The organism is Gordonia sp. 852002-50395_SCH5434458 (assembly GCF_001665905.1).
In the GTDB taxonomy this organism is placed as follows: Bacteria; Actinomycetota; Actinomycetes; order Mycobacteriales; family Mycobacteriaceae; genus Gordonia; species Gordonia jacobaea.
The window spans coordinates 1-57671 of the sequence record NZ_LZTC01000058.1; the positions used below are offsets into that span (position 1 = coordinate 1).

Consider the following 57671-nt stretch of genomic DNA (forward strand, 5'->3'; position numbering starts at 1 on the left):
GATGTGTATAAGAGACAGACCCCACCCCGCTGATCGAGCTTGTCGAGATCACCCCCTGATCGACCCGCCGACCACCGCTGATCGACCCCAACCCCGCTGATCGACCCAACCCCGCTGATCGAGCTTGTCGAGATCACCAAACCCGAGGACCTGCCATGGAACAACTTGCTGCCCACGCGGATCTGTCGTGGATGCTTGCCGCATTCGTGTTCGTTCTGCTCATGTTTCCCGGGCTCGCCTTCTATTACGGAGGAATGCTCGGGTCGCGCAATGTGCTGAACATGATGACGATGGTGCTCATCACCCTCGGCATCACCAGCGTGCTCTACGTCGTGTACGGGTACGGCCTCGTCTCGGGGCCGTCGGTCAAGGGTTGGGGGCTGATCGGTAACCCATCCGACTACATCGGACTCCTCAACCACCAGACCGACGACGGCTCGGGCGGAACCCAAGTCCTTTACTACGCAGCATGGTTCATCCTGTTCGCCGCGATCACCGTGGCGATCGTGGCCAGCGGTGCGGCCGGCCGCATGAAGTTCTCGGCTTGGCTGGTCTTTGTGCCCATCTGGTTGACGCTGGTCTACTTCCCGGTCGCCCACTGGGTATTCAGCGCAGACACCGACGACGCCAAGGGCGGCTTCCTGCTGAACAAGATCGGCATACACGATTTCGCGGGCGGTACTGCGGTGCACATGAATTCAGGTGTCGCAGCGCTTGCGCTGGCACTCGTGCTCGGTGCACGCCGCAAGCGCATGGAGCGCCCACACAACGTGCCGATGGTCCTTCTCGGTGGCGGCATCCTGTGGTTCGGCTGGTTCGGTTTCAACGGCAGCTGTGCCCTGGGGGCGACCTTCTTGACCCAGTTCGTCATCCTCAACACGCTGCTGGCCGGTAGCGCCGGCATGATCGGCTTCGCCATCATCGAGAAGATTCGTGAAGGCCACGTGACATCGTTGGGTGTCATTACCGGCGCGATCGCCGGCCTCGTCGGTATCACTCCGTCGGCCAATGCGGTCAATTCGATTGGTGCACTCTGCGTGGGACTGCTCGCGGCCGGCGTCGTCGCATTCCTGATGAGCATCAAGTCTCGGTTCAAGGTCGACGACAGCCTCGACGCCTTCATCGTGCACGGCATCGGCGGCATCGTCGGAACGTTCTGCATCGTGCTCTTCGCGGCGTCCGCCGCACCCGCAGGTCTGACGGGCATCCTCTTCGGTGGCGACTTCGGTCTCCTCTGGCGCGAACTAGCCGGTATTGTGATCACCTGCACGTTCTCGTTCGTGATGACCTGGCTCATCGCGAAGGCCATCGACAAGACAATCGGCCTGCGCGTCGACGCCGAGACCGAGACCCTCGGCCTCGATTCCACCATCCACGCCGAGACCGCCTACGAGATCCCCGCGGCCGGCGTCGGGCACGCTCCGGGTGGATTCTCCGGTCTTCACCCCGAGCGGGCCGCAGAGAACATCGAGCGCGAACTACCCACTGCCACAAACACACAACCGGCTGGCGCCACCACAGCAACGTCATCTTGAGCAATCCTCGACCGTGAGAACGCCCGTGAGTGCGGAACGACCCGCACACTCACGGGCGTTCTGCGTCCCGGAGCCGGGCCTGCCAACTGTGCGCCCCATCCCGCCGAGCGTGCACCCGCCTCATCCCGATACCACGACCTCACGCGGGCTTAACGCAACCGCAATACCCGAAGCGTCTACTAGGACTAGACAAAGGTTCATACGAGTAGACATACTGGATTCACTCCCCCCCGAACTCCCGGAGCAACCATGACTGACACCCAGACCCTCGCCGAGCTCTGCGAGGCCAACAACACCAAGTTCATCCTCGCCATGTTCGTCGACCTGCGTGGCAAGCCATGCGCCAAGCTCGTTCCGGTCGAGGCAGTCGACGAATTGGCCACCGATGGAGTCGGTTTCGCCGGCTACGCCGTGGGCGCGATCGGCCAGGAGCCCAAAGACCCCGACCTGATGGCCATCCCCGACGTCTCGTCGTTCCTCCCGGTGCCTTTCATCAAGGAGGGGCTGGCCATCGTCCACTGTGATCCCTACGTGCTGGGCAAGCCGTGGCCGTTCGCTCCCCGCAACATCCTCAAGTCCCTGATCGCTCAGACCGCCGACGCCGGCTTCGAGCCCTGGGTCGGCGCAGAGGTCGAGTACTTCCTGCTCAAGCGCGACGCTAGCGGCTCGCTGATCACCGCAGACGCGGCCGACGACTCCGACCGACCCTGCTACGACGTCCGCGGCCTCACCCGCATGTACGACCACCTCACCACCGTCTCGACGGCCATGAACCAGCTCGGCTGGAGCAACTACGCCAACGACCACGAAGACGGCAACGGCCAATTCGAGCAGAACTTCGCCTACTCCGACGCGCTGACCACCGCCGACCGCGTGATCACCCTGCGCTACCTGCTCTCCACCTTCGCTGCCGAGCGCGGCATGGTGGCCACCTTCATGCCCAAGCCGTTCGCCGAACGCACCGGTTCCGGTCTGCACCTTCACCTTTCGCTTACCTCGGCCGGAAACCCGGTCTTCCCGAACGCAGCCGACGACGACGAGCGCGGCCTCGGCCTCTCGGCGCAGGCATACGGATTCGTTGGCGGCATCCTCGAGCATGCTCCCGCCCTGCAGGCCGTGATGGCACCAACAGTCAACTCCTACAAGCGAACCGGCGCCACCGCGACCCGATCGGGCGCATCGTGGGCACCCCGACTCCCCACTTACGGCGGCAACGACCGAACCCACTACGTCCGCATCCCCGACGAGCAGCGCGTCGAACTACGTGGCGGCGACGGCTCGGCCAACCCGTACCTGGCCGTCGCGGCGGCACTCGGCGCGGGACTCGACGGCATCAAGCGCAGCCTCGACCCCGGCGCGCTCGGCACTTGCCCCAGCCACATCTCGTCACTGCCGCTCACACTGCTGCACGCCGTCGAAGCGCTCGAAGCCGACGCGGTCGTCACAGCCACGCTCGACGCCGCGATCCCCGACGAGTGGCCCGCCGACGCACAGACCGTCTCGCAGTACTTCTCGCACCTCAAGCGCGAAGAGTTCTTCGCCTGGCACTCCGCCGTCTCGCCCTGGGAGGTCGACCAGTACCTGACGGCCTTCTAGACCACCCGCTGATCGAGCCGGCCACCGCTGATCGAGCTCCCTACCGCTGATCGAGCTTGTCGAGATCACCCCAACCAACGAAAGGTCCACATCATGTGCGGAATCGTCGGGTTGCACCTGCGCAACCCCGATCTCTACCCCCGCCTCGGGGAACTCCTCTCCGGAATGCTCGGCGAGATGCAAGACCGCGGCGCAGACTCGGCGGGCATCGCCGTGTACGGCAACCCAGACTGGGCGCCCGCCGGACACGGCTGCGTTTGCCTCCTCGACGCCGACGCCGAACCTGCCGACGCTGCAGCACTTCTCACCTCGACGCTCGGCATACCCGTTGCCGCGCAGAAGGTCGACGACACGCTGGTCGTATCGGCGGACCTCGACTCCGCAACCCTCCTCGACGCTGCCCGCTCCGCCTTTCCGACGGCGCTCGTCGCGGGCTTCGGCTCCGACCTGACCGTGCTCAAAGGTGTTGGTGCACCGCGTGACCTGGCGCAGAAGTGGAACCTCGCATCGGCGTCGGGCTGGCAGGGCGTCGGACATACTCGCATGGCGACGGAATCGGCGGTGACTCCGTCGGGTGCGCACCCCTTCGCTGTCGGCCCAGAACAGTGCCTGGTGCACAATGGTTCGTTCTCCAACCATGCGACGATCCGCCGCGAATTGCGCGCGCAGGGCGTCGAATTCGACAGTGAGAACGACACCGAGGTCGGTGCGCGCTTCGTCGCCCATCAGCTCGCGCAGGGCAAGGACGTCGAAACGGCGCTGAAAGAGGTGTGTGCCACCTTCGACGGCTTCTACACACTCCTCGTCTCCAACCGCGACTCCTTCGCGGTTGTCCGTGACGCCATCGCCTGCAAGCCCGCGGTCATCGCCGAGACACCCGACTGGGTCGCGATGGCGAGCGAATATCGCGCTCTAGCACACCTTCCCGGAGTCGACGAGGCCCGCATCTGGGAGCCCGAGCCCGGGGTGGTCTACGCATGGACACGCTGACAGCAACCCCAACCACATCCTCGTCCACGGAGAATCCGATGACCGATCTGTACTTCGACCTCGACACCACACCACTGCGCGAGATCAATTCGGCTCTGCACGGCGACATCTCGGGCGAGGTGATGATCGACAACCCGCACGGCGCGCATAGCGTCGCTGCAGGCGTGAACGCCCCGGTCAAGATCACGGTCAACGGACACGTCGGCTACTACGCGGCGGGCATGAATCAGCAGGCCGAGATCATCATCAACGGCAACGCCGGGACCGGTGTCGCCGAGAACATGATGAGCGGAACCGTCGTCGTCAAGGGCAACGCGTCCCAGTCGGCCGGCGCGACCGCCCACGGCGGACTGCTCGTTGTCGAGGGCGACGCCGCGGCCCGCTGCGGCATCTCGATGAAGGGCGTCGACATCGTGGTCGGCGGCAGCGTCGGCCACAGCAGTGCATTCATGGCGCAGGCCGGACGTCTGGTCATCCGCGGCGACGCCGGACACGGCCTCGGCGACTCGATCTACGAAACCCGCTTGTACGTCCGGGGTTCCGTCGCATCCCTCGGCGCCGACTGCGTGGCCAAGCCGATGCGTAGCGAGCACCTCGAAGAACTCGCCGGACTCCTCAAGGCCGCCGGCTTCAAGGACGACGACCTGTCCGCGTACACCCGCTACGGCTCAGCCCGCGAGCTCTACCACTTCCACGTAGACAACTCGTCCGCCTACTGACGCCGGCCCGCTGGTCGAGCCTGTCGAGACCACTACCCGCAACGGAGAATCCCATGTCCAACCTCAGCAACGCGCAGCGCGGTCTGCGCGAGTCGGCGACCTTCGATCGCTCAACCATCGCCGAGATCCAACGCGCCGCGGAGACAGGCGTTTACGACATCCGCGGTTGGGGAGCTAAGCGCAAGCTGCCGCACTTCGACGACCTCCTGTTCCTCGGCGCCTCCATGTCGCGCTACCCCTTGGAGGGCTACCGCGAACGCTGCGGCACCGACGTCACGCTCGGCACCCGCAATGCGAAGTACCCGCTGCACCTCGACACCCCGGTCACCATCGCGGGCATGAGCTTCGGCGCGCTGTCGGCAGGTGCCAAGGAGGCGCTCGGCCGTGGAGCGTCGGATGTCGGGACGTCGACCACCACGGGCGACGGCGGCATGACCCCCGAGGAGCGCGGGCAGTCCAAACACCTCGTCTACCAATACCTTCCGTCGCGCTACGGGATGAACCCCGACGACCTGCGCAAGGCAGACGCGATCGAGGTCGTCCTCGGACAGGGTGCCAAGCCGGGCGGCGGCGGAATGCTGTTGGGACAGAAGATCACTGAGCGTGTGGCTGGCATGCGCACCCTGCCGGTCGGTATCGACCAGCGAAGCGCTTCGCGACACCCGGACTGGACCGGCCCCGACGACCTCGCGATCAAGATCAACGAACTGCGCGAGATCACCGACTGGGAGAAGCCGATCTACGTCAAGGTCGGCGCCACCCGCACCTACTACGACGTCAAGCTCGCGGTGCATTCCGGCGCCGACGTCGTCGTGGTCGACGGCATGCAGGGCGGAACGGCCGCGACCCAGGAAGTCTTCATCGAGCACGTCGGAATTCCGACACTCGCCGCGATTCCCCAAGCGGTGCAGGCACTTCAGGAGCTCGGAGTGCACCGGGAGGTCCAACTCATCGTCTCCGGCGGAATCCGCAACGGCGCCGACGTCGCGAAGGCCATGGCATTGGGGGCCGACGCCTTGGCGATCGGCACCGCCGCGCTGATTGCCCTGGGCGACAACGATCCTCGATACCAGGATGAGTACGCGGCACTGGGATCGGCCGCGGGCTTCTACGACGACTTCCAGGACGGCAAGGATCCGGCCGGTATCACCACCCAGGATCCGGAGCTCTCCGCACGTTTCGACCCGATCGCCGGTGGATGCCGACTCGCCAACTTCCTTCGCGTGACCACGATGGAGGCGCAGACCATCGCCCGCGCCTGCGGCAAGGCACACCTGCATCACCTGGAACCCGAAGACCTGGTGGCGATTTCGATCGAAGCCGCAGCCATGGCGCGCGTTCCGCTCGCGGGAACCAACTGGATTCCCGGGACGGGAGCGGGTCTGTGAGTACCGAAACCGCATCCATCGTCATCATCGGCGGTGGCCTCGAGGGCGTTGCGACGGCATGGGCTCTGGCGCAGCGCGGCATCACCGATGTCGTTGTCTGCGAGCGCGATACCGTCGGAGGAGGGATGACCGGCAAGTCGTCGGGTATCGTCCGCTGCCACTACGGTGTCAGTTCGCTCGCCGCCATGGCTGCCATCGGCCTCGAGGTATTCGAGAAGGCCGAGGAGATCTTCGGCACCGACATCGGCTTCCGCCAGACCGGCTACGTCGTGGGGGTCGGGGAGCCCAACGTCGACAATCTTCGGAAAAGCCTTGCAGCCCAACGCGAAGTCGGAGTGCAGACCGAGGAGATGGACATCTCCGAGGTGGCAAAGCTCTGGCCCGCAGCCGATCTCGAACCGTTCGCCGCGTTCGGCTGGGAAGAACGCGGTGGCTATGGCGATGCGTATCAGACCGCCCAGGCGTTCGCGGCGTCGGCGAGAGCTGCCGGTGTCCGAATCAAGCAGGGCACCACCGTTTCCGGACTCCTGACCGACGGCGAGCGCGTCACCGGAGTCGAACTCGCCGACCACTCGACCATCTCCGCCGACACCGTCATCGTCGCGACAGGCGTCTGGACCAAGCCCTTCCTCGATAGGTACGGCATCGACGTCCCGATCACGGTGCACCGCGAGCAGATCGTGATGATCCATCCGGGCATGGACCTCGGTGCGGTGCCGGTGTTTTCGGATCTGGTGTCGCTGCAGTACGTCCGCCCGGACGTCCGCGGTGAGATCTTGTTCGGCAACTCAGATCTCGCCGAGCTGGAGGTCGCCAACCCAGACGGATACCTCAATCGCGCCGACGAGGCATTCCTCGACCTCACCGTCGACAAGGTCGGCACCCGATTCCCGGCGTTCACTGACGCGAGCATCACCAGTAGCTACGCGGGCTGCTACGACGTCACACCCGACTGGAATCCGGTGATCTCCACCGGCCCGCTCGATGGGCTCGTCATCGCCGCCGGATTCAGCGGCCACGGATTCAAGATCTCGCCGGCCGTCGGGCGTCTCGTCGCCGACCTCGTCGTCGACGGTCGCAGTAGCGATCCGCGCATCCCGGAGTCCGACTTCCGACTATCCCGCTTCGACGGCGGCGACCTGCTCAAGACCAGATTCCCGTATGTCGGCGCCGGCGAGATGCGGTAGCGGATGTGTGCTCTCCACGGCGGAACACCGACGTCCGCCGGACCTCGCCGTCTACCCGGAGTGAAGTCCGTCTACCGATATGCTGGCGAGGTGACCGACGACGCTCTGATCCGTAACCAATCGGGGACCGCGCGCGAACGTCCCGTCGATCAGCCCGTCGAAGAACTCGAACTCGAATCGGCGATAGCGCACAATGTACGACGTCTCCGCAGGCAGGAGGGGCTGTCGGTCGGCGACATGGCCGCCAAGGTCGGCATCTCCAAGGCCATGCTCTCCAAGATCGAGAACGCGCAGACCTCGTGCAGCCTGAGCACTCTCGCCGCACTGGCCACCGCATTCGACGTCTCGGTGACCTCACTCTTCCGCGGCGCCGACCTCGAACGGTCCGCCGTGTTCGTGAAGGCGGGGGAGGGCTCGCAGATCGTGCGCGAGGGATCGCGCGAGGGCCACGAGTACGAGATGCTCGGCTCGCTCCGCGGCGAGCACAAGCGCCTCGAATGCCTGCTGGTGACGCTCACCGAGAAGTCGGTCACGCAGCCGCTGTTCCAGCACCCGGGCACCGAGTTCATCTTCATGCTCGACGGAACGATGGACTACGCACACTCACGCTCGGTCTACCGGCTCAGCCCCGGCGATTCACTGCAGCTCGACGGCGAGGGCGCGCACGGGCCGGTCGAACTGGTCGAACTCCCGATCCGGTTCCTCTCGGTCATCGCGTTCCCCGACTCGGCCATCTGACACCGATCCGCCCGCCGGCCGAGCCCACCATCGCTGGTCGAGCCCACCATCGCTGGTCGAGCTTGTCGAGACCACCCCGCCGCCGGCCGAGCCAAGCCCGCCGGTCGAGCTGCGCCCGCTGGTCGAGCTTGTCGAGACCACCTCAGCTCGAGTACACGCGGATCCAGTCGAGCGTCATGTACGAGGGGTTCGGCGTCGTGAGGTCGGGGTCGCCGGGCCAGTTCCCGCCGACCGCGAGCGTCAGCAGGAGGTACGTCGGCTTGTTGAACACCCACTTCTTGTCGGCGCTCAACTGCGACGCCCGGTAGCTGCCGACCGTCCGCCCGTCGAGCGCGACGGTGATCGCATCCTTCGACTTCGTGACGGAGTACGTGTGGAAGGCGGTCGACAGGTCGGCGATCGCACCGGAGTTGCCGAGTTGCCATGTTCCGCCCGACGTCGTCGGACCGTGCAGGTGATTCGTGTATGCCGTTGTCACAGAGGGAGTTTCGATGACATCGATCTCACCGCTCTGGGGCCACCCCACCGAGTAGATGTCGGTGCCCATCAGCCAGAACGCCGGCAGTAGACCCTTGCCTGCGGGAAGTTTGATCCTGGCCGACGCCGTCCCGTAGGTGAATGCGACCTTGCCCAGCGTGTTGAGGCGCGCCGACGTGATCGACGTCCCGTTGGAGCGTGCCGCGATCACCAAACGACCGTTGCCGTCGAGGTAGGAGTTCTGCCGCGAGTTGGTATAGGTCTGCCACTCGTTGTTGCCCCAGCCACCGCCACCGGTTTCGAAGTTCCAGTTCGACGTCGACGGTGAGCTACCTGCTGCACCGTTGAACTCGTCTGACCACACCAACGTGGCCGCACGAGCCGGTGCGACATGTGAGAGCCCAAGGGCCGTCATCGATGCGACGAGTGTGAGTGCGATCGGACCGGTCAGGCGGCGCAGCCTTGACGTGGCGCGGCGTCGTATCGCGTGGGGGAGGGTCGGCCGGGGTGGGCGTCGATTCATCGGGACGTTCTCCTCGTCGGTGCGATCCCCCGGTGATGACAATTCGGACACTATCGAATGATCGCCTCGTCTGCCAGCCGAACAGCTAATCCGGGTAGCAATCTGTGATGCCGCGCCTATCAACGGCATTCAGCGCCCCAGCTGTCTCCCAGCCTCCCAGTCGCTCAGCGATCTCCCAGTCGACGTCGAGTGCCTCGCAAGTCTCGGTTGGCATTGTCGGTGATGTCAGAGAGAGCGCTCACCGACGAGCGTTCCGCCGAAGTGAAAGAGGTAGTCATGCCCATCCCGAACAACAACCAGCAGCAGCGCCAGAACCCCGCTCCGGCACAGCGTCGTCGCCGCGTGCGTCGCTTCGATTCGCGCACCCGGCGCTGGAACTGGGTGTGGGTCAACTACTGATCGGTATTCTCCCACCCACTTGTCACGAGACCCCGCCTGGCCGAGGCGGGGTCTCGCCGCGTGAAAACCAGTTGCACAGCGTCGTCGACCAGTGCCAAGCTGACACGCTTGCCACAGAAGGAGGACACCACGCCCGCAACAACATCCACGCTCGACGCGCTCGCGACGGAGCACCCCCATGTACGACGCGCCGTCACCGTGGTCGCACAGTTGCTCAACGATGCGCTCCCCGCAGAACCTGTGTCCATCGACACCTTCCTGACAACACATCTCCGCGCTGACCGGAACGAACTCTTCGTGCAGGTCATGTCCATCAACCCGGCCAGTAGAATCGCCGCAGGTCTCGTTCTCGGCGACCTGATCGAAAGGCATTCGCCCGCAATCGGTCCGGACGAAGACGACGCACCTCCGCGGTGGGCAGAACGCAGCGTCGGCGACGACGAGTTCTCGGTACCCGCCGACATCTCGCTCGCCTTCACCCCCGATAGTCCCTTCGGCAGTGGACCGTTGGTGATCTCGTCGTTGCTCAGCGACGCCAATTCGAGAGCCACTATCTCGCTGTATGCGCCGAATGAACTCCGAGGCATGGTGTCTCGTGCCGTGGTCGAGCTGCGTCGTCGTATCGATGCACGTAACCCGCTGCGCGGCAGAGTGTTATCGGTATCGGTGGACTACAACGAGATCTCGCTGTCGGCTGCCCCTGCGCCGTCGACAACCCGCGCCGACGTGGCCATCCCCGACAGCGTCTGGCGCGAGGTGGATCTGAGTATCTCCGCTGTCACTTCTCGGCACGAAATCCTGACCGCGGCGGGGATGTCGACGAGTCGTGGTCTGCTGCTCGCCGGACCTCCCGGCGTCGGTAAAACGGCGATCGCTCGGACGATCGCCGCAGAATTGCTCGGCGATTTCACCGTTGTCCTCGTCGAATCCGCCGCGGTCATGGCAAAGCTCGGGTCCGTCTACGCCATGGCCGATGTCCTCGGACCGCTCGTCGTGATCCTCGACGACGTCGACCTCTACGTCCGACGCCGGGGCGACGGCGACGACTCCGCACTCGGTGCGCTGCTGTCGGCACTCGACGGCGCGACGGCCCATGACCGCGTCCTGACGATCGCGACGACGAACGATCCGCGCGCGCTCGACGGCGCCGCCACGCGTGCAGCCCGTTTCGACTCGGTGATCGAGCTCAATCCGCCCGATGATGCTGCGGCAGAAGCGATTCTGTCCGGTGTGCTCGCGAGAATCGGCGCTCGCGACGTCGATGTCGCACGGGTCGTCGCAGCACTGCCTCGCGACCGCAGCGGCGCTGACGTGAGCGAGCTGGTACGTCGCGCGATCCTCGTCGACGGAGCCGCACTCACGACCGCGACGCTGTTGTCGGTCATCGGTTCACGCGCGCACGAGGCCGCACTGCCGACGGGCACCTACCTGTAGCGAGCCGCTGTCGGCTACCGCTGACCGTCGACGGTCAGCGGGCTCCGGCGGGGTGCGCTCTCGACCGTCGGGAGCTGCGTCGACACGCCGCGCAGCGCCAGCACGATGGTCCCCGTCACCGACACGTGCGCGGGTAGCTCCGCGTTGAGTGTGCGACGATGCCCAGACGTGTCGACCACCGTGATGTCGACGAGGTGTGCCCCGGCGAGTTCGTTGCCCGGAAAGGCGACGTCGTCGATGGCGGTGGTGAGCGGTAGTGCGGCGTCGACGTGGAGCACGGCGCGTTCTGCGGTGAGTTGCGCACTGCTGATTCGAGTGACGAGCGCGGGAAACCACACTGCCTCGGGGCACAGCGCCTGACTGACGGGCTCGCCCGACTCATCGAGGAAGAACGCGACCTTGCGCCGCAACGACTCCTCCCGCAGCGACATGTCGTTGACGAGGATGTCGCACCCCGAGCATCGAATGGGCAAGCGCCACTTCGTCGAATCGAACGATCTGGCCACGGTGACCCCTTTCAGAGAGGGCAGTATGTCGAACAGTGTCACCACTTCGGTCTACGCCCGACGCCTGGCCGACGACAGCATCCGGGGCGCTAAGACTTCATCAACGGCGCTAAGAGTTCGTCAACGTGATGAACGCCGCTGTCCGTCGTTCGTCTGCACCCTTCGTGAAGGACGCTGCGCGTGGGCATCGGCGAGTACTCTGACCTGCATGTCACGGGCCCCGGTCAAGCGTCGAACCTCATCGCGGGCACGGATCCTCGAGTCGGTGGGCACCATTCTGGAGTCGGGCGTGCGCTACGCGGACGTCCCGGTTGAACGCATTCTGACGACGGCCAACGTGTCGCGGTCGACCTTCTACCAATGGTTCGACGACAAGGGCGATCTGATCGAGAACGCCGCCGAACCCTTCTTCACCGCGTTCTGGGAGGTGTCGGACCAGTGGTGGATGCGCACTGAGCCGAAGGGCCCTGACGACCTCGCCGACACCATCACCCGCATGTTCCAACTCGGGCGCGAGCACGGTCCCGTCTGGCGCGCCTTCCTCGAAACGGTCGACCTCGACGCCAGGCTGAGGACCGAGTTCGGCGGCTTCCTCGAGCTGTACACGGCGAAGATGGCCGAACGTCTGCGCCAGGATCAAGTCGACGGTCTCGCCGCTGCCGACCTCGACCCGGACCAGACCGCACGATTCATCACCGTCACCACGCGGGGCAGCCTCCTCGACCTCACGAACGCCCCGGAGAAATTCGACGCCGAGTTCGCCGCATCACTCGCCCGCGCCTACTGGTTGACGATGTATGGGCCAGACTCTCCGGCTGTTGACGACGCGCAGACTGAAAGCAGTTCGACGTAGGTCGGTTCAGAAATAGCCGTTCGCCGGAAGCGCGGTGCCGTTGACCGCAAGATCGCCCAGTGCGATCGCCTTGTACGACGTCGGGTTGTGCAGTGTGATCGTCCTGATGTTGCGCCAGTGTCGATCCAGATTGCGTGCGCGACTGGCCGACGACGCTCCGCCAACATCGAATAGTGCTGTGGCAGCGGGCAATGCGACGGAGTCGACGTGCACCTTCACGCGCGCGGCGGCGACGGAGGCCCGCTCGAACAGCGAGGGATCGATCACGCCCTGCCGCGCGCACTCGAATGCCGCTTCGACGTCGCGCGCTGCGGCGAGAACAGCGGCGCGTGCGACGTGTGCAGTGGCGTCGATCTCGCCGATTGTCTTGAGTAGCACGGGATCGTGACGTGGTTCGTCGGCCGGTGCGTGGTCGAAGGTGCGTGTGCGACCACGCACAAGCTCGATCGCATCGTCGTTCACCGACAACAGGATTCCGGTGATGAGCGCCTGCAGGAAGAGCTGCAGCAGGGGAGCATCGGGGGCGATCCGCGGAGCATCCGCTGCCGCGAGGTCGACGATCCCGAGGATGTCGTCGGCGGTGACCACCACATCGGTGAACTGCGTCGAACCGGTCCCGGTGCGATGCTGGCCGATTCCGTCCCAGTCGTCGATCACCGAGACACCCGCGCGGTCGACGGGGACGATGAGTCGTGCGAGTCGTTCTCCGCCCCGTGCGTCGTCGACCGTCGCTTGCACGGCGATGAAGTCGGCGAAAGCTGTTCCGGTGGAATAGAACTTCTCGCTGGCGAGGAGCCAGCCGGTATCGGTGGGGCGAATGGTCGTGGCGAATCTGCGCGCCCCAGCCGAACCGGCTCGCTCGCTTGTCGCGTTGCCGAAGATGGCGCCGTCGGCGATCAGCGCACTCCAGTGATCGCGGACAGGGCCGTCGGGAAGACGCTTAACCTGTTCGACGAACCAGTAGTGCGCGCGCAGGATGTGCGCGGCGATCGGGTCGGCCCGCGCGAGATCGACGATGAACTCGACGAGTTCGACGACATCCGCTCCGCCACCTCCGTGTTCGGAGTCGAGGGTGAGGGCGGTCTGTCCTGCGTCGCGCAGCAGCTCGATCTGTGCGCGCGGATCCTGACCCGCCCGTTCACGTTCGGCCGATCCGACTGTGATCTCGGCGAGCACCGAAGCACGATGGGCGACGACCCTCGTTGCCGCAGTCATGCTGACACCTCTTCACGGTTTGTGGTGAACGCGCCGCGATAGCCCGCCGCGGGGTGCGTATCCGGTAGTCGGTCGCGACCGGTCAACTTCGCGCGCACGGTGCCCGCTGCGTAATCACGTTGTGCCAGACCACGATCGCACAGAACCGGCAGGACATGCTCCGCGAATTCGACGTAGCTCCCCGGGATGGTCGCATTGATGACGTTCACGCCGCCGACGCCTGCGTCTCGCCACAACTCGAGGCGGTCGGCGATCTGTTCGGGAGTTCCCACGACTCGTCCTGAGCGGCTGCGCAACTCAGCGAGGTCGCGGACCGTCGGCTCCCGATCGGGTACCGCCTCGCGCAGCCATAGCAGGGTGCTCTGGGTGCCCTGGGTCTCGATGTCCCCGATGGGCGTATCCAGATCGTAGTGGCCGAGGTCGATGCCGAGTCCGCCGGCGGAGTGCGCGATGATCGTGCTGGGGTCGATGAGGTCGTCGAGCTCGCGTGCCTTCCGCGCGGCTTCCTCTTCGGTGGAGCCGATCACGAACGAAAGCCCTTGGAAGAACGTGAGATCCTGCGGATCACGCCCGGCTCCAGCGACCAGCCGTCGAGTGTCGTCGATAAGTCCCTTCGCCGCAGCGGGATTCGGCGAGACGATGAACTGCGCCTCGGCGTTGCTGGCGGCGAAACGTCGGCCCGCGGGTGACGAACCCGCTTGAAAGAGAACAGGTGTGCGCTGCGGAGACGGCGCGACGAGATGCGGCCCCTCGACTCGGTATCGCTCGCCGACGTGATGGATCTTGTGCACCTTGTCGAAGTCGGCGTGCACACCGGACTCCTTGTCCTGGATGAGCGCGTCGTCGTCCCACGAGCCCTCCCACAGCTTGTAGACGACGTCGACGTACTCCTGCGCCCAGGCGTAGCGGTCGTCGTGGCGCGTGATGCCGTCGTAGCCGAAGTTGCGCCACGCGTTGCTCGACAGGCTGGTGACGATGTTCCACGCGACCCGCCCCCGCGAGGCGTGATCGAGTGTCGAGATCTTGCGCGCGAAGTCGAACGGATGCTCCTGCAGGATCGAACTCGTCACGGCGATACCGAGATTCTCGGTGTGCGAGGCCAATGCCGAAGCGAGGACCAGTGGATCGTTGCTCGGAATCTGCAGTCCCGAGTCGACGAACTTCTTCCAGTCGCCCTGGTAGTCGTCGTAGAGGCCGACGACATCGGCGAAGAAGATGAAGTCGAACTTGGCCTGCTCCAACGTCTTCGCGAGCGAGATCCAATGATCGAGGTCATTGAAGTTCGTCTGCTGCGCCTCCGGTGCGCGCCAGGCTCCGTGCAGGATGTGCGACGTCGTGTTCATCGCGAACGCGGCGAATTTCAGTGGTTGGGGTTGGGCCATGCGCGTGACGTTACGACCGCGCCCGACGTGATGACTACTTGGAATCAGGGTGATGACAAGGGGCGACCAGGGGTGGCTGCAGGAGATCTTCGCTCCTCCGGGTGGCCTCGGCGAGTAGCCGGGGGTCTCCTAGGTAGTGCTGCGCCGATAACTCGCGTATCGGATTGCGGATACGACTCGGCGGCCGACCCGCGAGACTAGGTGTCGGCGGGTGCACGAGGTCCGTCTGGCAGAACTGTCTGGAGGACGCATGTCCGAGAAACCGATTCGACAGCAGCGAACAAGCCGACGCACCCGCCGTGTCGCGTTGATAGCGGTTCTCGTCGCCGTCGCGAGCGCGGCGATCATCGCGCTGGTGGCTCCGGGTTCGATTGTTCCGGGTCCAATCAGAGGGGTGTCCCGCAACTACGCGTGTACGAGGGCGGGAGGCCGCAGCATGGTGGCCGTTTAGTCTGGAACCGCGGATCATCCCAAATACATGTGCCGACCAAAAGTCTCTACGAAGTGGTGAACGACGCGTCGAACGAGTACTGCGCAATGGCGCGGAGCTGTTCGTCGCTCAGGTCGAGCTCGCGCCGCGCCTCGACGAATGCGTCACCGACGTACCCGCCGAAATAGGCCGGATCGTCGGAGTTGATGGTGACGACCAGTCCGGCGTCGAGTAGATCGAGCAGTGGATGATCGGAGAGCTTTTCGACGCCGCGCAGCCGCACATTCGAGAGCGGACACGTGGTGAGCGGGATTCGATCGGTGGCCAGACGCCTGAGCAGTGCGGGGTCTTCGAGGGCGCGGACGCCGTGATCGACGCGCTCGATGCCCAACACGTCGAGGGCCTCCCAGATGTACTGAGCCGGACCCTCCTCTCCTGCGTGCGCCACGACGTGCAGGCCCGCCTCTCGCGCGCGGTCGAAGACAGGCGCGAATTGTCCTGGGGGAAAGCCGACTTCGGCAGAATCGAGCCCGACCCCGATGAGGCTGCCGAAGAACGGCTCCAACGCGTCAAGCGTGTCGAGAGCCTCCGACACCGGCCGGTCGCGTAGGAAGCACGCGATGAGATCGGCATGCACACGTGTCTCCGCCGACGCCGTATCCAGTCCACGACGCAGCCCGCGGACGACGACACCGAGGTCGACGCCGCGCGACGTGTGCGCCTGCGGATCGAAGAAGATCTCCGCATGTGTGACGCCCTGCGACGCCGCCTTGCGCAGGTAGACGGCGGCGAGATCGGCGAAGTCGTCCTCGGTACGCAGCACGGCCATGCAGGCGTAGTAGAGGTCGAGGAAGTGGGAAAGGTCGGCGAAGGCGTGCGCGGCGCGCAGATGGTCGACGGACGCGTAGGGGAGTGCGACGTTGTTGCGGGCTGCCAGCTCGAACACCATCTCCGGTTCGAGGGTGCCCTCGATGTGGATGTGTAGTTCGGCTTTGGGCAGTGTCAGCAGCTCGGCGTCGTCCATGACATCCATCCTGCCGGGCGCGTCACTGTGGGGCGCGCACAGCCTGGAAGATCGCCTTTCGTCGACGGGTGAAACCCACGTTCTCGTAGAGCCGGATCGCCGAGACATTATCGGCCGACGCATGGAGGAACGGCAGGTCACCGCGCTCGCGAATCACGTCCACGACCGCGAGGACCACCGCCCTGGCCAATCCCTCTCCACGGAACGCCGGGTCGGTGCAGACCGCGCTGACCTCACTCCACCCAGGCGGATGCATGCGTTCGCCTGCCATCGCGATCAGCTTGCCGTCGCGTCGGATACCCAGGTAGGTACCGAGATCGATGGTGTGGCGTCGAAACGGTCCCGGACGAGTTCTTTCCACGAGATCGAGCATGTCGTCGACGTCGGAGTCGTCGAGTTCGACCACCCGCGGGTCGGTATACCCCTCGACGGCGTCGCCGATCAGCTGAACGCCGGTTATCCGCATCGAGCTCGTCCAGCCCTCCGGCGGCTCGACAGTCACGGTGGCGAGCGTGATGGAACCGTCAGGACCGACCAGCTCCGCCGCATCCTCCCAGTCGGAGATCGTCGGATCATCCGGCAGGGCGCACCAAGGTGCGACGTCGGCGGGATAGCGCAGCGCGTTGCCGTGTGTCTGTGCGAATCGCGAATGCGGCCCGAGGAGGGCGGAACGGGCGGGGTTGTCGAGGACTGTCTCATCGCGAACCGGGCCGTCGGGGGGAAGAACACTCGCCATTCACTCGACGATATGCGCCCATCGCGTCACGCACCTTTCGGGGTCGCGCGAGTAATCGCCTGCTCGAGCAAGAGGCAGAACTGGCGGTAGAAATCGACTGTGTCCGTGTGCAATTCGATCTCCTCCGACGCGGCGCCACGGATGCGCGATTCCGCGGCCAACACCGTGGCGTTGGCGAGGAGCTCGCGACACACACGGAGATAGTCGGTGAGCCGACCGACCTTCCCGTTCGTCAGATGCAGGACGCGTTCGGGCGTGAGTGCTTCGGAGAAGCCCAACTCGAACAACGTCTGGAGCCCGACGGGTACCGAGCTCTGTGTACAGGTGTGAGCACCGGGGCCGCCGGAGTTGAGCGCGTCGATCAGCTCGCCCGCCTCATTGTTCAGAAAGCGCCGCCAGGTGCGCAGCGCCGCGTCGAGGTTGTGCGGATGGAACACAGCGGCGTCGACGACTCGCTGTGCATAGACGTGCTGATCGTGGACCACGAAGGTGATCCCCGACCACCTCGACGAGTATTCGGCGGTCAGTGTGCCGAGAAGTGCGGGGTCGAGGAGTCGGTGCGTGAGCGTCGTCGTGAGTACGAGGCTCGGACCCACATCGGAACCGACAATCGTGCACGGTACGGCGTCGAGAACGGGCAGTTCGATGCACCCGTTGACGACCGACACCTGCCATCCGAAATGCCTCGCGAGCACGCTCCGGGTGACTTCGAGTAGTTCGTCGACACCCGAGATGACGAACCCGGGTGCGATGCATTCGGGAAGCGCATCCATGGCTGCGGCCATCTCACGCATCTCCGCGGTGTAGTGCTCATCCGTCGGCGGCTCGACGTTTCGGTCGGGCGCCTGCGGAACGACGGTCAGCTGACGTTCGGTGGCGGCCGCGGTCTCGTCGACCTGCCCCGCGTCGGAGTGCGTGCCGAAGGGATTGTTCACCGTGACGAACACGGGGTGAGCAACGTCGAAGATCTCACGCAGCGTCGACACGGCGATGTCGGCGACTGTGCTCGCGTCACGCTGGCCGGATTCGGCGATGTGCTGGCCCTTTCTGGGGAGGAATCGCCATCCGAGCTGTGCCAGGCGACCACGAATGCGTATCCATTCCGCCCGCCCGGCCCACGGCAGCGCAGTGCCGTCGAGCGTGCACCGCACCTTTCCAGAACCCGTCTTGGTGAAGACGAGCAGCACGCGGTATCGCTGGCCGTCTTGGCGAGCGATCTCGAGGAATTCCTTGCGCCCGAGGTCGGGTACGCGTGATGTCACGGTGGCGGCAAACTCGCGCCATGCGTTCTCGATGAGATCGTCGAAGCCGTCGGTGGACATGCGGTTCCCCATCCTGTTGTGCACCCTGGAGCACTCGCCGAGGTGCGAATGTATGTTCGATATGCAACGTAGCCGCAGGGTCTGACACGTCGTACTTGTCCAGTTCAGGGCTGTTGCTTCGTCTCTTTCCCTCGAAGATGAGACGAGCGACTCGGAATTCTCCACCGGCGATCAATGTTGGTAAATACAAGTAGTAGCGAGGGGAGTGACCATGACAGCGCAAACGCTGACAACGACATCGGCAGGTGCATCCACCGCAGTACGCGACAACCGGGACGACGTATCTGCCGGTCCGTTGCTGCCCGTCGACGACCATTTCTACGACGCCCCGGCGGATCTCGGTGACTACCGGCCCGGTGAGGTGATCCGGTCACGACAGGTCGAGCTCAAGAACTTCTGGGCGTCGAATCATCAGGCGTGGCAGCTGCTCTATCGATCGACCGACCTCGACGGCAATCCCGACGCGACTGTCACGACGGTCGTCGTGCCTGATCGGACCAAGCATCCGAATCCTGCGCTGCTGTCGTTCCAGTGCGCGATCGACGCGGTGACGTCGCAGTGCTTCCCGTCGTATGCCCTGCAGAAGGGTGCCGACGCGTCGCGCGCCGTCGCACCGTTCGAGTTCATGGTGGTGCGTCGTGCGCTCTCGAAGGGTTGGGCGGTCTCGATCCCCGACCACGAGGGTGCCAAGGGAGCATGGGGTGCGCCCCGTGAGCCGGGTTACCGTGCGCTGGACGGCATTCGGGCCGCGCTGGCGTTCGAGCCCCTCGGCCTCGAAGCGACGACATCGATCGGAATGTGGGGATACTCGGGCGGCGGACTTGCCACATCGTGGGCCGCCGAGATGGCTCCGGACTATGCGCCCGAGCTGAATATCGTTGGTGCCGTTCTCGGTTCGCCCGTCGGCGACATGGCGTCGACGCTGCTACGGCTCAACGGTGGCCTGCACGCAGGACTTCCGATCCTCGTGGTGGCCGGCTTGCGTCGGGTGTATCCCGCGCTCGAACGCATGATCACCGAGCACGCAACCGAATTCGGGCGCCGCAGCCTCGACGAGGCCGCCACTCTTCCGACGCTCGCGGCGATAAGGCGCTTCCGCAACCACGATCTCGACGACTACTTCGACATCCCGCTCGCCGACGTGCTGGCGGATCCGGGCGCCGTGAAGATGATGGACGACCTGCAACTCGGTACGCATGCGCCTGCCGTGCCGCTGCTGGTCATGCAGGCGGTGCACGACGAGGTGATCGACGCGGCTGACGTCGATGCGCAGGCGCAACGGTACCGTGATCTCGGTGTGCCAGTCACCTACGTGCGCGACCTTGTGACGGAACACTATTCACTGCTGCCGCTCTCCGGACCACTCGCGGTGAGTTGGCTGACTCATCGACTCGACGGCCGGCCCGGCGAGGACAAGACGATCACTGCGATTGCCGGTCAGCGGGTGACGCTGCCCAGGTCACGGTGACCGGGACCTCGTCGTCCCACGGCTGACGGGTCACCAGATCGGCGACTCGGACGTAGCCGCGCTCGAATTCTCCTGTCGCAGCGTCGATCAGGCGGTACTGCTGGGTCTGTGTGTGAATGGGCTGGGCGTCGACGAGTACGATCCGAACCTCTCCCGGCTCGAACTCACAGCGCTTCTGCAGCGATGCGATCAGCTGCTCGTTGGAGAGGTGGCCGTCGCCGAAGTTCCAGCCCATCGCCGTCGAACAGATGCGTTCGCCGTCGGTGAGCATGTAGTCCGATTCGTTGTGCCCGGTCATCGCGCGGTGTGCGAGCGTGAACAGCGCCCGACCGTGACTGTTGAAGGCGCGGAACGCATATCCCATGTACAACGCCACTTGCGCCGCTTCGGGGCTGCCGTAGATCCGCTGTAGCTGCGACGCCGGCAGAGCCGCGATCGCAACCACGTTCTTCTCCACCTTCTCCGACGCCGACGGTGTCATGCACCAGATGCCGGTGTCCCAGTTTCCGGCGTAGTAGCGCATTCCCGGAAGGAAGGACACCTTGCGCGGGAAGAGATTTCCGATCACCACGGTGCCCGCAACCACGACGAACAGCAGGGCGACCCACCACGGCTGCTCGAGGTCGGCGAGGCCGAGATCGGTGTGACCGACGAAGAGTGCGAGAACTCCGAACATCATGAAGACGTTCCACTCCAACGGAACTCCCATCGGAATGGAACTGAGAATGCCGAAATGGAAGATCAGCATGATCGCCGCGGCAACCCACGTGAGCCATCCTCCATGCGAGAAGAACAGCACGATCGGCACGAGACCCTCGACCGCAGTGGAGAAGTGAGCGATCCACCGCGATGGCCTACCCGGCCGCAGATCGTCCGGAAAGTCTTCGAAGAACAGTCGTTTCATCTTCGGAGACCGGATGACCGCGTTGTTCGACATCATGGTTGCGATCACGAACGGGAAGTGCTTGTTCAGCTTCGACGTCGCCGCACCGAGCCAGATCACCAGGAAGACAACCTTGGCGGCGACGATCATGTCGACACCGGTGAACAGGAACGTCACGCACAGCGCGCCGTACACCTCGCCACGCGCGGCGAGGAAGATTGTCTTGTCGCGCAACCCGATCAGCGCGAGAAGTACAAGAATCGTCCAGATCTCCCACAGCGGTAGTGCGCCGGTTGCCGAGTTCAAATCGGGAAGTTCCCTGCTACCGGGACTGACGAGTCCCACAACCAGAATCACGAGAAGTGCTGCGTAGAGCGCGATGTCGACCGGGCCGCGCACATCGCCGCGCGTCAGTGGCACACGTGTGGGCCACGGTGGCTGACGAATTGTTCTGGGGCGCAACCAGTACAGAATGGAGCCCAACGGCGGGAAGAAGCGGTTGTTGAGCGGACCGAAGCCGCAACCGAGGCCGATGACCTCGAACAGCATCGTGTAGAGCACGACCTTCTGGAAGACGACCGTCTCGCTGTACCACGACGCGACGTCGAAGAACCCGCCGATGCCCGGCGTCGCGGCGACGATCGCCCAGCCGACGAACACGTAGGCCAGAATCTTGCCGACGTAGAACAGGTGCAACACCACGGGGGTGCCGAACCCGACCTCTGCCCACTGGCGTGCCATCGGCCGGATCTTCTCGGCTCGGGAGCCCTGACTCCATGTCGGGAAGTCGACGTCGGGCCTGGTCTGTGTGATGAACCCCAATGTTCCGCCCTCACTGCCGATGGGTGCCGCAGCCTGGACGTTAACAAACCAAGCGAATGCTTGGTTGGGGTTCAGTGGTTTCCGACGCCGCTCATGCGTTGCGGTAGGGACGGAAGAACGTACGCAGTTCGGTGGCGTAGCTCTCCGGCACCTCGAACGGTGCGAAGTGGCCGCCGTGCTTGGGCTCGGAGTGGTAAACGGTGTTCGCGGTGCGTTCCAACCAGGCGCGGGGCGGTCGAACAACGTCGCCGCCGAAGATCGAGAACCCGGATGGGACGTCGACGTAGCGCATGCGGTCCTCGACTGGTATCGCCGCGTTGGCTCGGTATGTGCGGATCGACGATCCGATCGTGTTGGTGACCCAGTATTGCGTGACGAGCGTGAGGATTTCGTCTCTCGTGTAGATGCTGTCGAGGTCTCCGTCGCAGTCGCTCCACGACCGCAGCTTTTCGACGATCCACGACGCCACGCCCACCGGTGAATCGGCCAGGCCGATCGCGGCTGTCTGGGGTTTGGTGCTGTGCATAGCCGCGTATGCGCCCTCGGTGGCCGACCAGCGTGCGGCGTCGTCGATCCAGGCGATCTCCTCAGGACTCAATGTTGACCTGTCGATGGTCGCGGGAGGTAGCCCGGCGTCGGTTCGATGCACCGCGACGACGCGGGCAGGATGGGCGAGTGCGAGATAGCGGGCCACGTGGCTGCCCATGTCGCCGCCGGCGACGCCGTACCGGTCGTACCCCAGCACCTGCATCAGTTGACCCCACATTCGCGCGATGTCTCGTGTGTCGGGCGTCGGCCCACTGGGATGACCGGAGTATCCGAACCCCGGCATGTCGGGAACGATCAGCGTGAAGGCGTCGGCGGGCTCGGCGCCGTGTGCGGCGGGATCGGTGAGGAGCGGGATGACCTTCAGGAATCGCCAGAAGCAGTCGGGCCAGCCGTGGGCCAGCAGGACGGGAAATGCCGCGTCGGGGTCGGATGCAGGGCTGTGGATAACGTGGATGTCGAGGCCGTCGATGGTGGCCGTGAAGTGAGGCAATCCGGCGATCGTTGATTCGATTGCGGCCCAGTCGAAATCCGTGCGCCAGTAGTCGGCGAGATCGCGCACATACGACACATCCGTACCCATCGACCATCCGCTGCCGTCCGGAGCGTCGGTCCACCGAGTGGTGCGGAGGCGTCGTCGAAGATCGTCGACGACGGCCGGGTCGGTGTGTGGAATGAACGGCCGGATCGCGCTGGTGGCTGCCATGAACCAAGGGTAGGAGGTGCACGACGTCTCGTTGCTCGATGATCGACAGGGGGCGGACATTTCCGACAACCCGCGATTCATCAGACTTGATCGTCTTTACGGGCGTACCGTGTCGCCTGTACCAGCGACAACCCAATGGAGTGTCCCATGTCTGATGCCCTGGAAACCGTCAAGAAGTACGTCCCCGACGCCGACCCTGCCGTGGTCGAGAAGATGGCGTCGACCTACCGCCTCGCCCTTCAGAACGCCGACGCTGCTCTGGTGTCGGCGAGCGATCCCGCAGAACTCAAGACCGTCCGCGAGAACTTCCTGAAGAAGAAGCTCGGTCTGACCGAAAGCGACGCGTACCTCGACAATGCGATCAAGGACGTGCTCGCGGAGATGAAGGACGGCAAGTCCAATCCGCGGCTTGCCGTGTACTACAAGCTCGCTGACAAGTTCGGCAAGCTCGGCGTGTTCAAATAGCGCTGTTCACCTGGTTTCCGCCTTCGGCGTCGACGTCTTCACAGAGAAGTCGTCGACGCCGAACGCGTGTAGGCGCTCTCTAGTGCTGTACGTCACCCGGCATGTCGGAGGGCGTTGAGATGCAACAGGATCCGAAGGCTGCTCTCAGGTCGCGTTGAGAGCGCGGCAAGGGTCGACGGGCACAGTCGAGGCCATGCACGAGACATCCACTGACCCCAACTCGCCGACCGAGATGTTCGCGGTGCCGACGTCGCATCGTGGCATCGGTCCGAGCACGCGCACCGAGCGGTTCCCGAGCTTGCGCGAGAACAGGGATCTTTCGACGCCACTGCGCGACGAACTGGTCTCGCTTCTCGGTTCGCACGGGTCCGACCCCGCTCGACGTCTCGGTCTCTCACCCGACAGCGATCCGCGTGAGATCGCCGCTACAGCGCGCAGGATGTCGCAGGTGTGGCGTGAACGTTCGACAGATCCACAGATGACGTCCCGGGCGAAAAAGTTGTGCGACATCGCGGCGCAGACCTGCGAGGAGATCCTGCACGGTATCGAAAACGGTGCTGCTACAGAAGGTCGAGACTCTCCAGCGCGACGCCCGCATCCGAACTCGCTGCCGACAGCACCTCGCGCGCAAGGCGGTCGGTTTCGTTTTGGACGAGCTCGTTGACCGGCGTCGCCACGCCGTGTAGTCGCCCGAGCAGCACGATTTCACCGGACAGATAGTCGGTCTCGACGCTGCGCGCTCCACGGGCGACGCTCTGCCAGGTTGAACTGCCGAAGGAAGCCTCTCCGGTGTCACGGCGGACGATGGCATCGCCGCGCCGCTGCTTGTCGATGGCCTCGGAGACGACATCGATACCCGCCGCCTCGATGACCTCCTCACCTTCGGCTCGTGCGCGTCGAACAAGCTCGGCGAAGGCGTCGCCGTCGTTGCGGAAGCTGGCGTCGATACCGTTGACCAGGTTCATTATCAGTTTTCGATACTTCCACGCCATGATGTCGGGGCGCGGCTCGGAGAGGAACGTCGCGGCACGCAGTGCTGACGAAATGGATTGCGCCACTTCGTCGATACCCGACGGATAGCGCCCGATGTCGAGGATTCCGGGCTTGTTCGACGACGCCTGAACGACGACACCAGGCTCGAGATGCAAGGCGGGCAGCATCACGCACAGCGAGTAGACGTGCGGAAAGACGCGAAGCAGTTTACGTTCATTGGCGACGCCGTTCTGGGCCGACACCACCGGAGTGTCGAGAGGCATATGCGCCCGAAGGTCGGCGATGGCCGCGGCGGTCTGCTGCGACTTGACGGCGAGGAGCGTCACGGAGTCGTCGCTCCAGTCCACTTCGGACGCATTTGACGCAAGCGTGGTCGAAATGGATTGGTGTCCCTCGGCGGTGTCGAGGACGAGTCCGCCCTTACGCATTGCTCGCAGATGCTCGCCGCGCGCGACCAAGGTGGTGTCTGCTCCGGAAAGTGCCAGGTGAGCACCGATGACGCCGCCGATGGCCCCGGCACCGTAGATGACGAAACGCATGGTCTTCAGGGTAGATGCGAGCGCGACGCGGGAGCGTGCCGCCCGCCGTCACAGTCACGCGGGACGGTGGGCGTGAAGAGCACTTGCGCGTAGCGTGAAAACCATGACTGATGACAACACCGAATTCGAGCACATCGGCGAGCTGATCTCGAAGGGTCGCGTCGCCTTCGTCACGACCAGCGAATCGGATGGTCGATTGCTGAGCCGTCCACTAGCAGTGCTGGACAGAAAATTCGACGGCGATCTGTACTTCTTCACCGTCGTCCCCTCGCCCAAAACTGACCAGGTCGCCGAGGACTCACACGTCAATGTGAGCCTGCAGGCCGACGACAACTATCTCTCGATCGCCGGCACAGCGTCGGTCACCCACGAACAGAAGCTGATCGACGAGCTCTGGAACTCTCACGCAGAGGCCTGGTTCGAGAAGGGCCGCGAAGACCCGGGCGTCGCACTGTTGAAGGTGCACGCCGACTCCGCCGAGTACTGGACCCTGGACAGCCCCAAACCCGTTGCGCTGCTCAAATACGCCAAAGCGATCGTGTCAGGCGAACAGCCCGACGTCGCCACCAACGCGTCGGTTGATCTCTGAGTGTTGGACGGCTCAGCCAGCCCACGGCGTTGACACTTTCGCGGGTCGGCTGCAGTATCGGCCACGCGTCCTAGGCTAGATGGTTCTAGGATGATCGAGCGTAATTCCAGATCGCATGGTCGATCTCCCACGGCGTGACGGGACGCTGCAGTCGCGCAGAAACAATTGGCGCGGCAGCTCGGATGTAATCTTCTGCCGATGCAGGATCACTCGGAACTCCTAGGCTCCTAAACCATCCAAGAATCATCCGGTCCGGCTTGATTCGGTTGTCGTCGCCAACAAGCATCCAGAGATATCCGCGACGTATGCCATGCTGTCCGTCGCCCGGAACGCGAGCTAGCTCGGCGTCAATGCTCGCGAGACGTGCTTTATCCCCCAATGCCTCGATTGCGTCCGAGAGCGATTCGACGCCGCTATCAACCAGTACTTGCGCGTAGGCGATTGAGGCATGTGCTTTTGTCACTCCTCCGCGAGTCGAGGTGAGCTGGCTATTAGTCAGGGACAAGAGTGCGTCGTCGGTGAATCTTGCGAGACTCGAAGCTGGTATCGGATCATCCTTGGGTAGCTCGTCGACTGGAACCACGGCACTGGAGACGCCCTGCGAACGGGCAAACTTGACGACGAGGGGCGTGACCACGTTGTCGTAATGTGCTCCGATACTCCACACTGCGTCGAGAATGCAGAGGCTGATGCTGCTCCATCGCCTGGTGCGCTGCTGGGGATTCAGATCAGCGATTCGGTCGGCGATGACGTCGAGTTGTTCTTGAGTGAGTGGCATTTCAGCTCCAATCGTCAGCGGCGTTGCTGTTAGCGACATATCGGGCGGAGCGCGGTTCGGGTTACAGGGTCAGCTTCCGTGCTCGGGTCGATAGCGACTAGGACGCAGACCCGAACAGCGGTGCGGGCTTCTTCGACTTTGGTGCCTCGCGCCAGGTGAAGGTCCATGTGGCCAGCGTTTCCCCGAGAACTCCTTCGTACTGGATTGCGGTCGGTCGAGGGCCGTTGACTGTGAACGCAACTGTGCCCTTGACACGTTGACCCGCTGACAGATACCCCGAGTGAAGGTCGGTGGTGCTGAAGTCGGGATCGTCGTAGGTTGTTCCGTCGGACGCCTTCGCGACAAAATAGAAGGGGTTGACCGGAATGGCGCCCCGGGTGCTTTCGATAGTCGCCGTGAAGCTGAAGGTGCTGCCGCGCAGGTTGATATCCGTGATCTGGACGTAGCCGCCCCAGCCGTCACCGGAGATGTAACGCGCGTTCGAGGGCGGTGCTGCGCTCGCTGCCGCGGGTACCACGGCGATCGAAAAGAGAGCACACATGATGGTGGCGATGATCGCCGCGAGGGTGGAACGCACAGTGGGTGTCCTGTCTGTGGGGAGTGTTGGTGACACCGTATGCGTAGGGTCTGACAATTCGGGCGAGTCAGTCGATGCCCAGTCGTCGCGCAACCGCGGGTCCGCCGACTGTCCGCACGAACTCGGGATCGCCGCACACCACGAGTTGCTCGCGTGCACGCGACAGCCCGACATACAACCGTTCCGTCGACCGGCTCCTCACCTGGGACTCGTTGAGCGCGAGGACAATTACTCGACGCTCCAGCCCCTTGAAGCCGAGTACGTGTCCGTAGAAGACCTGCTCGTCGTCCCAGAACGTCGCCCAGTACGACGCGTTGCCCTCGGCTTGCCGCTCGATCTGTTCCGGGTGGCGACTGCCCGTGGTGAGTAGTGCGATATCTTCGGCACGCCAGCCTTCGTCGAGCAGGACGTCGATCTGGTCGTCCGCGGCCTCGAGGGCTTCCTCTGCGGTGCACGCGACGAATCGGATGTCGGGGCCTTCGCCGCCCTTCAGTTGCATACGTTGTCCGACAAGCGAACTGAATGCGCTCGCGATCTGGCGTGTGTTGCGCAGGTTGTGATCGAGCACGATCGGCACGAGCGGAACCGGTGGTGAACCCTGTCGGTCGAAGACGCGCTGCGCCTCGTCGCTGAATACGTAGATGCCACCGGTGTCCTGATCGCGCAGACTTGCCAGCAACGGCGGCCACCACTCGTCGGCGAAATCCTGTGCCTCGTCGACGATGATCGCGTCGAATCGCTTGCCGGGTGGGAGGGTCTCGGCGAGGTCGTGCATCTGTTGTGGCAGTTCATGTTCCCAGAATTGCGACGCCGCTTCGGTACGAACAGACTCGTCGGGCCCGGCGGGGGCGCCCCACTGCATGCCGAGGTCGTGGAACTCGCCGACATAGGCCGGGCGGTCCTTACGGTTCCACGCCGACGTGATGCGCGTGAGGTACGACGCCAGCCCGTGGGAGTAGCAGACCAGTGCTACGCGTTGCCCCGCACGCGTGAGGCGACGTGCCTGCTCGAGTGCGAGGAAGGTCTTGCCGCTGCCCGCACCACCGCGGATCTCGACACGCGATAGTTGGTCGATAGCGCGCAGAATGACCGCTTGATTCGCGGTGAGCGCGTCGGCGACGTCCTCGTTCTCGATCGCTCGCGCGACGACGTCGCGCTGCGGGAGACCCCGCCCGCCGAGCGTCGTCTCGAGTTGGTCGATACCCGCAGCGTCGAGGAATGGTACGTCGGTTCCCTTCTGCAACAACACTCTTCGGACGAGGGGCATGATCTGGTCGAGCTGCGTGCGGTCAATGATCTTCCATCGTGGGCACTCCGGCAGCGCGAAGTCGGAGGGGATTTCGGTGTGGGGGAAGACCACGAGGTGATCCCAGCGTCGACGCCCCTGTGTCCATCGCGGATCGGATTCGACGAACTCACGCAGCGCGTAGCAGCCTTCCAACGCCTGCTTGACGGGAGTGATCTCTTTCGGAGGTCGGCCGGTTCGCGCCTGCCACCACGACTCGCCGTCGTGCCATACCTCGCCACCCTTGACTTCGAGGCAGGCGATTCCCGCGCCCTCGATGGCCACCACGAGATCGATCTCGTGGTCTTTGTCGTGATCGGTGACGCGCTGGTTCGCGACGAGGAGGTCGGTGTCGAGGAGTTGTTCATTCAGCAGCCGCCAGACCGACTCCTCGGCACTCGAAGCGAAGCGGGGCGACTCGGGGATCGTATGCGGCATTGCATCCACTCTCTCGGTTCGCCTGACTGGCGTGGCTACTCATCGCAGTGTTGCAGGTGAGTCCGACAGGCTCGAAGTCAGCATCACGCTAGTCTCGCACTGTGACACCCGCGTTCCACGTAACCACGGAAGACCTGCGGCGGCGCTTCGACCAGGGAACCATGTCCCGCGGCGAGGCTTACTCCCGCCAGTCCATGGTGCGAAGCTACAACTGGGTCGAGGGTGATCGGGTTCTCGCGGGTACGTGTCAGGGCAGTGGTGGTCGCCACTACGCGGTCCGGGTTCATTTCACCGAGCGCCCGCCGACGATGGCAGCGTTCAGCCACGGTAACTGCACCTGCCCGGTCGGCATCGACTGCAAGCATGCGGTCGCGGTACTGCTCACCGCGTCATCCCCGGGTGGGCAGGGCAGCTTGACACGCGATCGCGCGCAGCGTCACCTCAGGGCCGTACCTCCACCACAGCCTCCGTCGTGGCGAAACCTCCTTGCCGGCGTGACAGTAGAGACTTCGACGCCAGTCCAGCCCGCAGGTGTCCCGTTGGCGTTGAGTTTCCGTCAGGCGACTCCCACCAAGTACTCACTAGGACCGTCTTTGCAACTGCGGCCCATGCTCATGGGGCGGCAGGGGCGGTGGATCAAGACCGGTGCGACGTGGCGCGAAGTCATCAGCGGGTACAACACGTCGTCGTTGAAGGCGACTCACGCGGGTGCCATCCGCGCACTGCACCAAGCGATCACCGGCCACAGCTATGCCACGTCGTCGGATTGGCTCAGTATGGCCGCAGCCAACCATGTTGTATGGGACGCGTTACGTAGTGTCCGCGACGCAGGCGTCGAGATGGTCGTCGACGCTGTTCCCGGTGCCGTCGAGGTAGAGCTCACGACGGCGTCGTTGCGGTACGACATCGAGGCGAACCCCGACGGAGCCGCGCTCCGATGCGGACTCGCCATCGACGGTGAACTGATCGGTGATCGATTGCGCGGCTACATCGGTCGGGACGTGCCCAGTGGAGTGTGGCTAGTCGGCGACCGTGTGCTGTCGCTCGCCGGGTTCGACCCGCCACTGGTCAAGGCGGAGGTCGACCTCCTCGCCCACAACTCACCGGTGCTCATCCCGCACGAAGACCTCGACGAGTTCGCTGTCGAGGTGGTACCGCGCATCGAGCAGCGTCGTGCCGTGCGCGTGGCCGACGGTGTCCTCACCCCGCCCGACGTATCGGGGCCCTTCGCCGTGCTGACCCTGACCGACAGCGGTGGAAACTACCGGTACGGCTGGAGCGTCGGTTATCAGGTCAACGACCGTCGTCATGTCTTCGACGTCGCCGAGAATGTCGGTGCGACGCCGTATCGAGACGTTTCCGCCGAGTCCGAGCTGTGGGAGTCGCTTCGCGAGCCGATGCAGGAGGTCGTCGAGTGCATCGCCTCGTGGTTCTCCAAGGCGTGGACTGCAGCGGCCACCCAGCGTTCGAGCACCGTGCGCGACCTCCAGCACGCATTTGAACAAGCAAGTCTCGCAGGGCAACAGGTCGAGATGCTCCCGGCGATGGCACTCGCCACGGCCGTACCGATCACGTCGGTCGACGCCGCGCTGCTCGTCGCGACGGTCCTGCCCGACCTTGCCGGCGATGAACGCATCGTGATCGACAACCGCATCGCCGTGGACTTCCGACAGCTCGACGACGAACCCTCGATCTCCTTCACCGCCGACGATTCGACCGGCAACGATTGGTTCGGCCTCGGCGTCACGGTCACGGTCGGCGACCACCAGGTCCCCACGTCGCGTCTCATCTCCGAATTGAGCTCTGGTGCCACGCATCTGATCCTCGACGACGGCAGCTACTTTTCACTCGATGTCCCGGAACTGCGTCGGCTCGCCGAGCTGATCGCCGAAGCCCGCGCACTGGGCGAGATCGAGAACGGAAAAGTCAGCGCCCGCAGCATGAATGCGACGCTGTGGGAGGAACTACTAGAGCTCGGCGTCGTCGACAAACAGATCGCGCAGTGGCGCGCGCAGATGGCCAAGCTCGCCGCGCTGACACCACCGAAGCGGGTGGCCTGTCCGCGGACGCTCAAGGCAAAGCTGCGCGATTATCAGCGCGACGGACTCAACTGGCTAGCGTTCTTGTCTGACAACAACATCGGCGGAATCCTCGCCGACGACATGGGTCTGGGAAAGACAATCCAGACCTTGGCGATGATCACGCGCGTGGTGAAGTCGACACCGCAGGCCCGCTACCTGGTAGTCGCGCCGACGAGCGTCGTGCCCAACTGGGTGGCAGAGGCCGGGCGATTCGCACCGTCCTTGACGGTCTCCTCGGTTGTCGCCACACCTGCCAAGTCAGGAATCGCAGTGTCCGACGCTGCCGCCGGAGCCAACATCGTTGTCACGTCGTACACGTTGATGCGCCTTCTCTTCGACGATCTCGACGCATTGCGCTGGGACGGAATCATTTTCGACGAGGCGCAGTTCATCAAGAACCACACCGGCAAGACTCACCAGGCCGCCCGGCGACTGGAAGCGCCGTCGAAGATTGCTATCACCGGAACTCCGATGGAGAACAACCTGATGGAGTTGTGGGCGCTGCTGTCGGTGACCGCGCCTGGCCTGTTCCCCTCGCCGACCGCGTTCACCGAGTACTTCCGCAAGCCCATCGAATCCGGGGCACATCCGGAGCGGATGGAAACATTACGACGCCGGATCAAGCCAATCATGTTGCGACGTAAGAAAGAGCAAGTAGCACTGGACCTTCCGGCCAAGCAGGAGCAGGTGCTCGCACTCGAGTTGAACTCCCGCCACCGCCGCATCTACGACACCCGCCTGACCCGTGAACGACAGAAAGTGCTTGGGCTGCTCGGTGATTGGGAGAAGAACCGGTTCCAGGTCTTCCGGTCGCTGAGCCTGCTGAGGCAACTGAGCCTACACGCGGGTCTCGTCGACGGCACACATAGTGGCGTGGCATCGGCGAAGGTCGAGTACCTGATGGAAGCGTTGCCCGAGCTCGTCGCCGAAGGACACAGCGCACTGGTGTTCAGTCAGTTCACCGGATTCCTCGACATCATCCGGGCGCATCTCGACGACGCCGAGCTGGCGTACAGCTATCTCGACGGGTCGATGACAGCGAATGCGCGAGCGCAGGCCGTCGACCAATTCACCAGTGGGGCAACGCAGATCTTCCTGATCAGTTTGAAGGCAGGCGGATTCGGCCTCAACCTCACCGAGGCCGACTACTGCTTCGTCTGCGATCCGTGGTGGAATCCCGCAGCCGAGGCGCAGGCCGTCGACCGTGCCCATCGGATCGGCCAGCAACGTCCGGTCACCGTCTGCAGGCTGGTCTCGGCGAACACGATCGAAGAGCGGGTCGTGGGACTCCAGGACCGCAAGCGCGCGCTGTTCGACGCAGCCATCGACGACGGTGAATTGTTCGGCACCGCACTCTCTTCCGACGACATCAGGGAGATGCTCGGGTAGCGTTCAGGCGCCGCTACAGTTCGACGTCCCACCGCCCGAAGTCAACACGTTTGAGTGGCTGAATGTGTCTGGCGCCCAGCCAGATCGGCGTCGTGTCGGGTTGTGTGGAGTACAGGCCGCGCGACGCAGATTTCACCCTGCTGTACTGACTCGGCCACCGGATCTCGTCGGCGAGGGCGTCGATGACGTCTTGCCCCCGGTCGAGTGCACGGCTGACGTACGTCGGCGCCGGCAAGACGTCGGATTTGCTTGTGTTGCACGGCTGGCACGCAAGGACGAGGTTCGCGAGCCCGTCGATCGGGACTCGCGACCACGGAAGGACGTGGTCGACGTGGCGGCCGGTGCGGAGTCGGGCGTTGCAGTAGAAGCAATCGTTGCCGAAGTGTTCGGAGAGGATGCCCGCGGGGCGGGTGAGCGAGACGCGTTCGGTGCCGAAGAGGTGGTCGGCGATGTCGGGGCCGTCGTCGAGGATGTCGCGGTTCATGTGCCGCACGTCGTCGACCCAGGCGAGCTGGAAGGCCGGTTTCACCAGCGGTGCCAGCCGTGCGAGGGTGTGGCACACGCCGCCGAAGAGAACGAGTCGGTTGCCGTGCTCGGCCATGACTCGCGTCGAATCGGTGCCCATCCACGAGTCGTCGTAGAGGAAACACTCGTGTGGGCCGGTGCCGACTTGTTGGAGGAGGTGGAGGGGGTAGCGCACGAGGTTCTTCTTGACCGCTTCGTGCGTTTTCGAATAGGCCGCAGGCGCAGCAAGTTTCGCGCTCTCGATGGGCATTTCGCGCAGGCTCGGGGTGCTGCACTGTTCGCGTAGGTCGGCAAGTGCAGCGAAGACCACGCCACGTCCGTCCCGCGACTGCCGCAGGACCACATGGCCTTTCTCGCTGAGCGGGCGTAGTTGGGTCCAGTACTGAGCCATGACGCGGTCGGTCAGCTCGTCGAGGTCGATCGGGACTTCCGCGGCGGGATCATCGGGGACGGATTCGACGGCGAGGTCGAGGAGCGCGACCATCACGGCGAGCTTGTACGTGGATGTCCGCCGCCCACCCTCGAGCACCGCGACCAGCTGCTGGCCGAGCGTCAAGGGGTCCGTGGGCACGGGGTCGAGTGTAGTGAGGTGAGGTCGATGCAGCGTTCAGTCTGCGATCATCGGATGATGCGAGAACAAGCGCGGAGGGCTCTGAGGCGGGTGGGGGTCGTGGTTCTCGCGTGCTGCCTCGGTGGTTGCGCGACGCAGAGTGCTGCTCCGGACCGCTCCTCAGCGGCGTTGACGACAGCGGTGTTGACGACCGCGGCGGCGTCGTCGAAGGCGACGTGTCCTCAGGTCGTGGTCGCGCTCGACCCCGGACACAACCCGGTGCGTATCGACGGCTTCGACCCGGTGACCGGCGCATCGCAGATCGACTATCCCAACGGCGCAGAGGATGCGGACGTATTCGCGGTCGCGACTCGGGTACGAGAACGCTTGCAACGGAGCGGGTATCGCGTTGTCATGCTGAAAACCTCTGTGACAGAGAGTGTCACGTATCGGCAGCGGGTGGGCCGTGCGGTGGCGGCGCACGCGCGTGTCGCGATCAGTATCCATACTAGCCCGGGTGCCAACGCGGTGTTCGTGCAGCGCGTCGGCCTGTATCGCGAAGGTACCGCGGCCGATGGCACGACGCTGCGCATCACATATCGCAGCGGGGCGACTGCCGCTGCCAGTCAGCGCTACGGCCAGGCGATAGCAGACGCTCGAACCCGAGCCGAGGGACTACCAGTCATGGTGACCAACAATGACTTTGGTGGTCGCGCACCGCTATGGACCGGCAACATCCCGATGATCGCGCTGATGTCCGACCGCGTGCCCTGGGTCTACAACGAGTTCGGACTCGACAGCGCGGGCGGGTCGACGCCCCTGCCATCGAGTTGGCTCGCCAGGTACGCGCAGGGCATCGCCTACGGCGTGCAGACCGCGCTTCCCGTGGACGGGCGGGGGTGTGCGGGGTGAGTCGGTGTGATCAGCAGGGGCTGGGTTCACCGATCTTGACCGCGGACAATACGGCCTCTCCCTCTGTGACAGGCGCGCCCGCGGATGGAGTCTGCGCGACGACGATCCAATTGCTGTCGACAACCTGCCTGCGGCCCTGACCCGTCGCGTCCTTGCTGCGTGAGTAGAAGACGCCGGCTTCCTGGATGGTGTTCTGTGCTTCCTGGAGGTTCATGCAGACGACGTTAGGCATGGCAGCTGCCTTGGGTTCGGTGGTCGCCGGTGCCGCCGCCGGAGCTTTCGGAGTTGTTGTTGCCATTGTTGTTTCAGTGACCTCAGCGGGTTGCGACGTGGTCACCTCTGCCGTCGTGGTGGTAGTGGTCGCCGTTGTTGGTTCCGAGCTCGAACCACTGCATGCGGTAAGGCCGAGTACTCCAGCGGCCACAAGTGCGCAGAGCGCGAGATGACCCTGTGTGCGAACGTGCTTCATCAGTCCTCCGACGGATAGTGTGTGACGACCCCCGACGTCAGATACTGGTAAACGTACGCATGCCTACCGACGCCATGTCCGATTCCGGATCGATTGGTCCGATCGGGGGACACAGCGTCACTCCTCTGCGTCCGTGCCCTTCTTTCTACGCCGCGGCGCCGCGGTGCTCACCGAACTGGTGGGCCTGGTCGACACCGGGGATCTCAAAGTTGAGATCGCGCAGCGGGTTTCGCTACCTGAGTTGATCAAGGTGCACGAGGAGGCCGAGGCGGGTCGGCTGCGGGGCAAGGTCGTCGTGGTTCCGTTTGGTGAGGACTGAGTGTCGGACTGCCCGTCTGAAGTCGACATCGGTCAGTGCGTCAGCAAGATTCGTCTGTTCGGCCGACGCTGGGACCGCCGACGATGGTGTCGGCGTCCAGTACTGTCACTGATCGATAATCGAGAGATTGGGTGAGAGATGAACAAGAAGTACTCGGCCATCGCCGGGCTGGTTGCCGGAGGCGTCGCCGCAGGGTTGGTCGGGTTTGCCCCGGGTGCGTCGGCGGCTCCTGCGCCTACGCCGGTGGCGTACTACAAGAATTGCCAGGCGGCACGTGACGCGGGCGTCGCGCCGATCTACCGCGGCCAGGACGGATACCGCTCGGCACTTGATCGCGATGGCGACGGTGTCGCGTGTGAGACCGGGTCGCGATCAGCGCCGAAGCCCGCCCCGCAGGCGCAGCCCGCTCCCCAAGCTCAGCCGAAACCCCAGGCCAAGCCCCAACCCAAGCCGAAGAAGAAGGCTCCGAAGTCGAAGCCGAATCGTGGGGGTTGGGGCTCGGTCGAGTTCTTCTCGTAGCTCGTCCCCGCGACTGAGGACTTGCGTCACCTACAACCGGGTGACGTCGAGTCCTCCGTCGTGGAACGTCGAGCGCAGGCGCTTCTTGTCGAACTTGCCGACGCTGGTCTTGGGAACCTCGGGAATGATGGTCCAGTTCTCGGGGAGCTGCCACTTTGCGACCTTGTCGGACAAGAACTCTCGCAACGTCTCTGGTGTCGCGTCGGAATCCTCACGCAGCACGACGGCGACGAGGGGCCGCTCGTCCCACTTGGGGTCGGGTACGCCGATGACGGCGGCTTCGAGTACGTCGGGATGGCCCATGACGGCGTTTTCGAGGTCGACCGACGAGATCCACTCGCCACCGGACTTGATGATGTCCTTGGTGCGGTCGGTCAGCGTGAGGTAGCCGTCGGGGGTGATCGAGCCGACGTCGCCGGTGCGCAGCCAGCCGTCGTCGAACTTGTCGGCGGCGTCGACGCCGTAGTAGGCGCCGGTGATCCACGGTCCGCGGACCTCGAGTTCGCCGACGGTCTTGCCGTCGTGGGGGAGTGTTTCGCCGTTGTCGCCGATGAGTCGCGCTTCCACCGACGCCGGGAACCGGCCCTGCGTGTAGCGGTAGTGCCACCGCTCGTCGCCTTCGGTGCCCGCGGGTGGTCGGGCGACGGAGCCGAGAGGCGACGTTTCGGTCATGCCCCAGGCGTGGAGTACCTCGACGTTGTGTTCATCCTCGAAGGTGTGCATCAACGATGGCGGTACAGCCGATCCGCCGATGAGCACGTCGCGCAGTGAGGAGATGTCCTGCGGGTGCTGCGTGAGGTACTGGTGCAGGCCGAGCCAGATGGTCGGGACAGCCGCCGCGGTGGTGGGTTGCTCCGCAGCGATGAGTGCGGCCAGCGGTTCGGGCTGCAGGAAGCGGTCGGGCATGATGAGCGACGCTCCGATCATGAACGCTGCATACGGCAGACCCCACGACATCGCGTGGAACTGCGGCACGACGGCGAGCGCGCGGTCACCCTGCTTGAGCGCAGGACCATCCGTCATGCAGACCTGCATGGAGTGCAGGTAGATCGAACGATGGCTGTAGGCAACACCTTTCGGGTCGCCGGTGGTGCCGGAGGTGTAACACATCGCGGCGGCCGAACGCTCGTCGACCTCAGGCCAGTCGAAGTCGACGGACTGCTCGGCGATCAGCGCTTCGTACGCGTGCACCTGCACGCCGTCGGGAGCGTCGACGCCGTCGGTGGACTCGCCCGTCACGATGACGTGCTTGACGGTGGTCAGCTGCGGCAATTGCGGGTTGAGCAGCGGCAGCAGTGAGGGGTCGACGATGATGACCTGGTCCTCGGCGTGGTTGGCCACGTGGATGAGCTGCTCGGGGAAGAGCCGGATGTTGAGGGTGTGCAGCACCGCACCCATCGCGGGCACGGCGAGGTAGGCCTCGAGGTGCTCGGCGTTGTTCCACATGAACGTCGCGACGCGCTGGTCACCGTCGACGCCGAGCCCGCGCAATGCGTGCGCCAACCGTGCGCAGCGTCGTCCGACCTCGGCATATGTTCGACGCCGCGAACCGTCTCCGGTCCAGGTCACTACCTCGGCGTCGCCGTGGACCGTGCTGCCGTGGCGCAGGATCTGCGCGATCTGCAGCGGGGCGTCTTGCATGGTGCTCTGCATGGGTGCTCCTGTGTCTCACGTGCCGGGCTGTGGCGCCCGCGGGGTCAGGGCGCCGTCGTGACGCCGGTCACGGTGTCGATTATGCAGGGTCGGCCGCGCGGGGCTGCGGGGTGTGTCCGATTTTGTGGCGGGAGGCCTAAAGCGGCGCTATGCGGCGCGAGCGGGTAGGACCACGAGCGAACCGTCTTTGTGCTGAGCGATGTCGATTGTCACGTCGGGCTGCTGCGAGGGAAGCTGCGCGGACTCGCCGAGGCGCTGGAGGAGACGCGACGTGTTCAGTAGTTTGTCGACCTCGCCGGCCGAGAATACGACGTCACGGATTCCGTGCGAGCGGTCCAACTGGATCGACGACAGGCGTAGAAGTGCTGCGCGCAAGCGGTCTTCCAATCGCTCGACTTCTTTCTGCTCTACATCGAGGCTGTGCATGAAGCGTTCGAACGAGTTGCCTTCGTCCATCTGTGCGTGCTCGACCGCCTGAAGCACCAAAATCCGCCGCTTCATGGAGAAGGCAAGCCGTGCCAGCTGCAGGTGAATGTAGAACTCCCCGGAGGAATCGGCGATCGTCGGGATAGCCTTAACGAGATGGCTGAACTCGATGCGGTCGTCGTCCAGATCGCTTAATGCGTGCTCCCACTTCGCGATTCGTGAGCTGGCCTTCACTACTGCGGTGTCGATGGTGTGGGCGGCGGTGTCGAGGCCGAGTGAGATCCCCAATTGACCGCGGTCGAGAAGGATTGCGGTCGCCTTGGCGATTGAGCTCGCGCAGCCCTCCAGACCGTGCTGTTCGTCGGCAAGCATGTTCGCGTCGATCTTCTCGAGCAGCTTGGTTATCCGCTCAAGTGCTTGCTGCCGCTGACGGTCGGCGTGTGCGCTGATCCCAACCGCTACCGCCATGAGCACGAGCGGCGCTGCAACTGTGAGTGCGCCGGCTCCGGCGGCGGCCATCCCTGCAGTGCCAGCTGATCCACCGGCCGCGCCTGCGACTGCGGCTTTGCCCGCAACGGGCACGAACGTCGCCTGCGCCGCGATCTTCGAGCCGTTTGTCAGCGCGCTGTGGATGCCGCCGGAGATTGCTTTGGACGTCATCGGCTTGACAATGCCCCCGGTTACCTGCGCCGCGACCTTCGCCGGCACCACCATGCGATATAGCGTTTCACCTCCGTCTGAGAAGACTTTCGGTGTCCGACTGACCAGCCTTGATAGCTCCATCGCCAGCGGGCTCAGGCTACCGAGGGGAATGCCCGCCGAACGATCAACGGCCTCAGGAAGGTGATGTGCCTCCAGCGTCGTCAGCGGCACGTCGCTCAGCGTGGCCAGTGCATCTCGCAGCCCGGCCAGCCGATCGGACGTCAGCTCGGTGGTTCCGCTCAAAACGTCGGGGACGTCTGTTTGCTCTGTGACCAATGTCCAGACGGGTACCTGCTGAAGTTCATGGTCGGTCATGTGATCCCCTCGAGCGTGCGCGATGTCGGACTGAATGTATCGGACGTCTCGGACATATTGGATCATCGGTCCGATCGGATGACACGCGGAAACGTCCACCGAGCGCCGCTCATTGCTTCGGGTAACCGTGGCGCGTTGGTTTGCGCGACAATCTGATGACGTATCCGCGCAAGGAGGCAACCTTGGTGAGACCACCAGCCTCATCCAACGCCGTAAGCGCCAGAATGAGCCGGCAACGATCCAGAGACACCGCGCCAGAGATCGCCGTTCGGAAGATTCTCCACCGAAGCGGCCTGCGATTCCGTACGGACGTCAAGCTCGAGTCTGACCTCCGCACCCGAGCAGACATCGCCTGGAGTGGCCTGAAGCTCGCAATCTTCATCGACGGATGCTTCTGGCACGGCTGCCCTGAGCATGCAACTCGCCCTATTGCCAATCAGCAGTGGTGGGCACAGAAGCTCGACGCGAACATCGCGCGGGATCGCCGGACCGACGCCGAGTTGGAGCGACGGGGATGGACTGTTCGACGCTACTGGGAGCATCAGCCGCCAGAATCAGTCGCTAGGGACATCGCTCAGGTCAAGATGCAGATTGGGGCTCAAGCTACCAGTGGGAGATCGTGTCGATAGCGCACAGGGATTTGGCTAGTTCGTCCGGACAGTGCTACGCGCCGACTCAAGTACATCCTCGAGAAGGCCGTGCACATCGCCGCCACCCAGCACCAACTGGCGGTCGAGGAGCCGGTTGGAGGTCTCGCACGATGTTTCGCTGACCAAGGAGCAGCCATGGCACGCGGACAGGTTGAGGCTCGACGTGCCTTGGCGATCACTTTCGATACATACCGGGTCGTTCGAGCAGTAGTCGGCGTCGTCCAGCGCCGCGATGAGTAGAGGTACAAGCTTGGATGGGTGGCCGAGTCTGACCAAGCCACCGAGTGTTCCCTGCGCGTCCCCTGCCGCTGTGTATATGAGAATTCCCGCAGTCCGGTCGGGTCGGTCTGAGCTGGCGTAGATCCTCTCCTGGAGCGAGGCCGACGAGTATCCACTTGCATAAGCGAGGCGTCGGATAAGTAGATGGGCAATCGTGTGGAGCGCAACGAATCTGGGCTCGGGGACATCGAGTCGGTGCGCCCAGGGAGTGTCGTTTCTTCGCTCGATTAGGAGCCTGGCGCGAGCCCGGACAGCTGGTTGGTTCTCCCATGTCGTCAGGTGGTCTTCGTCGAAGCGTAGGAAGATGCCCTCACCGAACATTTCGATAGCCGGATAGACGGGCCGACGGTTTGCGTCGAGCCCTAAATCGGCAGAAATTAACGCAGCGTCCGGATTGTGACGGCGGAAACCCTTGAGCGTACGAACCTCTCGGACCCGCCTGACCTGGCCAAGGCCTGCAATCACTTCGGCAAGCCGCTGGTGCGGCGCATCGTGGTGGTCGATTCGCCACCCATCGACTACGAAGTCGCTCTCACTCTGATCGCGGCCCGGAATCTCAATCTTCTTGACGAAGGCCGCCCACTCTCCGTCTTTGAGATCGAGAAGGGTGGTGTCGTTCTGGTCGTCATCGCTCGCTGCAACGGCCAGAACTTCGTCCGGGGTGATGCCGAGCTCGGAGGCGATCCACCCTGCGACCATCTCCGCTTGTGGTCCGCCGTTGTCCGCGACCACCTTTTCGAAGTACATATGTTCGCGAATCCTTTCGGCCTTTGTGGCCGAGTAAGGCGTTTCCTCAGGGATGTCGAGGGCAGAGATTCGTTCTGCGATGTAGTTGCCGGTGGCGCCTCGCTGCACTGCTACGAGATTGTGTTCACACGGTTCGCCGACCTTGTCGGTCTCCCACGGCTGCCGATTCAGACACCGGATGCCGTCACGACTGAGTGACTGGGAACCGACCAGGTCTGAAAGTGGCCGCGACCGTTTACACGCTCCACAGGTGACGCGGAGGGACTTGAGGCCCTCGCCGTGGCCGGAAGACCGCGAAAAACGGAGCTCCTTATATGCGCGGCAATGGCGAACGGTTTCGGTTATTCCGCTGTCGTGCCCGCGGTGGGCCCACTGAAACCATGGAATATCTCGGATATGGCTGCCGCGTTCGCAGATGGCTACATATCGCATCGGTACGAGCGCACCCTTGCACTCAGTGCAGGCGTTGACGTAAGCGCCTTTGTCTCTCCTCGTTGAACAAGAAAGCCGGGTGCAGCGTTCGCAGAAGCGCCATTCCGGGAACCGCCAGTAAAGCAACCCGTTGGTGTCTTTGCCGGCGCGGCCAGCGTGAGTTGGGGCTTCAAGAAGAATGCTGGGCCCGAGCCGGTCCGTGAGCCGGGCGCAATGGACCTCTTTGGCAGATTTCTTGTCCCACCACGAGGTATCGGCGGCGATGAGGGATGCGCCGCGTATGTCGACGATCGCCCCCACGCCGAAGGGTGTGACTGTTTCGGACAGCCTGAGGTCATGTTTTATCCGTTGCACGCGATGATCCTTCCTCGAATGGTTCTTTCACGTCGACGGCTACATTCGGTTCAACCGAGCGCATGGAGTCGCCGACGAGCCAACCCTCGCCCGACTGGCCGAAGCGCTTGTAGAGCGCGGCATCGTCTCGGCTCTTGCCGTCGTAGACGAGTGCGACGCCGTCTTGGCGGGCGCGTTGGGCTCGGTCGTCCCAGTCGCGCAGAAGCCTCCATAGTGCGGCTTCGGTGTCGTCACGTTCGCTCGGCTCGGAGCGGCTCACGATTGCCACAAACTCGTCTACGAGCGTCTTGATCTGTCTCATCATGTGCGGATCGTCGAGGTGCATTTGTAAGGCCGCATCGTTCGCTGCCATTGTCGTGATGCTGTGGCGCACAAGCGTAGCGAGCGCTCCCGCGAGGGATCGGTCTCGAGATGCCAACGACCAGGGGGTGACGCTAGTCGGTTCGACGCTGCGGTACAGAGCCTCGTGGTAGCCGCGGAACGTCTCGAAATGTGAGCGGTCGCGTGCCCTGTTCGAACGGAAGAGGGTCGTGACGATTCCGTTGACGTTACCTCGACCGACTCGGCTGGTGGCTTGAATGTACTCGGCCGTGGTCTTTGGCTGACCAACCACCAACATCAGGGCGAGCCTTGGGATGTCAATCCCCACAGACAGCATGTTTGAGGAAAGGACGACGTCGATTGCGTTGTCGGAGTCAGTCGCGCTGCGTTTGAGCGCGCGCAGATCGTTCGGGAGTTCCTCCGGACTTCTCCTACTCGTGAGCTCGAGCACCTCGTCAGCACGCACTCGGCGGAGAGGCAGGTCGAGCCGTTCTGCGCGAGGCTCTAGCCGGCCGTTGACGTCATCGACGACCAGGGTCCCGGTCCGACCCAACTCGCGCAGGCTGTTGTGGTAAATCACCGCTGTCCAGTACGCGTCACGAGTCGAATCGTCATCCGAGTCCGCTCCGAGGACCGCTGGAAGTTCGAGGAGAGGCGAAGCCGCTGCCACCACAGCGGACATCTGCGACAGAGCCTGTGGCATGAGACCCACGTAGAGGCGACCTTCTCCACTGCCGACGGGCTGGGAAAAGAAGGTGCGGTCGTCGTCAAGGCCCGAGGGCGGGTAGAGCGCAACCTTGCGGCCATAGAGTCCTTGCACCTGCTCATCGGACGCACGGATTGTCGCGGTCGAGGCGACAATCTTTGGTGTCGATCCGCCTCGGCTCAGTAGCAACTGGATCACCGCGTCGAATACGGCGACGGTTGTACCGAGTGGTCCAGCGAGTAGGTGGAGTTCGTCCTGGATGATCAGCGACGGCTGTCTGTATGCGGTCCCGAGTCCCAGGAGCTTGCCTGCCTCTGTTTTGAATTGGAGACGCGCGAATTTGTCGACCGTGGCGAGGAGAATCGTGGGTGGCTGCTCATAGATTAGGTCGTCAATGACCGAGACGGGCAGCTCGTCGTTGAATTCGCAGGTGACGTTTGTGCAGTGAACAACGACGTCTCGTCCGACGATACGCACCCCATACTTCGACTTGTCGTCGGAGCGCGCGTTGGGTAACAGTGCAGTTCCGCACCACGGGCAGCTGTCAATCTGGAACTGGTTTGCCTCTTCGGGTCGAGCGGCTTTGTGGAGGCGTTCGAGTGCTGTCTTTGCCTCACCTCGGGTAGCTGGGGTGGCCTCGTTACCGACCCAGAGCCCGATGCTGAACGGCGCCATTTTCCGAACCCGAAGGTCGCTGAACTCGCCTGTTCTACGCAACAGTTCCATTGCGCAGACGAGCGAGGCGGCTCGTTGGAACTGTTGAGCAGTAAGCAAGCGAAGTGTGTACCGAGTGATGACTGCTGTGCCACCGCCGGCTGTGCCGTACGCAAGACGTCGCCGGAATATTTCGATGGCAGCGAGGCCCAGGTAGGCCTCGGTCTTGCCGCCGCCGGTTGGGAACCAGATCAGGTCAACAAGATCGCGATCTCGGTGACTCTCGTCCACCGTTGAGCTGAGTGCGACGAGCAGGAAACCGAGTTGGAATGGCCGCCACCGCGGCTCTTCAGTTGGCTTGCCCTGGTTGGTTTGCGCTTGCGCCATCTGCAGACGCATTGAGGTCATGCCGAGCGCGAATGCCGTCCTCACTTGGCCTGCGTCTGGCTGCCGCAGAAGGCAGATCGTCTCGTCCATTCGTTCAGCGGCCTTGACTGACCGGTCCACTATTCGACGCGCAACCTCTGCGTCTTCGCCGAACCCGGCGACTCGTTCTTTCTGCTCGGCGACCCAATCCGCGAAAGCCCCAGCGAAGGCGTCCAACGAGGCGAGCACGGTTTCGGTGTCAGAGTCCATAGTTGCCAAATGGGCGAGACTCAGTGCCCCGCTCTCTGGTGTATCGGGGTCGAACGCGATTGTCTCGACGGCGGGTACAACGAACGAGGGCACGGCATCCAGTCGAATCTGGGAGCAGGCACTGTCCTCATCAACAGTCCAGTCGGCAGCCATGCCGTGCCCAACTGCGTAGACCTTCCTCCCGCGGAAGCGCAATCTGAGCTCAGCGGACTCCTCGTCCAGGTCGAACGCCCGAGCCGGGTCATATTCGAGAAATCGTCCACCCTCTGCGGGCATGACGCTGAGCGCGACCTGGTAAAGCATTCCTGCGATATCTAGCCGGTCGTTGTCGTTGGACGTATCAAGAACACGAACAAAAACTGTTGCCAGGAAGAAGGCGCCGTATTCGCGCCACCTCGACCCGACCTCAATGGCGACGTCGTTTGCGGTCAATGGGTAAGGAGCTGCGGCGCGAAGCAACTGAAGCTGGGTGAACTCAAATGGCCTGCGCCGCCAACTTGGCGGACCATCGCCCTCGATGGGCTGGTAAGTGCCACCGGTGAGATCAACTGTGACGGTGGGTCGGTCGGTAACGAAGGAGATGGCGACCGAGGACGGACGCCATTCTTCGGGAATTGGGACAGCGGCACCTCTATCTTCGACTTCACCCACAGTCTCAACTTCGGCATCGCCTTCAGGGGCTCCTGTTTTTGAAAGCTCCTCGATCTCAGACCTATCAACTGTGCCCTGTGGGAACAGCATCCCCACAGCGTATTGCCGGTTCGGCATATTTGTGACTATCTCGTCGGGGCCACCCTCGGGGCCGACGTAGGCTTTACGTAGGTGGTTCAGCGCAGAGCGCTGAGAATGGGTTAGTTTCACTTCGCCATCACACGCTTCTTCAAGAGTTGTTGGAGTCTTTGCTTGTCGGTCTTCGACGTGATGATGTGCAGTGATACACGCGCGCGCGTGACCGCCACGTAAAACGCTGCGGTACCGGCTGCATCGTAGATCTCTGGCAGATCGAACACGATGACGTACTCTGCCTCGAGGCCTTTGGCGTACTTCGGGCTGGTGACTATGAAACCGCCGGGACTTGTAGACGGTCGGGTGGTCGAGTTCGTGCAGATAAGCCAAACTTCTTCGCGGTGCGCACCATCGGCGAGGAGTTGCTGCGCGATCAGGTCGGCCTCGACGACGCCGCTGTTGGCGCCATTCGCATTGTGCCACTGCACCTTTTCCCCGTGTACGATTCCCGGATCTCCGACGTCTGCACCGAGATATTCCTGGACGACATGGACGATGGCCTGGGTATTGCGAACGTTCAGATCCAGGTCTACGGCAATCGCCTCGGCGGCGATAAGCTCAGCGACCTCCGTGTCGTACTCGCCGTCGATGTGTGCTTGGTTGTTCGGGTCGAGGAACATTCGCCATCTGCCTCGGGCACGCCCGCCAACGATCACAGCATCTATGCGGTCCATAGAATCAGCGGTCATCATGTCCTGTGCTTCGTCAACGAGCACAGCATCGTAGGTCTTGTCGCCAGGGAGCTCATCGAACGGGATCACGTCGATGCCGCGATTGTGCACGTGCGGACCGAAGAACTCGGTAAGTGCCGGCGACCGGAAGGTGATGAGGACCGATCTACCCTGGTCGGCCTCCTGCTTGGCTGCTTCAACCAGCACAAGGGATTTGCCGGTGCCGGCGCCACCATAGACGAGCACGCGGGGATTCCGGGCGAGCGCCGCCAATACCCGTGCTTGACCTGCCGTCGCTCGGTTCTGGTCCTCGATTACGGCGCCGCGCTGCGCATCGATCACCGGCATCCGTGTGAACTCACCAAACAGGCGAACGCGGAGATCCTTTGTGCGCGCGCGCTTTACGCCGTTTGGGGCAGTCCTGGTGTTTCCGACCACGCGGTTCAACGCTGTTTCAAGGTCTACGGGACTCATGTCCTCCCGTGCGAGCCAGTGACTGGGAAGCCAGCCAACAGCATTGGGAGGGGAGTCGATGTCAGGGGTGACTACGACGGCCTCATGCGCAAACCAGCCCATACCCTCCTCGTGGAGAATGTCGCGCAGCGCGTACGCAGCGGATCTCGCCTGTTCCATCGGGGAACTGGTCAGCTTGTGCCAATCACCTCGTCGGTCAACCGAATACCAAAGGCCATCGTGCTTGCGCACGCCGCCACCCTTGACTTCAATCACCACGACGACGCCCTTCCACAGGACGATGAAGTCAGCTTCCGCCTGCTGCTTGTACTTGTGTGAGCGTAAGTCGACAGAGTGGAATGCAAGTGCGTCAGCGTCGGTGGTGATGTCACGAAGGAGCCGAGCGACCGTGCGCTCGGCGTTGCTCGTGGCGCGGCGTTCGATGTCCGCCAGAGCGGGTACGAGGATCACTCCCCATGTCCTTCTTGCGCGCTGATCTTCCCCTGTTGCTGATCCCACAGTTCGGTGTAGTCGCGGTAGCCGAGAAAGTCGTTCATAGCTCCCCAGTTGTCGGCGACGTCAACGATCGTGCATTCTTCTTTGCCGCCGTTCTTCCAGCCGCGCAAGCCGCGTCCGGCCATCTGAATGTATGCGCTAGGACTGAAGGTCGGCCGAGCGATGTAAAGTGCGCGCACACCCGGGGCGTCGAAGCCCTGAATGAGTAGATCGCAGTTTGCCAACACCTTGATCTCGCCTCTTTGGAATCGATTGATCACTTCTCGACGCTGCTGGCGGCCAGTCTGCCCGCTGACAGAGTCGGCCTTCACCCCTCGGTAGCTCAGTGACGCGGCAAGCACTTGTGCTGACAGAACGCTGGGCGTGAAGACAAGGACGGGCCACTCTGGGTGCCGATTGATGAGGGCCATGATGTGTTCGACGAGGATCTTCATCCGAGTCTCGTCACGGCCGAGACGCTCGTACAGGCCGCGGTCGATGACTTTAGAAGTGCGAATGTCTTTCTGCTCGACGGCGCTGAGGGGTACGTCGACACCCGGAAGAATTTCGTGCTTGACGCTGGCCAGGACACCGAGACTGACCAGCTGCTTGTATGCGTCGGTTTCGAAGGCGGTGAGGCGGTTTCGGCCGAAACGTGCCGCGAGTTGCTTTGTCGCCTCAGTATCGCCTGCTCCACCTTTGAACGGGGTGGCGGACAACCCGACGAGAGGCCTCTCGAAGCTGCGTCCGTCGACCCCGAGCCATCGAAGGATTTGTGTGTAACGAGTCGACCCGCCGGCGCGGTGGGCCTCGTCGACAAATATCGCCGCAGGCGTCGCCAACCACTGGTATTCAGGGTCGTTCATAATGGCCTCGAGCTTGGCGTCGGTCGCGACAATCACACTGAATTTAGTGTCCGGCTCGTGGACCTTGTTGTTCTGCCAGAGGCGTCCGATCGTCAGTGGTTGTTCGTCTCCGAGGTAGCGCCAGACAGTCTCAAACGTCTGAACCGCCTGTTCACATAGCTCAATGGATTGCGCGATCCATAGCACGGGTCCGTTGAGCACATCGTCGACGAAGAGTCGCAGTACCGTTTGTGTCGCCACACGCGTCTTGCCAGCACCCGTCGGGAGTTCAACCATTCCCTTTTGCGCTGGCCCGTTCTCTGACGGTTGTGTCAGTACAACGCGAAGCTTCTCGCTTATTTTCTTCTGAAAGGTGTGAAGGTCGCTGAGCTTCACCGCACCTGGTACCACGTACTCGTGGGGGCGGGGCTGCGATCTCTGGCCCGCATATTCTGCCGCGAATCCCATTTTGCGAACCCACGTAATTGCTGCGGACATACCTGCCCATGCAGTCGGGACGTCAGAGAACCCGATTTCGCGGAAGCGCTCTGCGAGGATCTTGAGTGAGTCAGAACCATAAACGACCAAGAATAAGTCGGCGACCGATGTCCTGTCGTTCACGATTCCCTGGGCTTCGAGCGCTGACCAGAGGCCCGTCGGAAGCGCGTCGCGCAGGTCGTCTGGCCCGATGTAAAGCTCAAGCCGCTCGGAATCTGAGTCAACCGCCTTCGCTTGGACCCGAAGGTCCTCGAGCTTGTAATTGATCCCGGCCACAATTACGGAGTTGAGACTCGCATTGTCGAGGCCTAGCTCGAATGCTTCATTGATTAGCTTCAAAGTTTGCTTTTCGTCAGCGCTATCACTGACGACTAGTTCGCTGCCGTCGAGATACCAGTTCTCCGGTTTGTCCTCGACTCCGTCTTCGGTAGTAACGCGTTTGGCGATTGTCAAGGCGCGAGCAATCTTTGCGCCGTTCAGCTTGTTGGAGCCGAGAGCGTTTCGAAGCCCAGGGTAGGTGTCCAGTATCGGTTCGCTGCTCTGTCGGCCTTCAATGATCTCCGAGAACGCAAAACTGTCCTCGAACCGACGACAGCCGACTGCGTTGGTCAGCTCATCAAGATATTCGCTGCTGGTGCGAAGAAAAGGACGTTGCCGAGTTAAAAGGAAGGTCTCCTGCTCATCATTCGTAGCGAGATACACCGCAGAAGGGGGCACTGGCTCGATTGTTTTCGCAACACGCGCGGGTATGGTTGCAGGCTTTGCACCGTTGAACCCGGCTTTCGTCGCTGCTATGACGAACTCGACGAGGACGTCGTTTTTGATAGCGGAGGGGAAGATCTTCCCCTCCAGCATTTCCCGCATCAGTTCGCGCGGGACCTTGTCGAGTTCGTCTGTGAGCTTGAGGACCGTGGCGGCTTGCCGCGCTCCGCGGAACAGCGGTAGCAGGCCCTCATATTGCACAAGCGATGGCGCAACCACACCTGCGGGTTCCCGGGGGCCGCGACTGGAGTTCACCAAGCCTGCAGTTCGGATTGCCCATAACGCAGGTGAGTCGACACCGTAGGTGTTACCGCTTCCTAGGTCTTCGCAGGTCCATTGTTCGTCGCCATGCGATAGAAGAGCGGAGGTCCACGATTCACGTGCAGCTGGTGGAGCACCTGCGTCGCGAAGGAGGAACAGAACGGAGAAAGGGCCGGGCCCGTCAGCCCGATTGAATTCGACGGTGTCAATCGGCCTTTCGCCAGGTCCGCGCTTGCGGTTGAGATTGTCCAACACCCACTGCTGGTACTCGCCGAAGTAGGGCTCATCCTCGACTGGGTAGGCCTTGATCGGTTCGCGTACGACGCCCAGTTGCCGTGCGACATCGGCCTCGCAACGACGCCGATCGAGCAATTGTTGAGCGAACTGCTCATTCAGTGGCGTGTCAAGGTCGAGAACCTGCTGAGGCCACGCCCACCCCCCGTCGAGCGTGGGCACCTTAATCGGTGCATTCGACGCCCGCATGATCCGCACGGCGACTCGCGAGGGTAGGTCGACCGTCGAGTCCCAAACCCTGGTCAGGTCGTCAGCGGCCGGATCGCTGTCCAATTTTGCAAGGCGAGCAGTGAGGATGGCCTCTGGGTCCAAATCGCGGAAATGTTGCTCCTGGAGGATCTTCTCGACGCCGGGCTGACCTAGAAACTTCGGATTGACGAAGACCGCGTCCTCGATTTCTAGATCCGATTCGCTGTGCAGGAAGACGAGTCGATTGTCCGCTAGCGCTCGTATGCCGCCTGTGGTTGGGATGACCTTTGCTTCCCTGATGTTTGGCAAACTCAAATGGCTCGCGACGGTCTTCAGTGCGTTCGCTGCAGAGACAGGGTCGTCGCCCTCTGCCCATTCACGTAACCAGGTCAGAAGCCCTCGCTTAGGAAGGTTGGCAAGGAGGGTTTTCGAATCTCGGGTATCCACCCCGGAGCTGTGGGCAAGGAGGTAGAGGTCTCGTAGACGTGTTGATCGAGTTGACGTCTGGTAGCACAGCCAATGCGGGACGTCGTCCCCTGTGTTGGGGGACTGAATCCAAGCCTGGTGGATGTCCTTGTCAAAAACGATTGCGAAATCTAGCGGGAGCAGTTCTTGACCGCCTCGAAGGTTGCCGGTGGCATCAGGGATCAGGTCGAACCCAGCAGCGACCTCCGGAATGTGGACGGTGAGCAGCTCGTCACCAAAACTGAGTGTCTCCCGGCCTCGGGCAGGCATGAAGTCCAGATGCGCCGCGGGATCCTTGCGTGTGCTCAGACTTGGCATGATTTCGACGAACATTTCCGCGACAGTTCGCAGAATCTCGCGGTTGTAATCGTTTCTCAGCAATGTCGTGCGATCGTCGTTCACGCTCCACGGAGCGTTGAAGAGCGCAGACGCAGAAGTCTCATCCTGCAATGGAAAGTACGACCAGAATTGCCCTCGTTTGAGGTCCCGCTGATTGGCTGGGACTGCGACAGTGACCTTAACCTCCGAGCGTGATACCGCTTCGCCGACTTGACGTCGAGCTTCAGAAGATGGCGCGTGCATACGGCTCTCAACGATCCACTCTTCGGGAGCGTGATCCTTCAGCTCGAGGCCGAATCTTCCGTCACCGAGTTCGCGCGAAATGTGGCGGGCCTCGTACGGCTGATCGCCGACCACCCGCAACCGCACTTCTCGAACGGCCTGCACGAAAAGGAGGAATTCTGACCTGAAGCCCTCGATTTCGTCTCGCAGACGCTTCAGATTCTTGGCGCCGGGAAGCCGGACCACGGTCGTCGCCCACCCACATAGATCTGCCAAAATCGGGTCGCCGGCAACCGCTTCTTCGGTGTTTGCCATCGTAGCTGTCCGCAGAATGGGTAGCTTGCCGTTAGTTGGGTTCGCCGTGCGCAGTGCTTCGCGCGCTTCCTGCGTGTTGAACTCGATAGCGACAGACCGGCTGAAAACCTGGGGTGCATCCGAGACTGCCAGGACCGATTTGAATCCCAGGCCGAATCGACCTATTTCGTCGCCGCGCTTCGCACTCACGTATGCCATCGAGATGGCCGTGAGCCCGTTGCGCGAGAAGGGTCGCCCGGCGTTGGCGCAGTACAGGACTTCATTCTCCGTGTCGAGGACGATGTCCACGCGGCCTGCGGACTGAGTGTTGTCGTCTGCACCGACGATGGCGTCGGCGGCGTTCTGCACGAGCTCGAGGAGCGTCCGATTCGCGTAGCCGCCAGTCCGAATGGACTCCTCCAGATTGGCGTGCTCCACGATGAGGTTGGGCTGTATTCGGTAGGAGTCGATCGCCCGACCGAACTGGGCTTCAACCTCTGATACCAGTTCGGGGTCCGGAACCCACAACTCACTAGCAAACGTCACTGTAAGACTCAACTCCTACTATCGCTCCTGACCCGCACCGGGGTCGGAGCCCACACTCGATCACCGTTCAGGACGGCCTTCCGGCCGCTCGATGCTCCGGTGACCTGAGTCGGGCGGTCGCGCCAAGCCCCCAGGTACCGTAACAATGACAACCTATCCATTGCCTCTGACATATTCGCCCAATTGGGCTAAGCGAGTTGTACCACCGTCCTGCTGACTGCGGTCTGCGCAGTTGAGCAGCACACTCACTGGCGGCGCGGCGAGCGAGCAGCATGATCGACTCCGTGACGTCTGCTCGGCTTTCCTTAATCTGGACGTACGGATGGCGCCGAATTCTCATGGTCTGTTCTGTCGCTGTGCGAAACCGACACTCGTCCTGGATCTCCGATGATTGTCATTCCCGAACCTTCTCGGGCTGGTGCGCAAGCGATTGCATTGCGCACCAGCCTGTGGTCTGCCTCGCTTGGGCCTGCCCAGGATGCGCGATGTCTCTCAAAAAACGCTTCCTTGAGAACAGTATTCATTCCTAGCAGTGAGTTGAGGAGGTGTGCGCCGAGCCTGGGGGGGATCGCATTACCGATCTGCTGAGAAACATCCCTGCCTCTCCATGGATATCCGTCGGGAAAAGTCTGCAAGCGTCCTGCCTCGGCTACGCCGAACCTTTGATAGTATTCGCCGTCGATAATGATCTTGTTGCGGGTTGCCTTGCTCGTGACGGTGAAAGCAGGACGGTTGTGGAGTCTCTTGCTTCGGTTCTTGGGATCGCCTCCGCTCCCATAATTGGATTCGACATAGAAAGGGGACTCTATCCCGAGAGTCTCGCCCATCGAGATCCACTTCGGGAGCTTGCTTTCGTTGTCAATTGCGGGGGGTGCATCGAACGCATTGTTTATGTACTTCTGATGGGTTGGCGATGGCAGTTTGACATCTCCATTGCAAACCTCGAGTCGTGCAATCAACACTGCTCGTCTCCGGGTTTGTGGCACCCCGTACTCCTCTGTGGAGAGGATGCCCACGTCGGTACCATAATTCATTTTCTGCAGCACGTTTGCCATCGCATCCCAGATCGGTTGCACGGCCGGAACTTGTTCGAGCAAAATTGCTTCGAACGGGCGATTCGCGTCCAGCGCGCGAAGGGCCCATATTAGGGGCTGCAATACTAATCCCGTTCGCGGGTCGGTATGGGAGTCGACTTCGCGGAGCACTTCATCGATCGAGCCCTTACCGAGCTTGTCAATCAGCCCGATGACTTCAGCGAGTGCCCGACGCCCGTGCCCGTTGCCGGCCACTGTGTAAGTCTGACAAGGGGGACCGCCAGCCAGGACGTTGACTTGGGTAGTGAAATCGGTTGGACTCCAATTTCTGACGTCCGACAAGATGGAACAGAGGCGGGCCGCTCTCCGCGTAGCGACTGCTGATTCGTCGAACTCGATCCCGATGGACGGCACGCCGAGCCAGTGCGCTGCGACATCGAGACCGCCTGGACCTGCGAAAAGATCTACGATCATAGGGCTAGCGACCGGCGGTAGCGGCGTTTGGGTACTCGCGATCATCTATAGGAGAGTAGCCGTCGGCTCCGACGTCAACGAATCGCCACGCGTGCTGTGGTCGTGCCCTCCCACCAGGTAGAGTCGGCGCCGAGACTCGTCGTCCTCGTGAGCCGAGGGGCGGTGTCTTCGAGGAGGAGGTCTACATCTGGTGCCGCTTCTTCGACCGCGCGGGTTGTTCAGCGGGGAGTATCGCGGGACGACGCTTCGGGAGAATCTGGGACTGACGCGACCGGCGGATCGTTCGGCGAGGAGGGCTGTGCATCCGGGCTAGTGAGCGTCGCCTTCGTCCGTTTGGTACCCCAGCGCCGCCGCGACACGTTCCGCTGCATTAAGAGTGAAGTCGTCGAGCCGAGGTGTGGCGGTGAGCAGAACCCCGGCGTGCCAGGGCGCAGACCTGATTGTGGTGCCGCTGATGTCGGCGGCAGGGAAGTGAAGACGGTCGACGACGTAGGTCAGCCAGCCGGGTGTGACCGGCGTGTCCAGCTCTCGGTTGCTGTGGGGATCGGGAGGGTAGACGTCTGTAGCGTCGACGGCGGTCCACGTCGAGGCGGTGGCAGTGTCGGGATCTACTGTGGTGACGAGGCTTTCGAAGATCGTCGCGAGAAGCGATTCAATTTGGCCAGAGGATGTGCCGTTCTCAAACGCAGGCTCTTCGAGGTTGACCGTCACCTCCACGGCGTCGACGATCCCGCGCAGAGTCTGAATGCTGATGACGACTTCGACGGCTCCGCTCGGAAGTCGAGACTGATCGCAGTTGATCACGCGAAGAGTGCGAGCGGCGGTTGCGTTGTCGCTCATTGCATATCCGGGGTTAACCCAGGCGAAGGCGTCGTGGATTTCGGCTGGTTCAGTCAGGTCGATCGGCTGGCCCTCGTCGTAGAACCTGGCGATCGGCGACCATTCGGCGATGCCGAGCACGTCAACGCGCTGGAACGCCACGAACACTTCCGAGAGTGACCTGTAGATGTCGTTCACGGTTGTGCCGCTGCTATTTTCGCTGCGCGCGCGTACCCAGTACAGGCCGCGGTTCGACGACCGGAGTTCGCGTTGGTGGGTGTGGAAGTACTCGAGTTCGCGGGAACCGCGCAGGTCGGCGACTGCAGCCGAGTCCGGCAGTGCGGGCTCGTTACCACTGAGAAAGCCCCCGAGCCAGCCATGTGCGTAGTCGGTAGTGGCGACGATCTCGCGAGGGAATACGGCGATCCCGTACCCCTCGTCCAAGTTGTAGAGCTCGACGCGTCCACGATAGGTATGTGCGTTGCCGTCGATGACGTATAGCTCGTCGGAGCTGTTGAGCCGCACGATGAGTCGCTTGTCTGCCCACTCGGGGAGCGGTCCGATGGTCATGGGTGCGGACTCGCTGTTCTCATTCGAGGTCCTTGGCGAAGATCGCACCCTGTGATTCGAGGATGTCGAGTAGGCGTCGAAGGTAGGGGCCCGACGCAGCGCGCACTTGTGGACCGTGTGGCTCCCAACTTCTCGCGAGGCTCTCGACAAAGCCGACCGCGATGAGGCCCTTCACGTCGATGTGCTCCTGAGGGTAGCGGCCGTCGAGGAAGTCAAGGATCGCGACGGCCTCACCTGAATCTTCGATGTGGGTGCTGACCCAGTTCGCTACGTCCGCGAGGATGAGCTGATCGGGGATAGCAAGACCGTCGGCAGTGAAGTCTGCAGCGTAGTCATCAAATACCCCTCTGACAGAACGGAATTGGTCAGCCAACCGCCGAACGAGCTCGATCTTGGCGGACGCAGTTGCCACTGGGTTAGCCTCTCGGTGTTTGCAGTCGTAGTCGAACGGTTGTCGGCTCTGCGCCGCTGTCTCTTCTCATTGCTCGTCCTCGACGGGTAGGTCGCGGTAGAAGTCGTCGACGTCGAAGAGGTATCGCCAGGCCGTGTCGTGCTCGATGTCGTCGATCCAGTTGGCGATCTCATGTCCGCTACCTGATCGTCCGATGATGATGTCGGGAAAGTCTGCCATGCCAACCGCGCCGATTGCGATGTTGTGGGTTTGGTTGTAAGCAGACACCGAAGCGATTGCTAGGTCAAATACATCGCCTGGGAGGTCATCGGTGACGGCGTCGTACGCTCGAGCCAACGTCTGTCCAAGAGTCTCGCCCGAGGCTTGAGTGATGGGTGGAGGGTTCTGGCGGATGTTGCGTTCACGTTCGTGGAGCCAATCGAGAATCCCCGCCAATTCCCAGTTGCCCTTAAAGAAGACAACATTTTTGGAACCATCCTCCGGTATCCCGATCAGTGCGAGGTCTTCGTACCAATCACAATGGCTGCCTTCGCCCTTATGTCGGGGGCCGGTCTCAAATCGGAGCTTGACCTTCCGAATAGGTTCGCTCATTCTACTTTCCTAGATCAAGTTGGCTACGCCGGACGAATACTGCCTCGAAAAGTCCGTGAGTGTATTGCTCATCATCCGGCCGGTAGGTTGCTGAAGAAGTCATCTGGGTCGAAGAGATACCGCCATGCGGTGTCGTGGCCGAGATCGTCGATCCAGTTGCAGATTTCATGACCGTTTGATCCTTTGCCGAGCAGCAGCCTCGGTATCTTCATTCCGGGGGCACCGAATACTACGTTGTGGTGATAGTTGTATTGGTAAAGGGCTTCGCTGGCAATATCGATGACGTCCATGGTTAGATCATCCGACACGGCATCATAGGATCGGGCTAACGTCTGCCCGATTGTCTCACCTGCGGTCTGGGAAATCAGCGGCTCCTGGTGACGGATCTTTGATTCGCATTCGCGCAGCCATTCGAGCATCAACTTGGGGTCGTACTCGCCCTGAAATAAGACATGCTCTTGCATGGTGCCTTCAGGATATGCAAATAGGGACAGTGTGACGTCGTCTCTCAACTCGAGACGTAGAAGTATCGCCGTCGGTGTGCTCATTTCCCTTTTTCGTAGTTTGTTGAATTCGGCGTTAGCTATATCGCCACGCTCTCGGAACTCTTCAGCATCTGCGCGGGTACATCCTATGGCGTGTCGGCCGGGTCGCGGTGACAGCCTCCAGCGTTGTCAGATAGCTTGGGCGACTTGTCTGGCTCATCGTCGATCGTCTGCGCGGTCAGCGTCGCGATGTGCGAGTGCTCCTGTGGCGGTGAGGTCGTCGACCTGGCCGAACGCCGCGGATGCTGGTTTCAGCATTCGGTTGGGAGGTTGCTGAAGAAGTCATCGGGATCGAAGAGGTACCGCCAGGCCTCGTCGTGCTCGACGTCGTTGATGTAGTTGGAGATTTCGTGTTCGTCGTTTCCTCTGCCTAAGAGAAGCTGAGTGATGTCGGTGCCGGGAGCGCCGAACGCAATGTTGTGGCTTCTGTTGTAGAGTGCGATCGATTTGTTGGCGAGATTGATGATGTCGGTGGGCAGGTCGTCGGTGACGGCGTTGCGTGCTCGAGCGACTGTTTGGCCGAGCGTGTCACCCGGTGCCCGGGTGATCGGGGTGATTTCGAACCGAATCGCAGACTCATGCTCTCGCAGCCAGGCGAGCATCGGTCCCAGTTCGTATCTTCCAGAAATAAAGATGTTCTCGGTATTGGGTGCATCGGCGTACCCGATGAGTCGTAGTTGTCCCTGGTCGGACTTTTGTAGTCGTAGTTGAACGGTTTTTGGCTCTGCCACGCTGTCTCTTCTCACTGTTCGTTTTCGACGGGTACGTTGCGGTAGAAGTCGTCGACGTCGAAGAAGTATCGCCAAGCTGTGTCGTGCTCGATGTCTTGAATCCAGTTGCAGATCTCGTAACCTTCCTCGGAGCGGCCGATCAACAGGCCGGGAAAGTCTGCCATCCCAGAGGCGCCGGCGCTGATGTTGTGTGTGATGTTGTAGCGGCTGACTTCTGTAATCGCGAGATCGAAGACATCTTGGGGAAGATCATCAGTAACAAGGTCGTAGGAGCGTGCGAGTGTTTGGCCGAGTGTTTCGTTCGGCAGTTGGGGTATCACCGGGTCATCATTGCGGATCTGTTCTTCACTCTGCTTGAGCCATTCGAGAATTCCCTCGAGTTCCCAATTTCCCTTGAAGAACGTTATCTCTTCCCCCGTCGCGGGATTCGTGCCAACGAGTTTCAGACCTTCGTACCAGTCGGGCCATACGCCTCCAGGGTGGCGGAGGCCATCAGCGCCGAATCTCAGTTTCATGAGAGTTGTTCTTGAACTCATTTACCCATCACCAGCCTATTCGACCTACTATTTGTGAGTTCTCCACGATCGCGAAGATCACGGAGTATTCAGGGCGGTACCTCCTGACTACCCTCTTAGGGATACCCGTGGTAGCCTCCGGTGATGTCAGGTTGAAATACTCTTTTGGCTTACATGAATCACGTCGTCGGGAATGACCTCGAGATTCTGGGTGTCCCCCTCATTCGCAGGATGGATGCTATCGGGCGGAGCCGATGACCGGAACCGGGATGGAGGTCTCGGATCACTTACTCGAATGACCCAGCATTGGCGCATCCGGGTGCGCGAGTCGTCGGTGACGGCGTTCCGCTGAACGCTGCCGCTGTTCGATAACGCCTACTTGCCACGCGCGTTCTTTGGCCAACCCCAGCGCGATGGTCGGCCAAGCGTTACCGCTCGACGACGCGTCGCGCAGCATGCTCCCCGGTGACCGGCTCCGAAGGCGACCAGCCGTGCACCGCTTGACGCCACTCGTCGGCGATAGCGTCGGCGCCCCATCGTGCACCGAGCAGTGCCCCGGCGATGGCGGCAACGGTGTCTGTATCGTTGCCGATCCGGATAGCGGTGAACAGTGCGTCCCGGATGTGTTCGTGCGGTTGGACGTCGGGTGTGAGGGTGTGCAGGATCGACGAGGTGGCCGCCTGCAGCGCGCTGACGGTGAAACCGTTGGGGTTGAACATCTTTGGGTCTTGTGTGGCGGCGTCGTCGAGCCACGTCGACCATTGGTCGACCCGATCACGGGGTAGGAGGTCGAGTCCGGCGGTGACGTCGAGTCGCTGCTCGACGACGGCGACGCGGATCGCTTCGCACCACAGGACGCAGGAATCGCCTGCGAGGTCACCGGCGTGTGTCAGACCTGCGGTAGCCCTTGCTGTTTCGGCCAGAGCCTCGCGGTCGTCGAGGTATGCCAGCGCCACCGGCCCGGTGCGCATGAGCGCGCCGTTGCCTGCCGAGCGGGGACTTCTCGCCGTGTAAGCCAACGATTCCTCGCGCATGGCGGTGCCCGGTGCGGCGTCGGGATCGACGTCCAGGCGTCGGCGCGTTGCGCCGAGGACTGCGCTGGTCTGACTTCCGACGTCGGCGGGGACGGATGCGTACCACTGCAGGAAGTTGGCCGCTACCGCGTCTTGACCCGCGGGCGAGCCCAGGTCTGTTCCGGAGGCGATGACGTCGAGGATGGCCATCGCCATGTCGGTGTCGTCGCTCCACTGCCCGGGCGCGAAGCTGCCGAGTCCGCCGCCGAGCATCTGCGGTTCTTCGGAGTCGTGCAGCGCGCGCGTCTCGAACTCATAGGGGACTCCGAGTGCGTCGCCGACCGCACCGCCGAGGATGGTGCCGGCAATGCGGTCGGATCGATCAGTTGTTGTCACAGGTGTGTGAGGCCTTCCGTTGAAGAATGGTGCGCAAGTGTGCGGCTCAGTCGCCGAAGCGATCCCTCCAGAAGGGTCTGTTCCGCCAGCTGTCGATGTTCTGCTGACCGCCGTCGAAGGTGAAGGCGACGAGCTCGTCGTTGTGCGGAGCCAGCCCGTGCGGGACGGCCCAGACCGGGTCCTGGTTGGTGTACAGGTACCAGCGTCGGGGCTTGTTCTGTGGGTCCCAACGCACTTTTACGCTGCAGCCGTCGCCGGGGTTCTTCGTG

General features: G+C 62.9%; 48 protein-coding genes (1 of these 48 running past the window's edge). 18 read left to right on the forward strand and 30 right to left on the reverse strand.

Annotated elements, in window-relative coordinates; all coding sequences use genetic code 11:
- Nucleotides 1-155: 155 nt before the first annotated feature.
- The 7 genes from A5785_RS13740 (at nt 156) to A5785_RS13770 (ending at nt 8153) form a co-directional block, all read left to right on the forward strand.
- Nucleotides 156-1535, forward strand: a complete 1380-nt coding sequence (locus tag A5785_RS13740; protein ID WP_064866964.1) for an ammonium transporter — start codon at nt 156-158, stop codon at nt 1533-1535.
- Between the two features lie 249 nt (nt 1536-1784).
- Entirely contained in the window at nt 1785-3131 is a 1347-nt protein-coding gene (gene glnT, locus A5785_RS13745; RefSeq protein WP_064866966.1) for a type III glutamate--ammonia ligase, read from the forward strand.
- Between the two features lie 93 nt (nt 3132-3224).
- Nucleotides 3225-4121: a glutamine amidotransferase gene (locus A5785_RS13750; RefSeq protein WP_064866968.1), complete on the forward strand. Its 897-nt coding sequence runs from the start codon at nt 3225-3227 to the stop codon at nt 4119-4121.
- Nucleotides 4109-4840 (forward strand): protein glxC, encoded by a 732-nt coding sequence (locus tag A5785_RS13755; RefSeq protein WP_064866970.1) that lies wholly within the window; start codon nt 4109-4111, stop codon nt 4838-4840. The genes A5785_RS13750 and A5785_RS13755 overlap by 13 nt, the downstream gene beginning before the upstream one ends.
- 53 nt (nt 4841-4893) lie before the next feature.
- Nucleotides 4894-6228 (forward strand): FMN-binding glutamate synthase family protein, encoded by a 1335-nt coding sequence (locus A5785_RS13760; RefSeq protein WP_064866972.1) that lies wholly within the window; start codon nt 4894-4896, stop codon nt 6226-6228.
- On the forward strand, nt 6225-7415 hold the full coding sequence (locus A5785_RS13765) for an NAD(P)/FAD-dependent oxidoreductase (protein ID WP_064866974.1): 1191 nt from the start codon (nt 6225-6227) through the stop codon (nt 7413-7415). Before A5785_RS13760 ends, A5785_RS13765 begins: the two co-directional genes overlap by 4 nt.
- Nucleotides 7416-7418: 3 nt before the next feature.
- On the forward strand, nt 7419-8153 hold the full coding sequence (locus A5785_RS13770) for a helix-turn-helix domain-containing protein (protein ID WP_387316391.1): 735 nt from the start codon (nt 7419-7421) through the stop codon (nt 8151-8153).
- 142 nt (nt 8154-8295) lie between these two features.
- Here A5785_RS13770 and A5785_RS13775 read toward each other — a convergent pair whose 3' ends face one another.
- Complete coding sequence (locus tag A5785_RS13775; protein WP_231894334.1) at nt 8296-9204, reverse strand: glycoside hydrolase family 16 protein; 909 nt, start codon at nt 9202-9204, stop codon at nt 8296-8298.
- Nucleotides 9205-9429: 225 nt separating this feature from the next.
- On the opposite strand from A5785_RS13775, the gene A5785_RS23905 reads away from it, so the two are divergent.
- Entirely contained in the window at nt 9430-9552 is a 123-nt protein-coding gene (locus tag A5785_RS23905; protein WP_267625700.1) for a hypothetical protein, read from the forward strand.
- Between the two features lie 108 nt (nt 9553-9660).
- A complete protein-coding gene (locus A5785_RS13785) occupies nt 9661-10986 on the forward strand; it encodes an ATP-binding protein (RefSeq protein WP_231894333.1) in 1326 nt (441 codons plus the stop codon).
- 14 nt (nt 10987-11000) lie between these two features.
- On the opposite strand, the gene A5785_RS13790 is transcribed toward A5785_RS13785, so the two are convergent.
- Complete coding sequence (locus A5785_RS13790; protein ID WP_197494621.1) at nt 11001-11537, reverse strand: hypothetical protein; 537 nt, start codon at nt 11535-11537, stop codon at nt 11001-11003.
- A gap of 163 nt (nt 11538-11700) precedes the next feature.
- On the opposite strand from A5785_RS13790, the gene A5785_RS13795 reads away from it, so the two are divergent.
- Nucleotides 11701-12345: a TetR/AcrR family transcriptional regulator gene (locus tag A5785_RS13795; RefSeq protein WP_064866978.1), complete on the forward strand. Its 645-nt coding sequence runs from the start codon at nt 11701-11703 to the stop codon at nt 12343-12345.
- Nucleotides 12346-12351: 6 nt separating this feature from the next.
- Here the strand turns inward: A5785_RS13795 and A5785_RS13800 are convergent, their stop codons facing one another.
- From A5785_RS13800 to A5785_RS13825, 5 genes are all read right to left on the reverse strand, one after another.
- Nucleotides 12352-13560 carry an acyl-CoA dehydrogenase family protein gene (locus A5785_RS13800; RefSeq protein ID WP_064866980.1) on the reverse strand — a complete coding sequence of 403 codons (1209 nt, stop codon included), beginning with the start codon at nt 13558-13560 and terminating at the stop codon, nt 12352-12354.
- Complete coding sequence (locus A5785_RS13805) at nt 13557-14942, reverse strand: LLM class flavin-dependent oxidoreductase (protein ID WP_064866982.1); 1386 nt, start codon at nt 14940-14942, stop codon at nt 13557-13559. The genes A5785_RS13800 and A5785_RS13805 overlap by 4 nt, the downstream gene beginning before the upstream one ends.
- A gap of 497 nt (nt 14943-15439) precedes the next feature.
- Nucleotides 15440-16396: an adenosine deaminase gene (locus A5785_RS13815; RefSeq protein ID WP_197494620.1), complete on the reverse strand. Its 957-nt coding sequence runs from the start codon at nt 16394-16396 to the stop codon at nt 15440-15442.
- A gap of 22 nt (nt 16397-16418) precedes the next feature.
- Nucleotides 16419-17132: a GNAT family N-acetyltransferase gene (locus A5785_RS13820; protein ID WP_049699137.1), complete on the reverse strand. Its 714-nt coding sequence runs from the start codon at nt 17130-17132 to the stop codon at nt 16419-16421.
- A 26-nt stretch (nt 17133-17158) separates the two neighbouring features.
- On the reverse strand, nt 17159-18454 hold the full coding sequence (locus A5785_RS13825; protein ID WP_064867026.1) for a TY-Chap domain-containing protein: 1296 nt from the start codon (nt 18452-18454) through the stop codon (nt 17159-17161).
- A gap of 211 nt (nt 18455-18665) precedes the next feature.
- On the opposite strand from A5785_RS13825, the gene A5785_RS13830 reads away from it, so the two are divergent.
- The gene (locus A5785_RS13830) at nt 18666-19922 is read left to right on the forward strand and encodes a lipase family protein (protein ID WP_064867028.1); all 1257 of its coding nucleotides are present in this window, start codon (nt 18666-18668) and stop codon (nt 19920-19922) included.
- Here the strand turns inward: A5785_RS13830 and A5785_RS13835 are convergent.
- Both A5785_RS13835 and A5785_RS13840 read right to left on the reverse strand, forming a co-directional pair.
- A complete protein-coding gene (locus A5785_RS13835) occupies nt 19876-21627 on the reverse strand; it encodes a DUF3556 domain-containing protein (protein ID WP_064866986.1) in 1752 nt (583 codons plus the stop codon). The genes A5785_RS13830 and A5785_RS13835 overlap by 47 nt on opposite strands.
- Nucleotides 21628-21718: 91 nt before the next feature.
- Complete coding sequence (locus A5785_RS13840; protein WP_064866988.1) at nt 21719-22879, reverse strand: epoxide hydrolase family protein; 1161 nt, start codon at nt 22877-22879, stop codon at nt 21719-21721.
- Nucleotides 22880-23026: 147 nt separating this feature from the next.
- Here A5785_RS13840 and A5785_RS13845 point away from each other — a divergent pair, with 147 nt between their 5' ends.
- On the forward strand, nt 23027-23344 hold the full coding sequence (locus A5785_RS13845) for a DUF2853 family protein (RefSeq protein WP_064861812.1): 318 nt from the start codon (nt 23027-23029) through the stop codon (nt 23342-23344).
- 560 nt (nt 23345-23904) lie between these two features.
- Here A5785_RS13845 and A5785_RS13855 read toward each other — a convergent pair.
- Nucleotides 23905-24876, reverse strand: coding sequence for a ketopantoate reductase family protein (locus A5785_RS13855; protein ID WP_064866990.1), 972 nt, complete (start codon nt 24874-24876; stop codon nt 23905-23907).
- A 103-nt stretch (nt 24877-24979) separates the two neighbouring features.
- Here A5785_RS13855 and A5785_RS13860 point away from each other — a divergent pair, with 103 nt between their 5' ends.
- Complete coding sequence (locus tag A5785_RS13860; RefSeq protein ID WP_039856146.1) at nt 24980-25465, forward strand: pyridoxamine 5'-phosphate oxidase family protein; 486 nt, start codon at nt 24980-24982, stop codon at nt 25463-25465.
- An 85-nt stretch (nt 25466-25550) separates the two neighbouring features.
- Here A5785_RS13860 and A5785_RS13865 read toward each other — a convergent pair whose 3' ends face one another.
- From A5785_RS13865 to A5785_RS13875, 3 genes are all read right to left on the reverse strand, one after another.
- Nucleotides 25551-26243 carry a hypothetical protein gene (locus A5785_RS13865; protein ID WP_064861742.1) on the reverse strand — a complete coding sequence of 231 codons (693 nt, stop codon included), beginning with the start codon at nt 26241-26243 and terminating at the stop codon, nt 25551-25553.
- Nucleotides 26244-26340: 97 nt separating this feature from the next.
- On the reverse strand, nt 26341-26820 hold the full coding sequence (locus tag A5785_RS13870) for a DUF1942 domain-containing protein (protein WP_005207144.1): 480 nt from the start codon (nt 26818-26820) through the stop codon (nt 26341-26343).
- A gap of 67 nt (nt 26821-26887) precedes the next feature.
- Complete coding sequence (locus A5785_RS13875) at nt 26888-28543, reverse strand: nuclease-related domain-containing DEAD/DEAH box helicase (protein WP_064866992.1); 1656 nt, start codon at nt 28541-28543, stop codon at nt 26888-26890.
- A 161-nt stretch (nt 28544-28704) separates the two neighbouring features.
- Here A5785_RS13875 and A5785_RS13880 point away from each other — a divergent pair, with 161 nt between their 5' ends.
- Nucleotides 28705-32013: a DEAD/DEAH box helicase gene (locus A5785_RS13880; RefSeq protein WP_051993922.1), complete on the forward strand. Its 3309-nt coding sequence runs from the start codon at nt 28705-28707 to the stop codon at nt 32011-32013.
- 13 nt (nt 32014-32026) lie between these two features.
- Here A5785_RS13880 and A5785_RS13885 read toward each other — a convergent pair whose 3' ends face one another.
- On the reverse strand, nt 32027-33109 hold the full coding sequence (locus A5785_RS13885; protein ID WP_039856129.1) for an HNH endonuclease: 1083 nt from the start codon (nt 33107-33109) through the stop codon (nt 32027-32029).
- 27 nt (nt 33110-33136) lie between these two features.
- Between A5785_RS13885 and A5785_RS13890 the strand changes: the two genes are divergently transcribed.
- Nucleotides 33137-34000: an N-acetylmuramoyl-L-alanine amidase gene (locus A5785_RS13890; protein ID WP_231894332.1), complete on the forward strand. Its 864-nt coding sequence runs from the start codon at nt 33137-33139 to the stop codon at nt 33998-34000.
- 10 nt (nt 34001-34010) lie between these two features.
- Here the strand turns inward: A5785_RS13890 and A5785_RS23730 are convergent, their stop codons facing one another.
- Entirely contained in the window at nt 34011-34298 is a 288-nt protein-coding gene (locus A5785_RS23730) for a PASTA domain-containing protein (RefSeq protein ID WP_231894331.1), read from the reverse strand.
- Between the two features lie 304 nt (nt 34299-34602).
- Here A5785_RS23730 and A5785_RS13900 point away from each other — a divergent pair, with 304 nt between their 5' ends.
- Together A5785_RS13900 and A5785_RS22955 are read left to right on the forward strand one after the other, a co-directional pair.
- The gene (locus A5785_RS13900) at nt 34603-34788 is read left to right on the forward strand and encodes a zinc-binding dehydrogenase (RefSeq protein WP_005207137.1); all 186 of its coding nucleotides are present in this window, start codon (nt 34603-34605) and stop codon (nt 34786-34788) included.
- Nucleotides 34789-34926: 138 nt separating this feature from the next.
- Nucleotides 34927-35307 carry an excalibur calcium-binding domain-containing protein gene (locus A5785_RS22955; protein ID WP_082946574.1) on the forward strand — a complete coding sequence of 127 codons (381 nt, stop codon included), beginning with the start codon at nt 34927-34929 and terminating at the stop codon, nt 35305-35307.
- Between the two features lie 30 nt (nt 35308-35337).
- Here A5785_RS22955 and A5785_RS13910 read toward each other — a convergent pair whose 3' ends face one another.
- Together A5785_RS13910 and A5785_RS13915 are read right to left on the reverse strand one after the other, a co-directional pair.
- Nucleotides 35338-36960 (reverse strand): long-chain fatty acid--CoA ligase, encoded by a 1623-nt coding sequence (locus A5785_RS13910; RefSeq protein ID WP_064866994.1) that lies wholly within the window; start codon nt 36958-36960, stop codon nt 35338-35340.
- A 147-nt stretch (nt 36961-37107) separates the two neighbouring features.
- Nucleotides 37108-38403 (reverse strand): hypothetical protein, encoded by a 1296-nt coding sequence (locus A5785_RS13915; protein WP_064867030.1) that lies wholly within the window; start codon nt 38401-38403, stop codon nt 37108-37110.
- Nucleotides 38404-38627: 224 nt separating this feature from the next.
- Here A5785_RS13915 and A5785_RS22960 point away from each other — a divergent pair, with 224 nt between their 5' ends.
- On the forward strand, nt 38628-39032 hold the full coding sequence (locus A5785_RS22960; RefSeq protein WP_064870653.1) for a very short patch repair endonuclease: 405 nt from the start codon (nt 38628-38630) through the stop codon (nt 39030-39032).
- A 15-nt stretch (nt 39033-39047) separates the two neighbouring features.
- Here the strand turns inward: A5785_RS22960 and drmB are convergent, their stop codons facing one another.
- From drmB to A5785_RS13975, 13 genes are all read right to left on the reverse strand, one after another.
- The gene (gene drmB, locus A5785_RS13920; RefSeq protein WP_064866996.1) at nt 39048-40865 is read right to left on the reverse strand and encodes a DUF1998 domain-containing protein; all 1818 of its coding nucleotides are present in this window, start codon (nt 40863-40865) and stop codon (nt 39048-39050) included.
- On the reverse strand, nt 40846-44043 hold the full coding sequence (locus A5785_RS13925) for a helicase-related protein (protein WP_064866998.1): 3198 nt from the start codon (nt 44041-44043) through the stop codon (nt 40846-40848). The genes drmB and A5785_RS13925 overlap by 20 nt, the downstream gene beginning before the upstream one ends.
- Nucleotides 44040-45563: a nuclease-related domain-containing DEAD/DEAH box helicase gene (locus A5785_RS13930; protein ID WP_064867000.1), complete on the reverse strand. Its 1524-nt coding sequence runs from the start codon at nt 45561-45563 to the stop codon at nt 44040-44042. The genes A5785_RS13925 and A5785_RS13930 overlap by 4 nt, the downstream gene beginning before the upstream one ends.
- Nucleotides 45560-50302 carry a DEAD/DEAH box helicase gene (locus tag A5785_RS13935; RefSeq protein WP_197500828.1) on the reverse strand — a complete coding sequence of 1581 codons (4743 nt, stop codon included), beginning with the start codon at nt 50300-50302 and terminating at the stop codon, nt 45560-45562. The genes A5785_RS13930 and A5785_RS13935 overlap by 4 nt, the downstream gene beginning before the upstream one ends.
- Before the next feature lie 305 nt (nt 50303-50607).
- On the reverse strand, nt 50608-51855 hold the full coding sequence (locus tag A5785_RS22965) for a DNA cytosine methyltransferase (RefSeq protein WP_331710865.1): 1248 nt from the start codon (nt 51853-51855) through the stop codon (nt 50608-50610).
- 264 nt (nt 51856-52119) lie between these two features.
- On the reverse strand, nt 52120-53199 hold the full coding sequence (locus A5785_RS13940) for a hypothetical protein (RefSeq protein ID WP_064867002.1): 1080 nt from the start codon (nt 53197-53199) through the stop codon (nt 52120-52122).
- 19 nt (nt 53200-53218) lie between these two features.
- Complete coding sequence (locus A5785_RS13945; RefSeq protein ID WP_064867004.1) at nt 53219-53611, reverse strand: DUF7674 family protein; 393 nt, start codon at nt 53609-53611, stop codon at nt 53219-53221.
- 66 nt (nt 53612-53677) lie between these two features.
- Nucleotides 53678-54202: a hypothetical protein gene (locus A5785_RS13950; RefSeq protein ID WP_156525435.1), complete on the reverse strand. Its 525-nt coding sequence runs from the start codon at nt 54200-54202 to the stop codon at nt 53678-53680.
- 71 nt (nt 54203-54273) lie between these two features.
- Nucleotides 54274-54750, reverse strand: coding sequence for a hypothetical protein (locus A5785_RS13955; protein WP_064867008.1), 477 nt, complete (start codon nt 54748-54750; stop codon nt 54274-54276).
- 248 nt (nt 54751-54998) lie between these two features.
- A complete protein-coding gene (locus A5785_RS13960) occupies nt 54999-55478 on the reverse strand; it encodes a hypothetical protein (protein WP_156525434.1) in 480 nt (159 codons plus the stop codon).
- A gap of 11 nt (nt 55479-55489) precedes the next feature.
- A complete protein-coding gene (locus A5785_RS13965) occupies nt 55490-55993 on the reverse strand; it encodes a hypothetical protein (protein WP_064867012.1) in 504 nt (167 codons plus the stop codon).
- 428 nt (nt 55994-56421) lie between these two features.
- Entirely contained in the window at nt 56422-57402 is a 981-nt protein-coding gene (locus tag A5785_RS13970) for an ADP-ribosylglycohydrolase family protein (RefSeq protein ID WP_064867014.1), read from the reverse strand.
- Nucleotides 57403-57448: 46 nt separating this feature from the next.
- Nucleotides 57449-57671 carry the 3' portion of a GIY-YIG nuclease family protein gene (locus tag A5785_RS13975; RefSeq protein ID WP_064867016.1) on the reverse strand. 1376 nt of this gene lie beyond the right edge of the window, so the window shows 223 of its 1599 coding nt (coding positions 1377-1599); the start codon falls outside the window, past its right edge; its stop codon occupies nt 57449-57451.

Coding starts and splice junctions, on each gene's coding strand:
- A5785_RS13740 (WP_064866964.1), top strand. CDS start 156: ATGGAACAACTTGCTGCCCACGCGGATCTGTCGTGGATGCTTGCCGCA.
- glnT (WP_064866966.1), top strand. CDS start 1,785: ATGACTGACACCCAGACCCTCGCCGAGCTCTGCGAGGCCAACAACACC.
- A5785_RS13750 (WP_064866968.1), top strand. CDS start 3,225: ATGTGCGGAATCGTCGGGTTGCACCTGCGCAACCCCGATCTCTACCCC.
- A5785_RS13755 (WP_064866970.1), top strand. CDS start 4,109: ATGGACACGCTGACAGCAACCCCAACCACATCCTCGTCCACGGAGAAT.
- A5785_RS13760 (WP_064866972.1), top strand. CDS start 4,894: ATGTCCAACCTCAGCAACGCGCAGCGCGGTCTGCGCGAGTCGGCGACC.
- A5785_RS13770 (WP_387316391.1), top strand. CDS start 7,419: ATGTGTGCTCTCCACGGCGGAACACCGACGTCCGCCGGACCTCGCCGT.
- A5785_RS23905 (WP_267625700.1), top strand. CDS start 9,430: ATGCCCATCCCGAACAACAACCAGCAGCAGCGCCAGAACCCCGCTCCG.
- A5785_RS13795 (WP_064866978.1), top strand. CDS start 11,701: ATGTCACGGGCCCCGGTCAAGCGTCGAACCTCATCGCGGGCACGGATC.
- A5785_RS13800 (WP_064866980.1), bottom strand. CDS start 13,560: ATGACTGCGGCAACGAGGGTCGTCGCCCATCGTGCTTCGGTGCTCGCC.
- A5785_RS13805 (WP_064866982.1), bottom strand. CDS start 14,942: ATGGCCCAACCCCAACCACTGAAATTCGCCGCGTTCGCGATGAACACG.
- A5785_RS13815 (WP_197494620.1), bottom strand. CDS start 16,396: ATGGACGACGCCGAGCTGCTGACACTGCCCAAAGCCGAACTACACATC.
- A5785_RS13820 (WP_049699137.1), bottom strand. CDS start 17,132: ATGGCGAGTGTTCTTCCCCCCGACGGCCCGGTTCGCGATGAGACAGTC.
- A5785_RS13825 (WP_064867026.1), bottom strand. CDS start 18,454: ATGTCCACCGACGGCTTCGACGATCTCATCGAGAACGCATGGCGCGAG.
- A5785_RS13830 (WP_064867028.1), top strand. CDS start 18,666: ATGACAGCGCAAACGCTGACAACGACATCGGCAGGTGCATCCACCGCA.
- A5785_RS13840 (WP_064866988.1), bottom strand. CDS start 22,879: ATGGCAGCCACCAGCGCGATCCGGCCGTTCATTCCACACACCGACCCG.
- A5785_RS13845 (WP_064861812.1), top strand. CDS start 23,027: ATGTCTGATGCCCTGGAAACCGTCAAGAAGTACGTCCCCGACGCCGAC.
- A5785_RS13855 (WP_064866990.1), bottom strand. CDS start 24,876: ATGCGTTTCGTCATCTACGGTGCCGGGGCCATCGGCGGCGTCATCGGT.
- A5785_RS13860 (WP_039856146.1), top strand. CDS start 24,980: ATGACTGATGACAACACCGAATTCGAGCACATCGGCGAGCTGATCTCG.
- A5785_RS13865 (WP_064861742.1), bottom strand. CDS start 26,243: ATGCCACTCACTCAAGAACAACTCGACGTCATCGCCGACCGAATCGCT.
- A5785_RS13875 (WP_064866992.1), bottom strand. CDS start 28,543: ATGCCGCATACGATCCCCGAGTCGCCCCGCTTCGCTTCGAGTGCCGAG.
- A5785_RS13880 (WP_051993922.1), top strand. CDS start 28,705: ATGTCCCGCGGCGAGGCTTACTCCCGCCAGTCCATGGTGCGAAGCTAC.
- A5785_RS13890 (WP_231894332.1), top strand. CDS start 33,137: ATGCAGCGTTCAGTCTGCGATCATCGGATGATGCGAGAACAAGCGCGG.
- A5785_RS23730 (WP_231894331.1), bottom strand. CDS start 34,298: ATGGCAACAACAACTCCGAAAGCTCCGGCGGCGGCACCGGCGACCACC.
- A5785_RS22955 (WP_082946574.1), top strand. CDS start 34,927: ATGAACAAGAAGTACTCGGCCATCGCCGGGCTGGTTGCCGGAGGCGTC.
- A5785_RS13910 (WP_064866994.1), bottom strand. CDS start 36,960: ATGCAGAGCACCATGCAAGACGCCCCGCTGCAGATCGCGCAGATCCTG.
- A5785_RS13915 (WP_064867030.1), bottom strand. CDS start 38,403: ATGACCGACCATGAACTTCAGCAGGTACCCGTCTGGACATTGGTCACA.
- A5785_RS22960 (WP_064870653.1), top strand. CDS start 38,628: ATGAGCCGGCAACGATCCAGAGACACCGCGCCAGAGATCGCCGTTCGG.
- A5785_RS22965 (WP_331710865.1), bottom strand. CDS start 51,855: ATGATCGCGAGTACCCAAACGCCGCTACCGCCGGTCGCTAGCCCTATG.
- A5785_RS13940 (WP_064867002.1), bottom strand. CDS start 53,199: ATGACCATCGGACCGCTCCCCGAGTGGGCAGACAAGCGACTCATCGTG.
- A5785_RS13950 (WP_156525435.1), bottom strand. CDS start 54,202: ATGAGCGAACCTATTCGGAAGGTCAAGCTCCGATTTGAGACCGGCCCC.
- A5785_RS13955 (WP_064867008.1), bottom strand. CDS start 54,750: ATGAGCACACCGACGGCGATACTTCTACGTCTCGAGTTGAGAGACGAC.
- A5785_RS13965 (WP_064867012.1), bottom strand. CDS start 55,993: ATGAAACTGAGATTCGGCGCTGATGGCCTCCGCCACCCTGGAGGCGTA.